Annotated in this window: 7 protein-coding genes and 2 pseudogenes (2 of these 9 running past the window's edge); 2 read left to right on the top strand and 7 right to left on the bottom strand. The window is 75.0% G+C overall.

Features of this window, described 5'->3' with window-relative positions:
- Positions 1-2927: the start of a type I polyketide synthase gene (locus tag MUY22_RS36355; RefSeq protein ID WP_247051699.1), read on the bottom strand. 24625 nt of this gene lie to the left of the window's left edge; only the first 2927 of its 27552 coding nucleotides appear in the window; the start codon lies at positions 2925-2927; its stop codon lies off the left edge, out of view.
- A gap of 273 nt (positions 2928-3200) precedes the next feature.
- On the opposite strand from MUY22_RS36355, the gene MUY22_RS36350 reads away from it, so the two are divergent.
- Entirely contained in the window at positions 3201-3998 is a 798-nt protein-coding gene (locus tag MUY22_RS36350) for a DUF2306 domain-containing protein (protein WP_247051698.1), read from the top strand.
- A gap of 75 nt (positions 3999-4073) precedes the next feature.
- Here MUY22_RS36350 and MUY22_RS36345 read toward each other — a convergent pair whose 3' ends face one another.
- Positions 4074-4979 carry an NADP-dependent oxidoreductase gene (locus tag MUY22_RS36345; RefSeq protein ID WP_247051697.1) on the bottom strand — a complete coding sequence of 302 codons (906 nt, stop codon included), beginning with the start codon at positions 4977-4979 and terminating at the stop codon, positions 4074-4076.
- 119 nt (positions 4980-5098) lie between these two features.
- Between MUY22_RS36345 and MUY22_RS36340 the strand changes: the two genes are divergently transcribed.
- Positions 5099-5554: a MarR family winged helix-turn-helix transcriptional regulator gene (locus MUY22_RS36340; RefSeq protein WP_247051696.1), complete on the top strand. Its 456-nt coding sequence runs from the start codon at positions 5099-5101 to the stop codon at positions 5552-5554.
- Positions 5555-5602: 48 nt separating this feature from the next.
- Here MUY22_RS36340 and MUY22_RS49850 read toward each other — a convergent pair.
- The 5 genes and pseudogenes from MUY22_RS49850 to MUY22_RS36320 form a co-directional block, all read right to left on the bottom strand.
- Positions 5603-8542, bottom strand: a pseudogene (locus tag MUY22_RS49850) (type I polyketide synthase); the annotation flags it as partial.
- A gap of 210 nt (positions 8543-8752) precedes the next feature.
- Positions 8753-11725, bottom strand: a pseudogene (locus tag MUY22_RS49845) (type I polyketide synthase); the annotation flags it as partial.
- Between the two features lie 81 nt (positions 11726-11806).
- Entirely contained in the window at positions 11807-31882 is a 20076-nt protein-coding gene (locus tag MUY22_RS36330; protein ID WP_247051694.1) for a type I polyketide synthase, read from the bottom strand.
- A 187-nt stretch (positions 31883-32069) separates the two neighbouring features.
- Positions 32070-52256 carry a type I polyketide synthase gene (locus MUY22_RS36325; protein ID WP_247051693.1) on the bottom strand — a complete coding sequence of 6729 codons (20187 nt, stop codon included), beginning with the start codon at positions 52254-52256 and terminating at the stop codon, positions 32070-32072.
- Between the two features lie 23 nt (positions 52257-52279).
- Positions 52280-57671 carry the 3' portion of a type I polyketide synthase gene (locus MUY22_RS36320; protein WP_247051692.1) on the bottom strand. Its footprint extends 3005 nt past the window's final position, so the window shows 5392 of its 8397 coding nt (coding positions 3006-8397); its start codon lies beyond the right edge, outside the window; the stop codon is at positions 52280-52282.

Raw genomic sequence — 57671 nt, 5'->3', positions numbered from 1 at the left:
CCGCCGGGGTACCGGCAGCCGATGCCGACCACGACGACCGGGTCGGCCGCGCCGCCGGCCGCCGGAGCGGGGCCGGCAGGCTCGGCGACGAAACCGGCCAGGTAGCCGGCCAGGTCGCGGGCCGTGGGGTGGTCGAAGACCTCGGTCGTGGCCAGCGTCCGGCCGGTGGCCGCGCCGACGCGGACCGCGAGGTCGACGTTCATCGCCGAGTCGAAACCCAGCTCGCGGAAGGAGGTGTCGGGGTCGACGCCGCCGGTGACGCCGAGGACCGCGGCGGCCTCGCCGCGGACCAGCCGCAGCAGGTCGCGGCCGGCCGGCGGCGCGGGCGTGGCCCGGGCGGGCTCGGGGGCGTCGAACCAGTGCCGCTCCCGGTCGAACGCGTAGGTCGGCAGGTCCAGCACCGCACCCCCGCCGGTCACGGCGGTCCAGTCGACGTCGAGGCCGTGCACGTACAGCCCGGCCAGGGCCGCGACGGCGCCGTGGTCCTCAGGCCTGCCGGACAGCGAGGCCCGCACGGTGACGGGTTCGCCCTGGCCGTCGAGGGACGCGCGGACGAGCGAGGTGAGCGTGCCGTCCGGGCCGAGCTCCAGGAACGCCGTGACGCCTTGACGCCACAACGTCGTCACGGCGTCGGCGAAGCGGACGGTCTCGCGCGCCTGCCGGACCCAGTAGTCCGGCGACTGCAGCTGGGCCGCGCTCAGCGGGCGGCCGGTCACCGTCGAGACGACCGGCAGCACCGGCGGCCGCAGGTCGAGCTGGTCGACGACGCCGCGGTACTCCGCCAGCATCGGGTCCATCAGCGGCGAGTGGAACGCGTGGCTCACCGGCAGCCGCGTCACCTTGCGGCCGTCGGCCTCGAACCGGGCGGCCAGCGCGAGCACCGGCGCTTCGGGCCCGGCGATGACGACGGACGCGGGCCCGTTGATCGCGGCCAGGACGACGTCGCCGGTCAGGTGCGGCTCGACCTCGCCGGCGGCGGCGCGGATCGAGACCATCGCGCCGCCGGCAGGCAGCGAACCCATCAGCCGGCCGCGGGCGGTGACCAGCATGCACGCGTCGTCCAGCGACAGGACGCCGGCGACGTGCGCGGCAGCCAGCTCGCCGACCGAGTGCCCGGCGACGAACGCCGGGGCGACACCCCAGGAGGCGAACAACCGGTACAGCGCGACTTCGAACGCGAACAGCGCGGGCTGGGTGTGCCCGGTCTCGTCGAGGACCGCGGCGTCGGCCGAGCCCTCTTCGGCGAACAGGACGTCCCGCAGCGGGCGTTCGGTGTCGCAGCGCGCGCAGATCTCGTCGATCGCGTCGGCGAAGACGGGGAACCGCGTGTACAGCTCGCGGCCCATGCCGGGCCGCTGGGCGCCCTGGCCGGGGAACACGACGGCCAGGCGCGGGGCGTCGGCGGCGGTGCCCGCGACGACGTCGGCGGCCGGGTCGCCGGCGGCGAGGGCGGCCAGCGCGGCCGCCCGGTCGGCGGCCAGGACGACGGCGCGGTGCGGGAACGCGCTGCGGGTGGTGACGAGCGAGTGCGCGACGTCGAGCGGGGCCGCGTCGAGGGCGGCCAGACCGGTGGCCTGGCCGCGGAGGCCGCCCGGGGTGCGGGCCGACAGCACCCACGGGACGACCGCGCGCGGACCGTCCACACGGGAGCGTCCGGTGGTCTCGACCCGCTGGGGCGGGGCGGAAAGCACGAGGTGGCAGTTCGTGCCGCCCATGCCGAAGGACGAGACACCCGCGTACGCCGTCGCCTCGGGCCACGGCCGGACGTCGGCGGTGACGCGCAGGCGCCACTCGTCGAACCGGATGGCCGGGTTCGGGTGCTCGTGGTTGCGGCTGGGCGGGACCTCGCCGTGGGCCAGGGACAGCGCGACCTTCAGCAGGCCGGCGATGCCCGCCGCGCCTTCGAGGTGGCCGATGTTCGTCTTCACCGAGCCGACCCACAGCGGGTCGTCGCCGGGGCGGCCGGGCGCGAACACCGCGCCGAGCGCGGCCGCTTCCAGGGGGTCGCCGACGCGGGTGCCGGTGCCGTGCAGCTCGACGTAGCGCACCGCGTCGGCCGGGACGCCCGCGCGGCGCAGCGCGGCCCGGACGACCGCTTCCTGCGCCTGCGCGCTCGGCGTGGTGAGGGTGTCGCTGAAGCCGTCGTTGTTGACCGCGCCGCCCTCGATGACGCAGTGGATGCGGTCGCCGTCGGCCAGCGCCGCTTCGAGGGGCTTAAGGACGACGAACCCGCCGCCCTCACCGCGGACGTAGCCGTTGGCGCGCTCGTCGAAGGTGTAGCAGCGGCCGTCGGGCGAGAGGCCGCCGAACCGGTCGGCGGCGACGGTGCTCTCCGGCGCGAGGTTGAGCTGGACGCCGCCGGCCAGGGCCAGGTCGGCTTCGCCGCTGCGCAGGGCCTCGCAGGCCAGGTGCACGGCCACGAGCGAGGACGACTGCCCGGTGTCGACGGACATGCTGGGCCCGCGCAGGCCGAACGTGTAGGAGATGCGGTTGGCGACGACGGCGCGGCTCTGGCCGGTGAGCGTGTGGTGCCCGATGGCGGCGGCGCCGCGCCGCTTGAGCAGGGTCGCGTAGTCGTCCGCGCTGGAGCCGACGAACACGCCGGTCGCGCTGCCTTCGAGGCGGGCGGGGACGATCCGCGCGTCTTCCAGGGCCTCCCAGCCCAGTTCCAGGGCGAGGCGCTGCTGCGGGTCCATCGTCGCGGCTTCTCGCGCCGGCACGCCGAAGAAGGCGGCGTCGAAGGTGTCCACATCGGACAGGAAGCCGCCGCGGCGGGTCTCCGGCGGGACCGACGAGCGGCGCTCCGGCGGGACGTCGGTGGTGCCGTCGGCGCCTTCGCGCAGCAGCGTCCAGAACGCGCCGGGCCCGTCGGCCGACGGCAGCCGGCAGGCGAGGCCCACGACCGCGACGGCACCTGCACGGGCCACGGCACGCTCGTCAGGCACGTGCTCGGATCGTTCCACCGCGGCACTCCCAAGGGTTCGGACGGGGTCCGTTCCGGCGTGCGCTGGGAAGCCGCGGTACGCCGCCGCCCGAACCACCGCCGACACGGAGGTCAGGCAGACTATGCCGCCGGATCGACCCTGTTTTCCCTAGCTGTTGCGGCCGATCCGGGATCGGTGGCGAGCGAACTCTACGGTTTTCCCCACTGTCTTCGCGCCACACTCTTCGCGCCGGTTCCTCCCACGGAAGGCCCACCCATGTCACGCATCGGAACGGCGCTGAGACGCCCCTGGATCGTCCCCTTCTACTTCCTCGTGTTCGGTTTCCTCGCGTTCCGGCTGCCCAACTACGTCGGCCTGGATCCGAGCAAGTCGACGGCGGCGACCCGGCTGGACGTGCCGTTCTACTACCCGCTGCTGGTGACGCACATCTTCTTCGGCTCGGTCGCGTTCGTGACCGCGGCGATCCAGGTGTGGCCCAAGCTGCGCAACAAGTACCCGAAGCTGCACCGGGTGTCCGGCCGGATCTACGTCTTCGGCGGCGCGCTGCCGGCCGGGATCGCGATCCTGACGATCACGCCGCTGCTGACGCACGGCCCCGGGCAGAAGGTCGGCAACGCGATCCTCGGGCTGCTGTGGCTGATCACCACGATCACCGGGTTCCGCCGGGCCCGTCAGGGCCGCATCGTGGAGCACCGCGAGTGGATGCTGCGCAGCTTCGCGCTGGCCTTCTCGATCCTGGCGTCGCGCTTCTGGCTCGGCCCGGCGATCCTCTGGCTGGAGCCGGAGGTCTTCACGATGGGCGTCGACGGCCCGGCCGCGGTGCAGGACCAGGTGTCCACGCTGACGTCGTGGGTGCCGTGGGTGGTCAACCTGCTGATCGCGGAGTTCTTCATCAACCGCGCCCGCTACAAGAAGCTGGGCGAGCAGGCCGCGAAGCGCAAGGCGGCCCAGGCTCGCGCGGTCGCATCGGAGACAGCTGACGAGGCGACCCTGGTCCCGGACGCGAAGACGCCGCTGCTGGACGCACGGCCGTCGCCCGATCCGGTGGCCTGACCCGAGAACGCGCCTTCCCCGGCGGCGGACGAGCCCGGCACCATCCCCCGGTGCCGGGCTCGTCCGCGTGTCCCGTCAGAGGAGGACGACGATCTTCCCCTGGGTGTGGCCGCCTTCGGAATCCCGGTGCGCGTCGGCGATGTCGTCCAGCGCGTAGGTCGCCGCGAGGTGCGGTGTGTACCCGCCCCGGGCGCCCAGCGCGGCGCCTTCGGCGAGCAGCGCGGAGTTGTTCTCCGACGAACGGGCCCGGACGCCGAGGTCACCCGCACGGGCCGCGTCGGCGACCGTCACGACGCGGTCCGCGTCACCGGCGATGGCGACGAGGTCGGGCAGCGAGCCGGAAGCGGCCGTGTCGAGCACGGCGTCCACCCCGCCGGGCGCGAGCTCGCGGACCCGGTCGGCCAGCCCTTCGCCGTAGGTGGTGGGCAGCGCGCCCAGCTCGCGCAGGTAGCCGTGCTTGCCCGCGCTCGCCGTGCCGATGACGGTGGCGCCGCGCGCCACGGCCAGCGCGACGGCGGCACTGCCCACTCCGCCGGCCGCGCCTTCGACCAGCAGCGTGCGGCCGGCCAGGTCGCCGAGCGCGTCGAGCCCGCTGCCGGCGGTGTCGACGGCCAGCCCGGCGCCGGCGGCCTGCGCGAGGGTCCACTCGTCCGGCACCGGCGCCCACGCGGACAGCGTGGCGTACTGCGCGGACGCCCCGAACACACCGCCGAGCCCGAACACCCGGTCACCGACGGTGACACCGGTGACGCCTTCGCCGACCTCGTCCACCACGCCGGCGGCGTCGCGACCGGGGATCGCCGGGAAGCCGACCTCGAACATCGCGCGGGCCGCCCCCGAGCGCACTTTCCAGTCGACCGGGTTCACACTGGCGGCGGCGACGCGGATCCGGACCTCGCCGGGTCCGGCGTGCGGTTCCGGGACGTCCTCGACGACGAGCACCTCCGCCGGGCCGTAGTCGTGGTAGCGGGCTGCGCGCATGGTGACTCCTTGATCCGTGGATGCTTTCCCTGGAAACTAACTTAAAGTCAGTTACTTTCCATGGCAAGTGTCTCGCAGATCACTTTCCGCGGAAAGTGACTGCGTGTACAGTCACGCCCGTGGAAGCGGATGACGGCTTCGCCCCGGCCGAGGCGGACACCTGGGAGTCGCTGCTGTCCGTGATCCTGTGGCTGCCCGCGGCGCTGGAGGGGCGGCTCAAGCAGGACGGCCTGAGTCACGCCGAATTCCTCATCCTGTGGTGCCTGTCGCAGCACCAGGACCGCACCATGACGTCGCTGGCGGAGATGTCGCGGGTCACGCCGTCGCACCTGTCCCGCATCGCCTCCCGGCTGGAGAAGCAGGGCTGGCTCGTCCGCAAGTCCGACCCGGCCGACACCCGCTACACGATCGCGTCACTGACCCCGGCGGGGTCGCGGAAGTACGACGAGTCGGCACCCGGCTACTACGCGACCCTGCGCGAGCACGTCTTCGGCCTGCTGACCGAGGAGCAGCTCGGTCAGCTCGGCGGCATCACCGGAATCGTCGCGCGCTCCCTCGACCCGACCGCGGGCTAGCGGCCGAGCCGAGCCCGCGGCCTGACAAGCCTGGGCACTGCCGAGCCGTCAGCCGACGTCCGGGAGCCAGGCCCGGACTGCCGCCACCGCCTCCGCGATGTGTTCCTCCACGATCGTGAAGTGGTTGCCCGGTACGTCGGTCACCGTGTCCGCGTGAGCCCAGGCCGAGCGCCACTCGACCTCCGCCTGCTCCGCCACGATCGGCTCCGACGCGCGGACGAGCAGCGTCGGGCACGGCAGCGGGCCCAGGTCCCAGCCCTCCATCAGGTCGAAGCACCACGCCATCGCCGACAGCCCGGCGCTCGTGACCTCGGTGTACTGCTGGTTCCGCTTGTACAGCCCCGTCATCAGGCCGCCGCCCGCGCTGGCGACGAACTGGCTGTCCACCGCGTACGGGTCCAGCAGCGCGACGCCGGCCGGCGGGGTGCCGCGGCGGGTCAGTTCCGTGGCGATCGCGTGCACCAGCAGGCCGCCGGTGGAGACGCCGAGCACCACGAACGGCTCCCCCGCCGCGTACGCGAAGATCGCGTCGGCTTCGGCGGCCACCAGCGATTCCCGGTCGGCCGGGAGGGCCTCGCCGTCGGTGAAGCCCGGGATCGGAACGGCCGAGACGTCGTACTGGCCGCGGCACGACGCCGCGAACAGCGAGTACTGCTGCACCCCGGCCATCGCGACCAGCGCGGGGACGCAGATCAGGTGCGGGCCGGGTGCCGCGTCCGGGTCGCGGCGGGCCAGGCGCAGCGGGCGGATCGGCCGGGTCAGCTCGTCCGGCGTGCGGAACTTCGGGCGCAGGGTCGCCGCGGCGCGGAGGAAGTCGATCGCGTCGGCCTGCTGGCCGTTGTACAGCGCCTGCGTGAACAGGCCGGAGATCGTCTCGTTCGCTTGCGCGGACACGGTTTCCGGCGCCGCCGACGACTCCGTCGGCCGGGAAACGCGGTCCAGCTCGGCGCCCAGGTGGCCGGCCAGCTCGAGCGGGGTCGGGTGGTCGAAGACCACGCCGACCTGCAGGATCAGGTCCGTCGCCGCTTGAAGGCGGTTGCGCAGGTCCATCGCCGTCAGCGAGTCGAAGCCGAGTTCGGGGAAGCCGCCGTCGACGGCCACCGCGGCCGCGCTCGGGTGCCCGAGCACCGCGGCGGCGAGCGTGCGGACCAGGTCCAGGACGGCCGCGGCACGGCCCTCTTCCGGCAGTTCGGTGTACGTCTTGGCGAACGAGCCCACAGCCTCGGCCGACACCGCCGACCGGCGGGACGGCGGCGGGACCAGCAGCCGCATCATCGGCGGCACCTCGCCCGACGCGCGCATCGCGGCCAGGTCGAGGCGGATCGCGGCGAGCACCGGATCGGCCGGGCGGGCCATGACGGCGTCGAACAGGGCGACGCCCTGCTCCCCCGTCAGCTCCAGGGCCCCGCCACGCGCTTGGCGGCGGCGGGCCGCGTCGTCGAGCTGCGCGGCCATCACGCTGTCGGCGCGCACCCAGCTGCCCCACGCCACCGACGTGCCCGGCAGGCCGAAGCCGCGGCGGTGCCGGGCCAGCGCGTCGAGGAAGCTGTTGGCGGCGGCGTAGTTGCCCTGCCCGGCGGTGCCGGCCAGCCCGGCGAACGACGAGAACAGGACGAACGCCGCCAGGTCGCGGTCGCGGGTGAGGTCGTGCAGGTGCCAGGCCGCGTCGAGCTTCGGCGCGAACACCGTCTCGAGCTTCTTCGGCGTCAGCGAACCGAGGACGCCGTCTTCGAGCGCGCCGGCGGTGTGGACGATCGCCCGGACCGACGGCTCGGCGTCGAGCAAGCGGGCCAGTTCGTCCCGATTGGACACATCGCAGGCGCGGTACTCCACCACGGCGTCGAGTTCCGCGGCGAACTCCGCCGCGCCCGGGGCCGCGCCGCCGCTGCGGCTCACCAGCAGCAGCTCGCGGACGCCGTGTTCGACGACCAGGTGCCGCGCGATGGTCCGGGCCAGCGCGCCGGTACCACCGGTGATGAGGACCTTGCCCGCTTCCCGCCAGACGTCCGCCGGAGAAGCGTCGCCGCGGACGCGGGCCAGGCGGCCGACGTGCGGGACGCCATCGCGCAGCGCCACCTGGGGCTCGCCCGAGGCGAGCAGGCCGGGCAGCATCGGGAGCAGGTCGCGGATGGACTGGTCGCCGGACTCGTCGAGGTCGACGAGCACGAGCCGGCCGGGGTTCTCGGTCTGCGCGGAGCGCAGCAGGCCCCACGCGGCCGCGGCCGACAGGTCGGCGCCTTCGCCGTCGCCGGTGGCGCCGCGGGTCACGAAGACGAGCCGCGTCGTGCGCAGCCGGTCCTCCTCGAGGAACGCCTGGACCTGGCCCAGCACCCACTTCGTCAGCAGGTGGGCCGATTCCCGGGGGTCCTCGGGCCGCACGTGCACCAGCGGGACCAGGATCAGCTCGGGCGGCTCCAGGCCGTCGTCGAGGGCGGCGGACAGCGTCCCGATGCCGAGGAACGTCTCGACCGCGCGGCCGAGGGTGTAGACGGCGCCGGTGAGGCCGAACTCGTCGGCGCCGGCCACGACCCAGCTGCCGTCGGCCAGGCGGCCGGGTTCCGGCGCGGGCACGGCCTGCCACTCCCAGCGGAACAGGCTGTCGCCGAAAGCAGGCGCGGCGGCGGCGTCGACGGCGGCCGCGCGCAGCAGCAGCGAGCCGACCGACGCGACGGGTTCCCCGGTCGCGTCGGCGAGGTCGATGCGGACGCTGCCGGTGCCGGACGGCACGATCCGGACCCGGGCCCGGGACGCGCCGACCGCGTACAGCTCGACGTCGGTCCACGAGAACGGGAGCCGGCTCTGGCCGCCGTCGCCGGTGAACGACGTCGCGTGCAGCGCGGCGTCGAGCAACGCGGGGTGCAGGGCGCACGCGCCCGCTTCGGCACGGTTCGCCTCGGGCAGCGCGACTTCGGCGTAGACCTCTTCGCCGAGGCGCCACACCGATTCCAGGCCGCGGAAAAGGGAGCCGTAACCGAAGCCGTTTTCGGCGGCCTGGTCGTAGAAGCCGGTCAGGTCGACGCGCTCGGCTCCGGGCGGCGGCCACTCCGCGGGGAACTCCCCCGCCGTCGGCTGCTCGCCGGCGCGCAGGACGCCGTTGGCGTGGCAGGTCCACGGCTCGTCGCCGTCGGAGTCGGGGCGCCCGTAGACGGCGAGGGTGCGGCGGCCGGCCGGGGTCAGCGGGCCGAGCACGAGCTGCGTCCGGACGGCCTGACCTGGGGGAACGATCAGGGGTACGGCGAGGGTCAGCTCTTCGACGACCGGGCAGCCTGCCTCGTCACCCGCGCGGATCGCGAGTTCCAGGAACGCGGTGCCGGGCAGCAGGACCGATCCACCGAAGGTGTGCTCGGCCAGCCACGGGTGCGTCGCCACCGACAGCCGTGAGGTGAACAGGAAGCCTTCGGTGTCCGGCAACGCCGTCACGGCACCCAGCAACGGGTGGTTCGCCGCGCCGAGGCCCAGCGCGGTGACGTCCCCGGCCGGGAGCAGGCTGGTCTGCGGCCAGATGTTCGTGCGCTGGAAGGGATACGTCGGGAGCGGGACACGGCTGCCGGCGGGCACGTTCCAGTCGACGTCGGCGCCGCGGGCGAAGGCGGCTCCGACGGCGACCAGGAACCGGTCCAGGCCGCCGTGGCCGAGCAGCAGCGTCGCCGACGCGGTGGCGCCGGTGCCCGACTCCTCGAGGATCGCCTGCAGGCCGAGGCTCAGCACCGGTTGCGGGCTCACCTCGACGAAGTGCCGGCCGCCGCGCTCCAGGGCGGCGTGAACGCCGGAGTCGAAGCGCACCGTGCGTTCCAGGTTGCGGTACCAGTACTCGCCGTCCAGCTCGGGGCCGTCGAGCCACTTCTCGTCGGCGGTGGAGAAGAACGGGATCTCCGACGTCGTGGGGTGCAGCTCGCCGAGGACGGACAGGAGTTCGTCGTGCAGCACGCGCACCTGCGGGCTGTGCGCGGCGAAGTCGATGCCCTCGACGCGCCAGCGCATCATCCCGGCCGCCGAAAGGCGCTTCTCCAGAGTGGTCAGCGCGCCGGGTTCGCCGGCGACAGTCACCGTGCGGGGGCCGTTGACCGCGGCGATCGACAGGGTGCCGTCGAAGTCGCCGAGCAGCGCGCGGACGTCCTCTTCGGACGCCATCACCGACAGCAGGCCGCCGTGGCCGGCGAGCCGGTCGCCGATCAGGCGGCTGCGCAGGGTCACGATGCGCGCGGCTTCGGGCAGCGGCAGGGCGCCGGCGAAACAGGCGGCGGCGATCTCGCCCTGCGAGTGGCCCAGCACCGCGGCCGGGCGGACGCCGTAGGAGCGCCAGAGGTGCGCGAGCGACACCATCACCGAGAACAGCACGGGCTGCACGACGTCGACGCGGTCGACCGAGGGCGCGCCGTCGACACCGCGCAGGACGTCGAGCAGCGACCAGTCGACGAAGGGGGCGAAGGCTTCGGCGCACTCTTCGATGTGACGCCGGAACACCGGCGCGGTGTCGAGGAGGCTCGCGGCCATCTCCGGCCACTGCGAGCCCTGGCCGGGGAACACGAACACCGGGCCCGGCCCGGCGGTCGCGGCGCCGGTGGCCGCGTACGGCGACGGCACGCCGGCCGCCAGGGCGGACAGGCCTTCGCGCAGGGTGGCGACGCCGGTACCGGCCACGACGGCGCGGTGGTCGAAGCGGCTGCGGCCCAGCAGGGTGCGGGCGATCGCGGCCGGGGGCTGCCCGGTGTGCTCGTCGAGGTGGGCCAGCAGGCCCGCGGCCTGGGCGGCCAGCGCTTCCGGCGACTTGGCCGACAGCACCCACGGCACGGCGGGCTGCTCGGCGGAAACGGCCGGTGCCTCGGCGGGCGGGGCTTGTTCGAGAACGACGTGGGCGTTGGTGCCGCTGACGCCGAACGACGAGACGGCGGCCCGGCGCGGAGCCCCGGTGCGCGGCCACGGCCGGGACGTCGTCAGCAGCTCGACGTCACCCGCGGCCCAGTCGACGCGCGACGACGGCGTCTCGGCGTGCAGGGTGCGCGGCAGGACGCCGTTGCGCATGGCCAAGATCATCTTCATCACGCCGCCGACGCCGGCGGCGGCCTGGGTGTGGCCGATGTTCGACTTGAGCGAGCCCAGCCACAGCGGACGGCCCTCGGGCCGGTCCTGGCCGTAGGCCGCGATCAGCGCCTGGGCCTCGATCGGGTCGCCGAGCGACGTGCCGGTGCCGTGGGCCTCGACGACGTCCACTTCGGACGGTGAGAGTTTCGCGTCGGCCAGCGCCTGGCGGATCACCCGCTGCTGCGACGGGCCGTTGGGGGCGGTGAGGCCGTTGGACGCGCCGTCGGAGTTCACGGCCGAGCCGCGCAGCACGGCCAGGACCTCGTGGCCGTTGCGCCGCGCGTCGGACAGCTTTTCGAGCGCGAGCATGCCGACGCCCTCGGACCAGCCGGTGCCGTCCGCGCCCTCGGCGAACGCGCGTGAGCGGCCGGTCGGCGACAGGGCGCCCTGGCGGCTGTACTCGATGAACACCATCGGCGTCGACATCACGGCGACACCGCCGGCCAGCGCCAGCGAGCACTCGCCGCGGCGCAGCGCCTGGGCGGCGAGATGCATGGTGACCAGCGACGACGAGCACGCGGTGTCGACGCTGACGGTCGGGCCCTCGAAGCCGAACGTGTACGAGATCCGGCCGGAGGCGACGCTGCCGGCGCTGCCGTTGCTCTGGTAGCCCTCGAGGTCTTCGGTGACGCCCTGCAGCGCGATCGCGTAGTCGTTGTACATCACGCCGACGAACACGCCGGTGTCGCTGCCGCGCAGTGTGTGCGGGTCGATCCCGGCGGATTCGCAGGCCTCCCAGGAGGTTTCGAGCAGCAGCCGCTGCTGCGGGTCGGTGGCCAGCGCCTCGCGCGGGCTCATCCCGAAGAACGCCGGGTCGAAGCCGCCGGCGCCGTGCAAGAACCCGCCTTCCGCCGTGGAGGACGTCCCGGGGGCGCCGGGCTCGCCGAGCAGGTCGGCCAGGGGCCAGCCGCGGTCCTCCGGGAAGCCGGAGATCGCGTCGACCCCGCCGTCGACCAGCCGCCACAACGCTTCGGGCGTGTCGACGTCGCCGGGGTAGCGGCAGCTCATGCCGACCACCGCGATGGGTTCACCGCCCGCGGATTCCGCCTCCACCAGCCGCTCGCGCGTGCGGGTCAGGTCGGCGGTCACCCGCCGGAGGTAGTCGAGGAGTTTGGCCTCGCTCATCGAACCATCCGTTCGGTCCGGCTGCGGCGTCTCGGTCGCCACTGGTCACCTCACACCCAGGTCGTTGTCGATGAACGCGAACAGGTCGTCGGCGGTGCTGAGCTCCGGGACCGACGAGTCGCCGGCGTCGCGGGCCTCGCCCGAGCCGGTCCACTTGACGAGCAGGGCCTGCAGCCGCACGGTGATCGCGGCGCGGGCGTCGTCGTCGGCGTCGACCGCGGACAGCAGGTTTTCGAGCTTCTGGAGTTCCGCCAGTGCCGGGCGGGCGGCCGCGCCGTCGCCCAGCGCGGACGTGACGAGCAGGTCCGCCACCCGCGTGATGGTCGGGTGGTCGAAGACGAGCGTCGCCGGCAGCCGCAGCCCGGTGCGGGCTTCGAGGCGGTTGCGCAGTTCCACCGACGTCAGCGAGTCGAAGCCGAGTTCGGTGAAGCTGCGGTCGGGCCCGACGGCGTCGTCGTGGCCGAGCACGGCCCCGACCTGCTTGCCGACCAGCCCGATCGCGAACGGCAGCCGGTCGTCCTGCGGCAGTTCGGCCAGCCTCGTGGCCAGGTCCGCTCCCCCGGGTTCGAGGGCCGCGGCCGCGGCACGCCGCGGCGCGGTGGTCACTAGACCGCGCAGGGCCGGCAGGAGCGGGTCCTGTCCGCGCAGCACGGCGAGGTCGAGCCGCAGCGCCGCCACCGCGGGTGACGCCGTGGCGAGGGCGGCGTCGAACAGCGCGACGCCCTCTTCCGTGGCCAGCGGGGGCATGCCGGACCGCTGCATCCGCGCCAGTTCGGCGTCGGTGAGCGCGCCGGTCATGCCGCTGCCGGCGTGCCAGGCGCCCCAGGCGATCGAGACGGCCGCCTGGCCCGCGGCGGCCCGCTGGTGGGCGAGCGCGTCGAGGAAGGCGTTGGCGGCGGCGTAGTTCGCCTGCCCGGCCGCGCCGAGCGTGCCCGCGATCGAGGAGAACAGGACGAACGCCTTGAGGTCGCGGTCGGCGGTGAGTTCGTGCAGGTGCCAGGCGGCGTCGACCTTCGGCGCGAACACCGTGCCGAGCCGCTCCGGCGTCAGGGCCCCGAGGACGCCGTCGTCGAGGACGCCGGCGGCGTGCACGACGGCGGTCAGGTCCGGCACCGTGCCGAGCACGGCGGCCAGGGCCGCGCGGTCGGCGGCGTCGCACGCCGCGACGCGGACGTCCGCGCCCAGCTTGGCGAGTTCGTCGACCAGGTCCGGGACGCCCGGGGCGGCGTCACCGCGGCGGCCGAGCAGCAGCAGGTGCCGCACACCGCGTTCGGTGACCAGGTGCCGGGCGAACGTCGCGCCGAGCCCGCCGGTGCCGCCGGTGATCAGGACGGTGCCGTCGGGGTCCCACAGTGCGGGTTCGGTGGCCGGTACGGCGGCGGCCAGGCGGGCCGTGTGGAGGTGACCGTCGCGCAGCGCGACCTGGGGTTCTCCGGCCGCGAGAGCGCCGGCCACGGCGGCCGACGGGAGGTCGCCGTCGTCGAGGTCGAGCAGGACCAGGCGGCCCGGGTTCTCCAGCTGGGCCGCGCGCAGCAGGCCCCAGACGGCGGCCTGCGCGAGGTCGACGTCTTCGGTGCCGACCGCGACGGCGTGGCGGGTGGCGACGACGAGGACCGCACCGGCGGCCCGCTCGTCGGCGAGCCACTGCTGGGTCTGGAGCAGGACATCGGTCGTGACGGTCCGGACGGCCGTGGGCACCGGCATGCCCGGCGGGGCCGCGGTGACCGGCAGCAGCACCACCGGCGGCACGGGCTCGGCGGACTCCAGCAGCGCCGCCAGGCTCGGGTACTCGACGGCTCCTTCGGCGGTCAGGCCCGGTCCGGCGATCGCCGACGTGCCGGCGGCGACCAGCGTCGCTTCCGGCAGCTGCGGCCAGGTGAGCCGGTAGCCGGTCGTGGTGCGCGCGGGGGCGGCGATCCCGGTCGGGACGGCCCGCAGCGCCAGCGACTTCACCGCCACGACGGGCGTGCCGTCCACAGTGGACGCGGTGAGCGCGATGGCGTCGCCCTCCTGCGGCGAGATCCGGACCCGCAGGCCGGTCGCGCCGGCGGCCAGGAAGGACGCGCCGGACCAGCTGAACGGGAGCCGTCCGGCACCGTCCGCGGCCAAGCGGGTGAGCGACGCGGCGTGCAGCGCGGAGTCCAGCAGCGCCGGGTGGACGACGAACGACGCGGCTTCGTCGCGGTCGTCCTCGGCGAGGGCGACTTCGGCGTAGACGTCGTCGCCGTGGCGCCAGGCTCGGGTCAGGCCCTGGAACATCGGCCCGTAGCCGAGGCCGCGCTCGGCCATCGTGTCGTAGAAGCCTTCGAGGTCGACGGCTTCGGCGCCCTCCGGCGGCCAGGCGATCGGGTCGGTGGGCTCGACGTCGGCGGCGGCCACGAGCGTGCCGCTCGCGTTCCGGGTCCAGGCCGCGTCCGGGTCGCCGTCGGCCCGCGAGTAGATCCGCAGCGAGCGACGGCCTTCGTCGTCCGCTCCGGCCACCGCGACCTGCAGGACCACGCGGCCCGCGGCCGGCACGACCAGCGGGGCTTCGAGGGTCAGCTCGTCGACCTGCGGGCAGCCCGCCTGGTCGCCGGCGCGGACGGCGAGTTCGAGCAGCGCGGTCCCGGGGACCACGACGGCGCCGCCGACGGTGTGCCCGGCCAGCCACGGCTGCGCCGCGACCGAAAGCCGGCCGGTGAACAGCAGCCCGCCGGTGTCGGGCAGCTCGACGGCCGCGCCGACCAGCGGGTGCCCGGCCGCCCAGAGCCCGGCGGCGGAGACGTCGCCCGCCTGGGCGAGCAGACCCTGCGGCCAGATGTGCTGGTGCTGGAACGCGTAGGTGGGCAACGGGACGGTCCGCGCGGGGCCGAACACCGCGGGCCAGTCCGCGGTGACGCCGGCGACGTGCAGCCGCCCGAGCGCCTCGGTCGCCGCGGTGGCTTCAGGCCGGTCGCGACGCAGGAGCGCGACGGTGGTCTGCCCGGCGTCGAGCGACTCCGCGGCCATGGCCGCCACGGTGCCGTCCGGGCCGATCTCGGCGAAGACGGTCACGCCCAGCTCGGCCAGGCGGCGCACGGCGGGTCCGAACCGCACCGGGCGGCGGACCTGCTCGACCCAGTGGTCGGCGGACGCGAGGACTTCCGCAGTGACCAGGTCGCCGGTGACCGTCGAGACGATCGGCACCGACGGCGCGGCGGCCGTCAGCCCGGCGACGACCTTGCGGAAGTCGTCGAGCATCCCGTCCATGCGCGGCGAGTGGAAGGCGTGGCTGACGCGCAGGCGGCGGATCTTGCGGCCGTCCGCGGCGAACCGCGCGGCGATCTCCTCGACGCGCCCGGCCTCGCCGGACAGGACGACCGACGACGGCCCGTTGACCGCCGCGAGGGCGACCTCGTCCTCGCGGCCGTCGAGCAGCGGCCGGACCTCGTCCTCGGTGGCCTGGACGGCGATCATCGCGCCGCCTTCGGGCAGCTGCTGCATGAGCCGGCCGCGCGCCGCGACCAGCGTGCAGGCGTCGTCGAGGCTGAAGACACCGGCCACGTGCGCGGCGGCGATCTCGCCGACCGAGTGCCCGGTCAGGTACTCCGGCTCGACGCCCCAGGAGCGGACCAGCCGGTAGAGCGCGACTTCCAGGGCGAACAGCGCCGGTTGCGCGTAGCGCGTCTCATCCAGCGCGGCGGCGGCTTCGGTGCCTTCCTCGGCGAACAGCAGTTCGCGCAGCGGGCGGTCGAGTTCGCGATCGAGCCGCGTGACGACCTCGTCGAGCGCGTCGGCGAACGCCGGGAAGGCGTCGGCCAGCTCGCGGCCCATCCCGGCCCGCTGGCTGCCCTGGCCGGCGAAGAGGAACGCCGGCACGGCTTCCCCGGAGGTCCCGGTGACGAGACCGCCGGTGCTGCCGCCGCGGGCCAGAACCTCAAGCCGGGCTTGGAGTTCTTCGCGGGTGCGGCCGACGATGACGGCCCGCTCGGCGAAGTGCGTCCGGGTCGTGGCCAGCGCGAGGCCCAGGTCGGCGGCGGACGCGGGGTGGGCCTGGGTGTGCGTGAGCAGCCGTTCCGCCTGGTCGCGCAGGGCGTCCGGAGTGCGGCCGGACAGCAGCCACGACACGACGGCGGGTTCGGGCCGGACGTCCGCAGGTGCGGGCGAGACGGCGGGCGGCTGCTCGATGACGGTGTGGGCGTTGGTGCCGCTGATGCCGAACGACGAGACGGCCGCGCGGCGCGGGCGGCCGCGGTCGGGCCAGGCGCGGGACTCGGTGAGCAGCGCGATCGTGCCGTCCGACCAGTCGACGTGCGTGGACGGTTCGGTGACGTGCAGGGTGCGCGGCAGCGTGCCGTGCCGCATGGCCTGGACCATCTTGATGATCCCGGCGACGCCGGAGGCGGCCTGCGTGTGCCCGAGGTTCGACTTGATCGACCCGAGCAGCAGCGGGTCGGCGTCGCCGCGTTCCCGGCCGTAGGTGGCCATCAGCGCCTGGGCCTCGATCGGGTCGCCGAGGGTGGTGCCGGTGCCGTGCGCCTCGACGACGTCGATGTCCGAAGTGGACAGTCCGGACGCGGCGAGGGCCTGGCGGATGACGCGTTGCTGCGACGGGCCGTTCGGCGCGGTCAAGCCGTTGGACGCGCCGTCGGAGTTGACGGCCGAGCCCTTCACCACGGCCAGGATGTCGTGGCCGTTGCGGCGGGCGTCGGACATGCGCTCCAGCACGAGGATGCCGGCGCCTTCGGACCAGCCGACGCCGTCGGCGGTGTCCGAGAACGACTTGCAGCGGCCGTCGGCGGAAAGGCCGCGCTGGCGGCTGAAGCCGATGAACGTGCTCGGGGTGGACATCACGGTGACGCCGCCGGCGAGCGCGAGAGAGCATTCCCCGTTCTGCAAGGCGCGGGCCGCGAGGTGCAGGGCGACCAGCGACGACGAGCACGCCGTGTCGACGGTCAGCGTCGGGCCTTCCAGACCGAGCGCGTAGGCGACGCGGCCGGAGGCGACGCTCGGCGCGCTGCCGTTGCCCTGGTAGCCCTCGGTGTCCGGGCTGCCCTGCAGCAACATGCCGTAGTCGGAGTACATGACGCCGACGAACACGCCGGTCCGGGACCCGCGCAGCGACGCGGGATCGACGCCGGTCCGCTCGACGGCTTCCCACGACACCTCGAGCAGCAGCCGCTGCTGCGAGTCCGTGGCCAGGGCCTCACGCGGGCTCATGCCGAAGAACGCCGGGTCGAACTCCCCCGCCTCGTGCAGGAAACCGCCGCTGCGGGTGTAGGACGTGCCGGGGTGGTCGGGGTCCGGGTCGTAGATGCCCTCTACGTCCCAGCCGCGGTTGGCCGGGAAGTCCGAGACGGCGTCGACGCCGCCGTCGACCAGGCCCCACAGGTCTTCGGGCGAGGTGACCCCGCCCGGGTAGCGGCAGCCCATGCCGACGATGACGATCGGGTCGTCGTCGACGGCCTTCGCCGGGACGATCACCTGGGCGGGCACGTCGGCCTCGCCGGCGATCTCGCCGATCAGGAACGCGGCCAGCGCGGCGGGGCTCGGGTAGTCGAAGGTGAGCGTCGCGGGCAGGCGCAGGCCCGTCGCGGCGTCGAGGCGGTTGCGGAGTTCGACGGCGGTCAGCGAGTCGAAGCCGAGCTCGCGGAACGGGCGGTCGGCGGACACGCCCGCCGACGTGCTGTGCCCGAGCACCGCGGCGACCTGCCCGCGGACCAGGTCGAGCACCGCGCGGGACCGTTCGGCCGGGTTCATCCCGGCGAGCGGGTCGTCCAGTCGCGGCAGGTTGGCCGCGGTCTGGCGCACCGGCGTCCGGACCAGGCCGCGCAGCAGGTGCGTGACCTCGGGCTGGACGCTGAGCGCGGCGAAGTCGAGCCGGACCGGCAGCACGGTGTCGAGACCGGTGGCGCAGGCCGCGTCGAACAGCGCGAGGGCCTGCTCGGGTTCGAGGGCGGGCATGCCGGACGCGGCCATCCGCCGCAGGTCGGTGTCGGTGAGGGTGGCGGTCATGCCGCCGGCGCGGGACCACGCGCCCCAGCCGAGCGACAGCGCCGGGAGGCCGGCCGTGCGCCGTCGGCGCACAAGCGCGTCGACGGCGGCGTTGGCCGCGGTGTAGTTCGCCTGCCCGGCTGCACCGAAGGTGCCCGCGACCGAGGAGAACACGACGAACGCCGCGAGGTCGCCGGTCAGGTCGTCGAGGTGCCAGGCGGCGTCGAACTTCGGCGCGAACACCGTGTCGAGCCGCTCGGGCGTGAGGGAGCCGAGGATGCCGTCGTCGAGGACACCGGCGGCGTGCACGACCGCGGTCAGCGGGTGTGTCTCGGGAATCTCGGCGAGGACCCGCGCCAGGTCGGCGCGGTCGGCGACGTCGGCCGCGGCGGCCGTGACCTCGGCGCCCGACTCGGTCAGCTCGGCGATCAGGTCCGCCGCGCCCGGGGCGTCCGGGCCGCGGCGGCTGACGAGCAGCAGCCGCCGGGTGCCGTGGGTGGTGACGAGGTGGCGGGCCAGGGTCGCGCCCAGTCCCCCGGTGCCGCCGGTGATCAGGACGGTGCCGTCGCCGTCCCAGGCGATCGGCGTGACGTCGTCACGGCGCGGAGCGCGGGCGACGCGGGCGGCGGTGATCTCCCCGGCACGCACGCGCACCTGGGGCTCGCCGGTGGCGAGGACGGCGGCAAGGGCGTCGGTGCTGTCCACGTCAGCCAGCACGAACCGGCCGGGGTTCTCGCGCTGGGCCGAGCGCACCAGGCCCCAGACGGCGGCGGCCGCGAGGTCGGTGTCGGCCTCGGTGGTGACGAACGCCAGCCGCGAGCCGGTCAGTTCGGGAGCCGCCGACCAGGCCTGCAGCAACGCGAGTGCGTCGGCTGTCGCGGAGCGGACGCCTTCCGGGTCGCCGGTGCGGGCCGGGACCGGGTAGACGACAACCTCGGGTGCGGCCGCCACGACCGCGGCGAAGTCCGGCAGGTCGGTGCCGAGGACGGCCAAGCTCGGGCCGGTCTCCGGGCGGGGCACCGGGACCCAGTCCAGGTGGTAGAGCGAGTCGGTGTCGTGGCCGACCTTCGCCACGGCCGCGGGGCGCAGGACAAGCGAGTCGACGGTGGCGACCGGGTCGCCGGCCGCGTCACGCAGTTCGATGGCGACGGAGTCCTCGCCGCGCCGGGTGATCTTGGCACGAACGACCGCAGCGCCGCTCGCATGAAGAGTGACGCCGCTCCAGGCGAAGGGCAGGCGGCCACCGTCCACATCGGTCAGTCCGGCGTGCTCGGAGGCGTGCAGAACGGCGTCGAGCAGCGCCGGGTGGACCCCGAACGCCGCCGCGTCGCGCTCGGCTTCCTCGGGCAGGACGACGTCGGCGAACACCGCGTCCTGGCCGCGCCAGACGGCCTTGAGGCCGCGGAACAGCGGGCCGTAGGCGAACCCGCCGGAGGCGAGGCGTTCGTAGAAGCCGTCCAGGGAAACGGGTTCCGTGTCTTCCGGCGGCCAGGTGCGGTCGCCGTCGGCGGCCCGGGTCGTGGCGGTGCCGAGGCGGCCGCTCGCGTGGCGCGTCCACGGCTGTTCGCCGCCGCCGGCGGGGCTGGAGTAGACGGCGAGGTCGCGGTCACCGGCGGACCCGGCCGGGCCGACGACGACCTGCAGGCGCACGGCGCCCTCGGACGGCAGGACCAGCGGGACTTCGAGGGTGAGCTCGTCGACGCGGGCGCAGCCGACCTGGTCGGCGGCGCGGATCGCGAGGTCGAGGTAGGCGGTGCCGGGCAGCAGGGCCGCGCCGAGCACGAAGTGGTCGGCCAGCCACGGGTGCGTCCGCAGCGAAAGCTGGGCGGTGAACAGGAACCCGCCCGAATCGGGCAGTTCGACACCGGCGCCGAGCAGCGGGTGCCGGGCGGCGGTCAGGCCGACCGAGCCGAGGTCACCGGGGACCGCGCCGGTGGTGCGCGGCCAGTAACGCTCACGCTGGAACGGGTACGTGGGCAGGTCCGGGCCGGGACCGGCGGCCGGGCCGAAGAAGGACGTCCAGTTCACGGCCACACCCGCGACGTGCAGGCGGCCCAGCGCCCGGACGAACGCGGTCTCTTCGGGCTGGTCGCGGCGCAGCAGCGGGACGCACGCGACGTCGGTGTCCAGGGACGCAGCGGTGGCGGCGGACAGCGCGCCGTCGGGGCCGAGTTCGACGACGGCACCGGCGCCGTACTCGCCCAGCGCGGCGACGGCGTCGGCGAACCGGACGGGCCGGCGCACGTGGTCGACCCAGTACTCCGGCGAGCGCAGTTCGGCCGGGTCGGCGAGGCGGCCGGTCACAGTGGACACGATCGGCAGCCGGGGCTCGCCGAACTCCAGGCCGGCCAGGACGGCGGCGAAGTCCTCGAGCATCGGGTCCATCAGCGGCGAGTGGAACGCGTGGCTGACCGTGAGCGGCCGGACGCGGAACCCGGCGGCGGTCAGGGCGGTGCCGCTCTGCTCGACGGCGTCGGCGGTGCCCGCGATGACGACGGCGTCGGGGCCGTTGACGGCGGCGATCGACGTGCCGTCGGCCAGGAGCCCGCGGACGTCGGCCTCCGGTGCGCGCACCGAGGCCATCGACCCGCCGGCCGGGAGCGCGGCCATCAGGCGGCCGCGGGCGGCGACGAGCGTGCAGGCGTCGATGAGGGACAGGACGTCGGCGACGTGGGCCGCGGCGATCTCGCCGACGGAGTGCCCGACGAGCCAGGACGGCTTGACGCCGAAGGACTCCAGCAGCCGGAACAACGCGACGCTCAGGGCGAAGGTCGCGGGCTGCGTCCAGTCGGTCCGGTCGAGCAGGGTGGCCTCGGGCGTGCCCGGCTCGGCGAACAGGACGTCGCGCAGCGGGCGGTCCAGGTGCGGGTCGAGGTGGGCGCAGACGGCGTCGAGCGCGTCGGCGAACACCGGGAACCGCTGGTACAGCTCGTGGCCCATGCCGGGACGCTGGGCACCCTGACCGGCGAAGACGAACGCGCTCTTGGCCCGCGAGCGTGCGGGCGCCGCGGCCGGGGTCTCCCCCGCGGCGAGGGCGGCCAGTTCGGCCAGCGGGTCGTCACCGACGATCGCCGCGCGGTGCTCGAACGCCGTGCGCGTGGTGGCCAGCGCCCGGGCGAACCCGGCGGGTGCGGGCTCCGCGGCCAGGAGACCGTGCAGCTGCCCGGCCTGCGCGGCGAGGGCCTGCGGGGTGCGCGCGGACAGCAGCAGGGGCACGGTCGCGGGTTCCGTCGCGACGGGGGCTGCGAAGGCGGGTGCCTGTTCGAGGATCGCGTGGGCGTTGGTGCCGCTCAAGCCGAACGACGAGACGCCGGCGCGACGCGGCCGTCCGGTCTCGGGCCAGGTCTGGTGCTCGGTCAGCACCTGCACGGCCCCGGCGGTCCAGTCGACGCGGCTCGAGACCTCGTCGACGTGCAGCGTCCGCGGGAGTTCGCCGTGACGCAGGGCGAGGATCATCTTGATGACGCCCGCGACACCCGCGGCGGCCTGGGTGTGGCCGAGGTTGGACTTGACCGCGCCGAGCCACAGGGGCTCGCCGTCGCGGTCGCGGCCGTAGGTGGCCAGCAGGGCCTGGGCCTCGATCGGGTCGCCCAGCACCGTGCCGGTGCCGTGGGCCTCGACGGCGTCGACGTCCGAAGCAGCCAGTCCGGCGTCGGCCAGGGCCTGGCGGATGACGCGTTGCTGGGCCGGGCCGTTGGGGGCGGTGAGGCCGTTGGACGCGCCGTCGGAGTTGACGGCCGTGCCGCGCAGCACCGCCAGCACCGGGTGCCCCAGCTCGCGGGCGGTGGAAAGCCGCTCGACGACGAGCATGCCGGCGCCTTCGGACCAGCCGGTGCCGTCGGCGGCGTCGGCGAAGGGCTTGCAGCGGCCGTCCGCGGCGAGGCCGCCCTGGCGGGCGAACTCGGCGAAGGAGTTCGGGGTGGACATCACGGTGACGCCGCCGACGAGCGCGGCGCCGCACTCGCCGCGGCGCAGGGCCTGCGCGGCCCAGTGCAGCGCGACCAGCGACGACGAGCAGGCGGTGTCGACGGTGACCGACGGGCCTTCCAGGCCGAGGGTGTAGGACAGCCGCCCGGACATCACGCTCGCGGTGTTGCCGGTGGCGAGGTGGCCCTGGACGTCTTCGCCGGACGTGGCCAGCAGGTTCACGTAGTCCTGGCCGTTGGTGCCGACGAACACGCCGGTGTCACCGCCGCGCAGGGTGGCCGGGTCGATGCCGGCGCGCTCGAGCGCTTCCCACGAGACTTCCAGCAGCAGCCGCTGCTGCGGGTCCATCGCGACGGCTTCCCGCGGCGAGATGCCGAAGAAGTCCGCGTCGAAACCCGCGACGCCGTCGAGGAAACCGCCGGTCAGCGCGTACTCGTAGCCGGAAGCCAGCAGGCCCAGGTCCCAGCCGCGGTCGGCCGGGAACGCCGTGATGCCGTCCTCGCCGCCGGCGAGCAGGCGCCAGTAGTCCTCGGGCCCGTCGACGCCGCCGGGGAAGCGGCAGCCCATGCCGACGATGACGATCGGGTCGTCGTCCGCCGCCGCTCCGCCGGTCACCAGGCGGACCGGCGTTTCGAGGGTGCCGGCCAGCTCGCCGAGCAGGTACTCGGTCAGGACTTCCGGGGTCGGGTGGTCGAAGACCAGCGACGGCGGCAGGTCGAGCCCGGTCGCCAGGGTCAGCGTGTTGCGGAGTTCGACGGCGGTGAGCGAGTCGAAGCCGAGGTCGCGGAACGCGCGGTCGGCCGCGACGCCGCCGGACCCGGTGTGCCCGAGGACCAGGGCGACCTGTTCCAGCAGCAGGCCGAGCAGGAAGTCGAACCGGTCGTGCTCGGGCACGGCCGCCAAGCGGGCGCGAAGGCCTTCGTCGCCGCGCGGCGACGAGCCGCGCAACGCCGCCAGGACGTCCTTCGCCGCCGGGATGCTGCTGAGCAGCGGGCTCTGCCGCAGCCCGGAAAGCACTGGTGCGTAACGGTTCCAGTCGATGTCGGCGACGGCGACCGTGGTGTCGTCGTGCCCGAGCGCGCGCTCCAGCGCGGCGCCCGCGCGGTCCGGGTCCATCGGTGCGAGGCCGCCGCGACGGGCCCGCTCGGCGACGCCGGCTTCGAGCATGCCGTCGCCGGCCCACGGGCCCCACGCGACCGAAGTCGCGGTCAGGCCGAGGCCGCGGCGGTGCTCGGCGAGCGCGTCGAGGGTCGTGTTCGCGGCCGCGTAGACCGCCTGGCCGGCCGACCCCAAGGTGCCGGCGACCGAGGAGAACAGCACGAAGTTCGCGAGGTCCGCGGTGCGGGTCAGCTCGTGCAGGTGCACCGCCGACGTGACCTTGGCGCGGTGCACGGCGGCGAACCGCTCGGGGGTGAGCGAGTCGAGGACGGCGTCGTCGAGCACCCCGGCGGTGTGCACGACCTCGGTCAGCGGCCGGTCTTCGGGGATGGTGGCCAGCACGGCGGCGAGGGCGGCGCGGTCGGCGACGTCGCACGCGGCGATCGTCACCTCGGCGCCCAGCTCGACCAGCTCGTCGCGGAGTTCCGTCGCACCCGGTGCGCCGCCGCCGCGGCGGCTGAGCAGCAGCAGGTGGGTGCGGCCGGCGCGGGCCAGCAGCCGGGCCGTCACGGCGCCGAGTGCGCCGGTGCCGCCGGTGATCAGCGTCGTGCCGCCGGTGACGTCGGCGCGGGGCCGCCGGGTGGTGGCCGGAGCGGCGACGAGGCGGCGGCCGAACACCCCGGCCGGGCGGATCGCCAGCTGGTCTTCGCCGTCGGGGCCGGTCAGCGCGGCGGCGAGGCGGCGAGGCACCTCGGCGTCGAGGTCGCCCGGGAGGTCGATCAGGCCGCCCCAGCGCTGGGGCAGTTCGAGCGCCGCGGCGCGGCCCAGACCCCAGACCGCGGCCTGAGCGGCGTGGGCGACCGGCTCGCCGGGCGAGACGGCGACGGCTTCGCGGGTCACGCACCACAGCGGCGCGCCGATCCCGGCGTCGCCCAGCGCCTGCAGCAGCGTGGTCGTCGCGGTCAGCCCGGCCGGGACGCCGGGGAAGCCGGATTCGTCCAGCGCCAGCAGGGAAAGCACCCCGGTGACGTCGTTCGGCAGGAGCGCGGCGACCTCGGCGCGGTCCAGCGCCGGGTCGAGGGCCAGGGGTTCCGTGCCGAAGTACCCGGCGACGGTCGTGACCCACGGGTCGTCGGCCAAGGCAGCCGGGACGACCACGAGCCACGAGTCGAGGGTGCCGGAGCGGCCGGCGTTGACCGGGGTCCAGGTCGCGCGGTAGCGCCATCTGTCCACAAGGGACTCGTCGGCGCGGGAACGGCGGTAGGACGACAGCGCGGGCAGGATCGCGCCGAGCGAGGCGTCGTCGACGTCGAGGCGGGCGGCCAGGCCGGTGACGTCGTGGCGGTCCACGGCGTCCCAGAACTCGGCGTCACCGCCGCCGGCCGGCTGGGCCGGGGCGGTCGGCGGCCAGAACCACTCGTGCTGGAAGGCGTAGGTCGGCAGGGCGACGCGGCGGGCGCCGGTGCCGGCGTAGAAGGCGGGCCAGTCGACGCGGACGCCTTCGACGGACAGCTGCCCGAGGGCGCCGACGAGCGTCTCGACGTCGTCGCGGTTGCGCCGGGCCACGGCGACCGCGGGCACGTCGGGGAGGGTCTCGGTGACCATCGCGGAGAGGACGGCGTCCGGTCCGACCTCGACGAACAGGCCGGTTCCGGCCTCACGCAGCCGGGTGGTGACAGCGCCGAAGCGGACGGGCTCGCGGACGTGGGCGACCCAGCGTTCCGGGTCGGTGACGTCGCCGTCGGCGATCAGGGGCACCGCCGGGGCGCTGAAGGTCAGTCCCGCCACGACCTCGCGGAACGCGGGCAGCATCGGGTCCATCAGCGCCGAGTGGAACGCGTGCGAGACCGTCAGCCGCTTGGTCTCCTCGAAGTGGCTCGCGGCGGCGAGCACGGCCGCCTCGGTGCCGGACAGCACCACCGAGCGCGGCCCGTTGACGGCCGCGAGCGCGACGTCGTCATCCAGGTACGGGGCGATCTCGTCTTCGGTGGCGCGGACGGCGACCATCGCGCCGCCCGGTTCGAGCTGCTGCATCAGCGACGCGCGCGCCGTGACCAGCGTGCAGGCGTCGTCCAGAGAGAGCACCCCGGCGACGTGCGCGGCGGCGATCTCGCCGACGGAGTGGCCGGCGACGAAGTCGGGCCGGACGCCCCAGGCGGTGAGCAGCTTGGCCAGCGCGACCTCGACGGCGAACAACGCGGGCTGGGCGAACTCGGTGCGGGACAACGCTTCGGCGTCGTCCGACCACAGGACGTCCCGCACGCGGGCGTCGAGGCGGTCGAGCAGCTCGTCGAGGGCGGCGGCGAAGACCGGGTACCGCTCGTACAGCCCGCGGGTCATCCCGGGCCGCTGGGCGCCCTGGCCGGTGAAGACGAACGCCGTCTTCGGGATCGACTTGGCCTCACCCAGGCTGACCAGCGAAGACGGACGCCCGGCGGCCAGCGCGGCCAGGCCGTCGGCGGCCGACGCGGCGTCGGTCGCGCGGATGACGGCGCGGTGGTCGAACGCGGAGCGTGTGGTGGCGAGCGAGAACCCGAGGTCGGCCAGCGGGGTCGCGCCGACGACGTCGAGCAGCCGGGCGGCCTGGTCGCGCAGCGCGTCCGGCGTGCGGCCGGTGACGACCAGCGGGACGCAGGCCGGCTCGGCCGCTTCCACGGCGGCGGCGACCGCTGCGGCGGGCGGCTCTTCGATGATGGTGTGGGCGTTGGTGCCGCTGATGCCGAACGACGAGATGCCCGCGCGGCGGGGGCGGCCGGGCGAGGGCCACGGCTGGGCGTCGGTGAGCAGCTCGACGTTCCCGGCGGCCCATTCGACGTGCGTCGAGGGCTCGGTGACGTGCAGGGTGCGCGGCAGCGTCTCGTGGCGCATCGCCTGGACCATCTTGATGATCCCGGCGACGCCCGCGGCGGCCTGCGCGTGCCCGATGTTGGACTTGATCGAGCCCAGCCGCAGCGGGGTCTCACGGTCCTGGCCGTAGGTGGCGAGCAGGGCCTGGGCCTCGATCGGGTCACCCAGGGTGGTGCCGGTGCCGTGCGCTTCGACGACGTCGACGTCCGAAGTGGACAGTCCGGACGCGGCCAGTGCCTGGCGGATCACGCGTTGCTGCGAGGGGCCGTTGGGGGCGGTCAGGCCGTTGGACGCACCGTCGGAGTTGACCGCCGAGCCGCGCACGACGGCGAGGATGTCGTGGCCGTTGCGGCGCGCGTCCGACATGCGCTCCAGCACGAGGATGCCGGCGCCTTCGGACCAGCCGACGCCGTCGGCGGTGTCCGAGAACGACTTGCAGCGGCCGTCTTCGGCGATGCCGCGCTGACGGCTGGAGGCGATGAACGAGCCGGGCGTCGACATCACGGTGACGCCGCCCGCCAAGGCCAGGGAGCACTCCCCCTGCCGCAGCGCCTGCGCCGCCCAGTGCAGCGCGACCAGCGACGACGAGCACGCGGTGTCGACGGTGACGGTGGGGCCTTCGAGGCCCATCGTGTAGGCGATCCGGCCGGACGCGACGCTCGGCGCGCTGCCGTTGCCCTGGTACGCCTCGGCTTCCGGGCTGCCCTGCAAGAGCATCCCGTAGTCGGAGTACATCACGCCGACGAACACACCGGTCCGGGAGCCGCGCAGCGACACCGGGTCGACCCCGGCGCGCTCGACGGCTTCCCAGGAGACCTCGAGCAGCAGGCGTTGCTGCGAGTCCGTGGCGATGGCTTCGCGGGGGCTCATGCCGAAGAACGCCGGGTCGAACTGCCCCGCGTCGTGCAGGAAGCCGCCGCTGCGGGTGTAGGACGTCCCCGGGTGGTCGGGATCGGGGTTGTAGAGGCCTTCGACGTCCCAGCCGCGGTTGACCGGGAAGCCGGACACGGCGTCGACGCCGCCGTCGACCAGGCCCCAGAGGTCTTCCGGCGAGCCGACGCCGCCCGGGTAGCGGCAGCCCATGCCGACGATGACGATCGGGTCGTCGGACACCGGCCGCAGCGTCGCCGGCGTGTCCGTGGTCTCTGCGGCGGCGCCGGTCAGTTCCCGGTCGAGGTGCGTGGCCAGGGCTTCGGGCGTCGGGTAGTCGAACACGAGCGTCGCGGGCAGGCGCAGGCCCGTCGCGGCGTCGAGGCGGTTGCGCAGCTCGACCGCGGTCAGGGAGTCGAAGCCGAGGTCCTTGAACGCGCTGCGGACGTCGACGGTGTCGGTCGCCGCGTAGCCGAGCACGAGGCCCGCTTCGGCGCGGACGAGGTCTTCGAGGACGCGGGCCCGGTCGGCCGGGTCCAGCGCGCCGAGGCGTTCGGCCAGCGCGGACGCCGGGACCGCGCCGGCCGCCGGTCGGCCGCCACCGGGGACGAGACCGCGCAGCAGCGGCGGGATCCCCGGGCGGCCGCGCAGGGCCGCGAGGTCCACGCGCATCGGCAGCACGGCGGGTTCGTTCTCGGCCAGCGCGGCGTCGAACAACGCGAGGCCCTGGGCGGGATCGAGGGACGGCAGGCCCGCGGCGGCGAGGCGGCGGTGGTCGGCGTCGGAGAGGTGCGCGGCCATGCCCGCGTCACCTGCCCACGCACCCCAGGCCAGCGACAGGCCCGGCAGCGCGAGAGCGCGGCGGCGCTGGGCGAGCGCGTCGAGGAAGGCGTTGGCGGCGGCGTAGTTGCCCTGGCCGGGGCTGCCCAGCACACCGGCGGCCGAGGAGAACAGGACGAACGCGCCGAGGTCGTGGTCGCGGGTCAGCTCGTGCAGCGCCCAGGCCGCGTCGACCTTGGCCCGGAAGACGGTGGCGACGCGCTCGGGCGTCAGGGTTTCGATGACGCCGTCGTCGAGGACGCCGGCGGTGTGCACGACGGCGCCGAGCGGGTGCTCGGCCGGGATCGAGCCGAGCAGCGCGGTCAGGGCGTCACGGTCGGCGGCGTCACACGCCACCACGGACGCCTGGGCGCCGAGCGCGGCCAGGTCGGCGACGAGGTCGGTCGCGCCGGGCGCGTCCGGGCCGCGACGGCCGACGAGCAGCAGGTGCCGGACGCCGTGCTCGGTGACCAGGTGCTTCGCGACCAGGCCGCCCAGTCCCCCGGTGCCGCCGGTGACGAGGACCGTGGCGGCGTCCGGGATGCGCGGCGAGGTGGGCTCGTCGCCGACGGGCAGGCGGGCGAGCCGCGGCAGCACGATGCCGCCGTCGCGGATCGCGGCCTGGGACTCGCCGGAGCCGAGCAGCCGCGGCAGGACGGCGGCGAGGTCGTCGGGGTCGGTGACGTCGACCAGCACGAAGCGTTCGGGGTGCTCGGCCTGGGCCGCGCGCACGAGGCCCCAGACCGCGGCGGCGGCGGGGTCGACGTCGTCGTCCGGGAGGACCGCCTCGGCGCTGCTGGTGACGAACACCAGCCGTGAGCGGCCGAAGTCTTCGTCGGCGAGCCAGCTCTGCAGCAGTTCGAGGGCCCAGGAGGTGGCGGCGTGGGCCGCGGCCGCGTCGCCCTCGCCGGTCGGCGGGAGCGGGGCCAGCACGACGGCGGGCGGAGTGTCGGCGGCGATCCGGATCGTGCGTAGGTCGTCGAACACGGCCGGGGCGGAGAAGCCGAAGTCCGCGCCGTGGCCCAGGAGCACCCAGTCCGCGTCGTCGGCGGGCTTGGTCATCGAGACGGCCGGGACCGGCGTCCACACCGTGCGGAACAGCGAATCGTGGCGGGTGGCCCGGACTTCACCGGCGCTGACCGCGCGGAAGGTGAGCGATTCCGCCGCCAGCACGGGGTTGCCCGCGGTGTCGGTGACCTCGACGGAGACGGCGTTGTCGCCGGCCGGGGCGAGCCGGGCCCGCAGCGTCGAGGCGTGCGAGGGGTGCACGCCGACGCCGCGCCAGGAGAACGGGAGGCCGTCGCGGTCCTCGTAGTGGGCCGACGCGTGCAGGACCGCGTCCAGCAGCGCCGGGTGCAGGCCGAACGACGACGCCTCGGCCTCGTGCTCCGGCGGCAGCGCGACCTCGGCGTAGATCTCCTCGCCGAGGCGCCAGGCGGCACGCAGGCCGCGGAACGCCGGGCCGTAGTCCAGGCCCTGGTCGACGAGCCCGTCGTAGAAGCCGTCGAGGACGATCGGCTCGGCCCCGGCGGGCGGCCACTGCGGGCCGACCGTGGCGACGACGGCGCCGCCGACGCCGAGGCGGCCGCTCGCGTGCCGCACCCAGGTCTGGGCGTCGCCGTCGTCCTGCTGCGAGAAGACGCTCAGCGAGCGGCTGCCGTCGACGTCGGGCGGGCCGACGACGACCTGCAGGCGCACCCCGGTCGTCGCGGGCAGGACCAGCGGGGCCGCGAGGGTCAGTTCTTCGACGCGGGCGCAGCCGACCTGGGCGCCGGCGCGGCCGGCCAGCTCCAGGAACGCCGTGCCGGGCAGGAGCTTGGCGCCGAGCACGACGTGCTGGCCCAGCCACGGCTGCCGGTTGACCGACAGCTGGCCGGCGAACAGGAACCCGCCCGATTCGGGCAGCTCCACGGCGGCGCCGAGCAGCGGGTGCCCGGCCGCGTCGAAGCCGAGCCGGCTGAGGTCGCCGCCGGTGCCGGCTTCGAGCCAGTAGGTGCGGCGCTGGAAGGCGTACGTCGGCAGCTCGATCGTCCGGGCGCCGGTGCCCTCGTGCCACGCCGTCCAGTCGAACTTGCCGCCGCGGACGTGCCAACGCGCCAAGGCGGAAAGCAGTGTGGTCGTCTCGTCGCGGCCACGGCGTGACGCCGGGATGCAGTCGGTGTCGAGGGCGGGGTCGAGCAGCTCGGCCGTCATCGCGGACAACGTCGCGTCTGGGCCGACCTCGAGGAAGGTGCGCGCGCCGCGGGACACCAGGTCCGCGACCGTGTCGGCGAACCGGACGGCGTCGCGCACGTGCGAGACCCAGTAGTCCACAGTGGACACGTCGCCGGTCGCGGCGAACGGGATCGACGGGGCGGCGAACGTCAGCCCGAGCAGCACCCCGCGGAACTGGTCGAGGATCGGGTCCATCAGCGGCGAGTGGAACGCGTGGGACACCTTGAGCCGCTTGGTCTTCTCGAACCGCCCGGCCACGGCCAGCACGGCGTCCTCGGTGCCGGAGAGCACGACCGCCTGCGGGCCGTTGACGGCCGCGATCGCGACGCCGTCGGTCAGCAGCGGCAGCACGTCGGCCTCGGCGGCCTGCACGGCGACCATCACGCCGCCGTCCGGCAGGGCCTGCATGAGCCGGCCGCGGGCGGAGACCAGGGTGCACGCGTCGGCCAGGGACAGCACCCCGGCGACGTGGGCCGCGGCGATCTCGCCGACCGAGTGGCCGGCGACAAGGGCGGGCCGGACCCCGAAGGATTCGAGCAGGCGGTAGAGCGCGACTTCGAAGGCGAAGAGGGCGGGCTGGGCGACGCCGGTACCGTCCAAAGCGGACTCGTCGTCGCCGGTCAGCGCGTCGCGGACGGCCGGGTCGAGCAGCGCGAGGACCTCGTCGAGGGCCGTGGCGAACGCCGGGAACGCGGCCGCGAGGGTGCGGCCCATCCCGGCCCGCTGCGAGCCCTGGCCGGTGAACAGGAACGCCGCGTCGCCGGTGTGCAGGGCGGAACCGGTGTGGACACCGGGGGCGACGTTGCCCGCGGCGAGCGCGCGCAGGCCGTCGAGGAGCTCGTCGCGGGTGGTGCCGGTGACGACGGCCCGCTGCGGGAACGCGACGCGGGTGTTCGCCAGGGAGTGCCCGACGTCGAGGGCGCTGTGGTCGTCGAGGTGCGTGAGCAGGCGCGCGGCTTGATCGCGGACCGCGTCCGCGGTGCGCCCGGAGATCGGCCATAGATACCCGGCGGGCGCGCGCTGCGGCTCGGCGGTTTCGACGGGGGTGTCGCCGGGTTGTTCGAGGATGATGTGCGCGTTCGTGCCGCTGATGCCGAACGACGACACGGCCGCGCGGCGCGGCTTCCCGGTCTCCGGCCACGGCCGCTGCTCGCTGAGCAGCGAGACGGCGCCGGCGGTCCAGTCCACATGGGACGTCGGGGCGTCGACGTGCAGGGTCTTGGGCAGGACGCCGTGGCGCATCGCCATGATCATCTTGATGATGCCGCCGACGCCGGCCGCGGACTGCGTGTGCCCGACGTTCGACTTGAAGGAGCCCAGCCACAGCGGCCGGTCGGTCGGCCGGTCGCCGCCGTAGGTGGCCAGCAGGGCCTGGGCCTCGATCGGGTCGCCGAGCACCGTGCCGGTGCCGTGCGCCTCGACGGTGTCGATGTCGGCGGGCGCGAGGCCGGCGTTGTCGAGGGCCTGGCGGATCACGCGCTGCTGCGACGGGCCGTTGGGGGCGGTGATGCCGTTGGACGCGCCGTCGGAGTTCACCGCCGACCCGCGGAGCACGGCGAGCACCTGGTGCCCGTTGCGCCGCGCGTCGGACAGCCGCTCCAGCAGGAGCATCCCGGCGCCTTCGGAGAACCCGGCGCCGTCGGCCGCGTCGGCGAACGACTTGCAGCGGCCGTCGGAGGCGAGGCCGCCCTGCCGGTCGAACTCGCCGTACAGGCCGGGCGTCGCCATCACCGTGACGCCGCCGGCCAGGGCCAGCGAGCACTCGCGGGCCCGCAGCGAGCGGGCGGCCCAGTGCAGCGCGACCAGCGACGACGAGCAAGCGGTGTCGACCGTGACGGCCGGGCCTTCGAGGCCGTAGAAGTAGGCGATCCGGCCGGAGATGACCGAGCACTCGGTGCCGGTCACCAGGTAACCCTCGACGCCGTCGGGCAGCGCGGCGAGACCGCGGCCGTAGTCCTGGGACGCCGCGCCGACGAACACGCCGCCGGTGCTGCCCTCGAGGCTGCCGGGGTCGATCCCGGCCCGCTCGAACGCTTCCCAGGCCAGCTCCAGCACGATCCGCTGCTGCGGGTCCATCGCCAGCGCTTCCCGCGGCGAGATGCCGAAGAACGCCGGGTCGAAGTCACCGGCCTGGTGCAGGAACCCGCCCTGGTGGGCGCTCTCGGGCCAGCCGCGGCCGTCCGGGAAGCCGGACACCGCGTCGACCCCGTCGGCGACCAGCCGCCACAGCTCGTCCGGGGATTCGACCCCGCCCGGGTAGCGGCAGCTCATCGCGACGATCGCGACGGGCTCGCTCGACGTCGAGAGGAGATTCTGGTTCTGTCGCCGCAGTTGCTGGTTTTCCTGCACCGCGACGCGCAACGCCTCGACAACTCGATCGGACCCGGCCGGCATAGTCTTCTCCACGGTGAGCGCATCGGTGTTGACGGTTACCTGGGTAGCGCCACCGCGTCGGCGTTCTCCTCTGGACCGGCGGCGGGCGAACGTCCTTCTTGGCGAGTGAGTCAACCGCACGGCAGACCCGGAAACGTCTAGTTGTTGCCCGTCCCCGGGGCCGCCATCCGGCCTAGACCCGCTGCTCTCAGTCCTGTCCGCCCAGCACGAAGCGGACGAGATCGTCCGCATCCATGTCGCCGATATCGCCGTCGTCGCCGGTCTCCGCCGCGGATTCCTCGTCGTAGGTCCGCTCCGACCGGTCGACCGCCTCCACGAGCAGGTCCATCAGGCCCAGCGAGCGGAGCTGGTCGAACGAGACCGCCGCCAGGAACTTCCGGACGCGGGTCTCCTCTTCGGACAGCGGGCCGTCGTCGGCGTCGCCGAACAGCTCGCGGTGGAGGTGCCCGGCGATGGCGTTGGCGGTCGGGTAGTCGAACACCAGCGTCGAGGCCAGCCGCACGCCCGTCCGCTCCGCCAGCACGTTCCGGACCTCGACGGCGGCGAGCGAGTCGACGCCCATCTCCCGGAACGCCTGCGCCGGCTCGATGTCCGACCCGTCGCCGTAGCCGAGCAGCTCGGCGGCGATCGACCGCACCAGCGTCAGCAGCGCCTCGCGCCGCTCCGCCGGTTCCAGAGGAGCCAGTTCCTCGTGCAGGGTCGCCTCGGCCACGACGGCGTCGCGTTCGACGATCGTGTCCGCGCCCAGCGCCTGCCGGACCTCCGGCAGCTCGCTCAGCAGCGCGCTCTGGCGGGGCAGGGTGAACGTCTGGGCGAAGCGGCTCCAGTCGAAGTCCGCGGCCAGCACGGAGCCCTGGAAGCCCAGGGCGCGGCCGAACGCGGTCATCGCCTCGGCCGGGGCCAGCGGGACCAGGCCGTGGCGCTGCATGTGGTCGAGCATGTCGCCCTGCATCGCCATCCCGGTCTCGCCCCAGAGGCCCCAGCCGAGCGAGGTGCCGCGCAGCCCGCGGCGCACCCGGTCCTCGGCCAGCGCGTTCAGGTAGGCGTTGGCCGCGGCGTAGGCGCTCTGCTTGCCGCTGCCGAGCATGCCGGCGACCGACGAGTACAGCACGAAGAAGTCGAGCTCCCGGTCCCCCACGAGCTCGTCGAGCAGCCGGGCCCCGGCCACCTTGGACTTGAGGACCGCTTCGACGTCGTCCAGGGTCAAGGCGACGACGTCGGCGCCGCCCTGCGGGACGCCGGCGGAGTGGACGACACCGCGCAGCGGGTGCTCGGCCGGGATCGCGTCGAGCATCGCGGCGAGCTGGTCGCGCTCGGCGACGTCGCAGGCCACGACGGCCGCCTCGGCACCCCGCGCGGCCAGGTCTTCGACCAGCTCGGCGGCGCCCGGTGCGTCCGGGCCGCGACGGCTGGTCAGCATCAGCCGCTTGACGCCGGCGTCGGCGAGCCAGCGCGCGGTCTCGGCGCCGAGGGCGCCGGTACCGCCGGTGACCAGGACCGTGCCGGGCCCGGCCAGCGCCGGGGTGATCACCGGGGTCTCGGCCGCGGTGGTGCGGCGCAGCCGCCGGCCGAGGATCCGGCCGGTCCGCAGGCACACCTGGTCCTCGCCGTCGAGCCCGGCGAGCACCAGCGGCAGGTTCTTGAGGTCGATGTCGCTCGGTTCGGCCGTGAGGTCGACCATGCCGCCCCAGGCCGCGGACAGCTCCAGCGCGACGGTGCGGCCGAAGCCCCAGACCGCGGCCTGCTCGACGGTGTCCGCGGCGGCCGGCTTGTCCTCGACACCCAGCGCCTCGCGGGTCAGGCACCACAGCCGGACCCCGGCCGCGAACTCGTCCATCGCCATGACCAGCGCCTGGACCAGGACGGCGGTGAGCGTCATCCCGGCCGGGGCCGTCGGCGCACCCGGCAGCGGTTCGGAACGCAGGGCCAGCAGCGAGACGACGCTGTCGAACGTCCCCGGCAGTGCCTCGATCCGGGCCGCGAGCGCGACCGGGTCGGGTTCGGCGACCGGCAGCACCGTGACGTCACCGGGCAGCGCGCCGAGCACCCGGCCGACCCACGGCTGGTCCTCGGTGCCCTCGGCCACGACGGCGAGCCACCGGCCCGGCACCGCGGCTTCGGCCGGCACCTTCAGCGGCGTCCAGTCGATCGTGTACCACCAGCGGTCGATCGCGGCGTCGCTGCGCAGCTTCTCCCGCCACGACGTCAGCGCGGGCAGGACGGAGCCGAGCGCCGTGCGGTCGACGTCCAGCACCGAAGCCAGGGTGTCGACGTCGGCGGCGGCGACCGTGCCCCACAGCCGCGCGTCCGCCGCGCTCTCCCCCGCCTCGGGTGCGGCCTTCGGCTGGGCCTCGGGCCAGTAGTTCTTGCGCTGGAAGGCGTAGGTCGGCAGCGGGACGCCGGTGGTGACGCCGGCGCGGTCGAAGTAGGCGCGCCAGTCGATGGTGACGCCCTGGGCGTGCGCCCCGGCGACCGCGGTCACCATCCGGCGCCAGTCGCCCTCGCCGGTGCGCAGGGTCTCCTGGAACACCAGCGGCTCGCCGGTGGGGTCCATGGTCTGCTCCAGCGCCATCTTCAGCACCGGGCTCGGGCTGGGCTCGACGAACGCCGCGGTCCCGTCGGCGACCATCGCCGCGGACGCGTCGCCGAACAGCACGGTCTGGCGGATGTTGCGGTACCAGTACCGGGCGTCCAGCTCGGCGGTGTCCAGCAGCCCGCCGGTCACCGACGAGTAGAACCGCACGGTGCTGCTGCGCGGCGTGATCGGCGCCAGCTGCTCCAGCAGGTCGTCCTCGAGGAGCTCCACCTGCGGCGAGTGCGCGGCGAAGTTCACCCCGGCCAGGCGCCAGCGCATCATGCCGGCGGCCGAGAGGCGCTTCTCCAACGCGGTCAACGCGCCTTCGTCGCCGGAGACGGTGACCAGCTTCGGCCCGTTGACCGCGGCGATCGAAACCTCGTCACCGAGGTCCGCCACCAGGGCACGGACGTCGTCGGCCGGCGCCACGATCGACAGCATCACGCCGGTGCGGGCGAGCTTCTGCCTGATCAAGCGACTGCGCAGGGCAACTACCCGGGCGCCGTCGGACAGGCTCAGGGCGCCCGCGACGCAGGCCGCGGCGATCTCGCCCTGCGAGTGCCCGACCACGGCGGCGGGCTCGACGCCGAACTCGCGCCACAGCGCGGCCAGCGACACCATCACCGCCCACAGCGCGGGCTGGACGATGTCGACCTCCTGCAGTGCCTCGTCGTCCTCCAGGACCTCGAGCAGCGACCAGTCGACGAACTCGGACAGCGCCGCGGCGCACTCGGCCATCGTCCCGGCGAACACCGGGGACGCGGCCAGCAGGTCGCGGGCCATCCCGGCCCACTGCGAGCCCTGCCCCGGGAAGACGAACGCCGGGGCGCGGGTGCCGAAGGTGCGGCCGGTCACGACGTCCGGCGCGGCCTCCCCGGCGGCGACGGCGGTGAGCGCGGCCATCAGCCCCGCCCGGTCCTCGCCGACCAGGACGGCCCGGTGCGCGAACGCCGACCGCCCGGCGAGCGCACGGCCGATCGCGGCCGCGTCCGCCTGCTCGGGCAGGTGCGCCAGCACCCGTTCCGCCTGGCTGCGCAGGGCGGCCGACGTCCGGCCCGAGAGCACCCACGGCACGATCGCCGGCGGCGTCTCCGGGGCGGGCGCGGGGGCCGGCGCGGGGGCGGCTTCGAGCACGGTGTGGGCGTTGGTGCCGCTGATGCCGAAGGACGACACCGCCGCGCGGCGCACGCGGCCGGCGTCCGGCCACGGCCGGGCCTGCGACAGCACCTCGACGCCGCTGTCCTGCCAGTCCACGTGGGACGACGGGGTGCCGGCGTGCAGCGAGCGCGGCAGGACGCCGTGGCGCATGGCGAGGACCATCTTGATGATCCCGGCCACGCCGGCGGCGGCCTGCGTGTGCCCGATGTTGGACTTGACCGAGCCGATCGGCAGCGGGTGCTCCCGGTCGCGGCCGTAGGTGGCGATGAGCGCCTGCGCCTCGATCGGGTCACCGAGCTTGGTGCCGGTGCCGTGCGCCTCGATCGCGTCGATGTCCGAAGTGGACAGTCCGGCCGCGGCGAGCGCCTGGCGGATGACCCGCTGCTGAGACGGCCCGTTGGGCGCGGTGAGGCCGTTGGACGCGCCATCGGAGTTGATCGCCGAGCCGCGCACGACCGCGAGGATTTCGTGGCCGTTGCGCCGCGCGTCGGACATCCGCTCCAGCAGCAGCATCCCGACGCCCTCGGCGAAGCCCAGGCCGTCGGCGTCGTCGGAGAACGCCTTGCAGCGGCCGTCGGTGGCGAGGCCGCGCTGGCGGCTGAAGCCGACGAACGTGCCCGGCGTGGCCATCACGGTCGCGCCGCCGGCCAGCGCCAGCCCGCACTCGCCGTTGCGCAGCGCCTGCGCGGCCAGGTGCAGGGTGACCAGCGACGACGAGCACGCCGTGTCGACGGTCAGGGTCGGGCCTTCGAAACCGAAGGTGTAGGCGACCCGGCCGGAGGCGACGCTCGGCGAGCTGCCGTTGCTCTCGTAGCCGTCGGTGTCGGCCATGTGGTTCAGCGTCAGGCCGTAGTCGTTGTACATCACGCCGACGAACACGCCGGTGCGGCTGCCGCGCAGGGTCGCCGGGTCGATCCCGGCGCCCTCGACGGCCTCCCAGCCCGTCTCCAGCAGCAGCCGCTGCTGGGCGTCGGTGGCCAGCGCCTCGCGCGGGTTCATCCCGAAGAACTCCGGGTCGAACTCCCCCGCGTTGTGCAGGAAGCCGCCTTCGCGGGTGTAGGTCGTGCCGGGGTTGTCGGGGTCCGGGTGGTAGAGCGAGGCGATGTCCCAGCCGCGGTTGGCCGGGAACGCCGTGATCGCGTCCCGCTCCTCGGTCAGCAGCTGCCACAGGTCTTCGGGCGAGGAGACCCCGCCCGGGAACCGGCAGCTCATGCCGACGATGACGATCGGGTCGCCCGCCACCGCGGCGGGCACGGCGGTTTCGTCGGTCACCGCGCCGGAGCCGAGCAGCGCTTCCAGGAGGTGCCCGCCGAGCGCGGCGATGGTCGGGTAGTCGAACACGGCGGTGGCGCTGAGCCGGACGCCGGTCGCGCCGTCGAGCCGGTTGCGCAGCTCCAGGGCGGTCAGGGAGTCGAAGCCGAGCTGCTGGAACGTCTGGTCGGCGTCGAGCCCGCCGGTGTCGGCGTGCCCGAGGACCTGGGCGACCTGCGCGGTGATCAGCTCGCGCAGGGCCCGGACGCGCCCGGCCTCGTCGAGCGCGCCGAGCCGGCGGACGAGACCGACCGCGGCTTCCCCACCCGCCGCGGCGGCGGACCGGCGCAGCGGGACGCGGATCAGGCCGCGCAGGATCGGCGGGACTTCGCCCATGGCCCGCAGCACGGGCAGGTCGAGGTGGACCGGCGCGAGGTCGGGCACGCCGGCGGCCAGGGCCGCGTCGAACAGCCGGGTGCCCAGCTCCGCCGGGATGGCCGGGGTGCCGGCGCGGGCCATCCGCGCGAGGTCGGCGTCGGTCAGCGCGCTCGTCATGCCGCTGCCCGCGGCCCACGGTCCCCACGCGAGGGAGGTGGCCGGGAGGCCTTCGGCGTGGCGGCGGCGGGCGAGCGCGTCGAGGAACGCGTTGGCCGCCGCGTAGTTCGCCTGGCCCGCGGTGCCGACGGTGCCGGCGACCGAGGAGAACACCACGAACGACGTCAGGCCGAGGTCCTTGGTCAGCTCGTGCAGGTTCCACGCGCCCTGCGCCTTCGGCCGCAGCACGCGGTCGAAGCGCTCGGCGGTCAGGGAGTCGAGGACGCCGTCGTCGACGACGCCCGCGCTGTGCACGACGGCGGTCAGCGGGTGCTCGGCCGGGATCCCGGCCAGCAACGCGGCCAGGGCGTCCCGGTCGGCGACGTCGCACGCGGCGACGCTCGCTTCGGTGCCGTGCGCGGCGAGTTCGGCGATGAGGGCGGTGACCTCGTCGGCGTCGCCGCCGCTGCGGCTGACCAGCAGCAGCCGGCGCATGCCGTGCTCGGAGGCCAGGTGCCGGGCGAACAGCGCGCCCAGTCCCCCGGTGCCGCCGGTGATCAGGACGGTGCCGTCGGGGTCGCCGAAAGCTTCGGCTTCGGCCACGGCGACGCGGGCGAGCCGGCCGCCGTGCACCTGACCGTCGCGCAGGACGACCTGCGGTTCGTCCGTGGCGAGGGCCGCGGCCAGACCGGTTGTGTCGTCGGCGAGGTCGACCAGCGTGACGCGGCCCGGGTGCTCGGCCTGGGCGGAGCGGACGAGCCCCCAGACGGCGGCCGCGGCGGGGTCGCCGTCGGTGGCCCCGCGGGTGAGGATGACGAGTCGCGTCTCCCGCAGCCGATCTTCGGCCAGCCACTCCTGGAGCAGAGCGAGGGTGCGGGCCGTCAAAGCCTGGGCCGACTCGGCCGTGTCGTCGTGCGGCTGGTCCAGAAGCGGGAGGACCACCAGGTCGGGTGCGGCCGCGGCGGCCGCTTCGACGTCGGCGAAGGCGGTCTCGATTCCCGCTGTGGTCAGCAGTTCGGTCGTGCCGCCCAGGACACCGGCCGTGGCGAAGCCGGACGGCGTCGCGGTCAGCGGGGTCCACGTGAGCCGGTACAGGTGTTCCTGGCCCACCGGGCCGGGACGGGACGCGGTCAGCGGGCGCAGCCGCAGCGACGCGGCCTCCGCGACCGGCTGCCCGGCCGGGTCGGCGACGGCGATCGCGACACCCGCGCCGGACCGGGAGATCCGGACCCGGACGGTGGCCGCGCCGGTCGCGTGCAGCTGGACGCCTTCCCAGGCGAACGGCAGTTCCGCGGCACCGCTTTCGGTGCCCAGCAAGCCGATCGCGTGCAGGCAGGCGTCGAACAGGGCCGGGTGCAGGCCGAACGCGCCCGCCTCCCCCGCCTCGTCGCTCGGGAGCGCGACGTCGGCGAAGACGTCGTCGCCGAGCTGCCACGCGGCGGTCAGGCCGCGGAACGCTCCGGTGTAGGCCAGACCGGCGTCGGTGAGGCGCTCGTAGTGGCCGTCGAGGTCGACTTCGGTGGCGCCGGTGGGCGGCCATTCCGCGGCGTCGAAGGTGGCCGCCGGACGCGCCGGGCCGAACACGCCGGTGGCGTGCTGGATCCAGGCCAGGTCGTCGGCGTCTTCGGGTCGCGAGTAGACGGTGAGGGCGCGACGGCCATCGGCGCCCGGTTCCGCAACCCGCAGCTGCACCTGGACGCCGCCGCGGCCGGGCAGGACCAAGGGCGCGGTGAGCGTGAGTTCTTCCAGGCACGGCGTCCCGGCTTCGTCGCCGGCGCGCAGGGCGAGCTCGGCGAAGACGGTGCCGGGCAGCACCACGCTGCCGCCGACGACGTGCCCGGCCAGCCACGGGTGCCCGGACACGGACAGCCGGCTGGTCAGCAGGATCTCGCCCGACCCGGCCGGACGCACCACGGCGCCGACCATCGGGTGGCCGCCGACGCCGAGGCCCGCGGCCGTGGCGTCGCCGCGAGGCGTCGCGCCGCCCTTCGGCCAGAAGCGTTCCCGCTGGAACGCGTACGTCGGCAGCGCGGTCCGCCGGCCACCGGCCAGCACTGCGGCCCAGTCGACGCGGACGCCGGTGACGTGCAGGCCGCCCAGCCCGGCGAGCGCGGCCCGCGGCTCGGGGACGTCCTTGCGCAGCAACGGAACCGTGACGACGTCGGACGGAAGGGTGCCGGCGGTCATCGCCGACAGGACGCCGTCCGGGCCGAACTCGGCGAAGACGCGCACCCCGCGCCCGTGCAGCGCCGTGACACCGTCGGCGAAGCGGACGGTCCGGCGGACGTTGTCGACCCAGTGGTCCGGGCCGACGTCTTCCAGCAGTTCGCCGGTCACCGTGGACACGAGCGGGATCCGCGGCGTGGCGTAGGTCAGGCTCTCGGCAACGGCGCGGAACTCGTCGAGCATCGGGTCCATCAGCGGCGAGTGGAACGCGTGGCTCACCTTCAGCTGCGTCGTCTTCTCGAACCGCGCCGCGACGGCCAGCACGGCGTCCTCGACGCCCGCGAGCACGACGGCTTCGGGGCCGTTGACCGCCGCGATGGCGACGTCGTCGCCCAGCAGCGGCCGCACTTCGTCTTCGGTGGCCCGCACGGACACCATCGCGCCACCGGCGGGCAGCGCGCCCATCAGCGAAGCGCGGGCCGCGACCAGCGTGCAGGCGTCGGCCAGGGACAGCACACCCGCGACGTGCGCGGCCGCGATCTCCCCCACCGAGTGCCCGAGCACGTAGTCCGGGCGCACGCCCCACGACTCGGCGAGCCGGAACAGCGCCACTTCGAGCGCGAACAACGCGGGCTGCGCGGCAGCGGTGCCCGCCAGCGCGCGGGAGTCCTCGCCCCAGACGATCCCGGACCAGTCGCCGGGCAGCAGCTCGACGACCGAATCCCAGGCCTGGGCGAACGCGGGGTAGCGGGCGTAGAGCCGGCGGCCCATGCCGAGACGCTGGGCGCCCTGCCCGGCGAACAGGGCGGCGAGCTTCGCCGTCTCGTCCGCGTGGCCGGTGACGACGGCCGGGTGCGGCTCCCCCGCGGCCAGCGCTTCGAGCGCGGCGGCGAGTTCGCCGCGGTGCTCGGACAGCACGACCGCACGCTGGTCGAAGGCGGTCCGGCCGGTGGCGAGGCTGTACCCCGCGTCGACGCGGTTCACGTCGGTCACGTGCTCCGCCAGGCGGGCGGCTTGGGCCCGCAGGGCGGGTTCGGTGAACGCGGACAGCGGCCACGGCACGACACCGGCGTCCGGCGGCGCGTCCGGCAGGTTCGCGTCCGGGGCCTGCTCGATGATCGTGTGGGCGTTGGTGCCGCTGATGCCGAACGACGACACCGCCGCGCGGCGCGCGCGGCCGGTCTCCGGCCAGGGCCGGTTCCCGGTGACGACCTCGACGTCGCCGGCGGCCCAGTCGACGTGCGTGGACACCTCGCCGGCGTGCAGGCTCGGCGGGACGACGCCGTGCCGCAGCGCCTCGACCATCTTGATGATGCCGGCGACACCGGCGGCGGCCTGGGTATGGCCGATGTTGGACTTCACGGATCCCAGCAGCAGCGGGGTTTCCCGGTCGCGGCCGTAGGTCGCGAGCAGCGCCTGGGCCTCGATCGGGTCGCCCAGCGTGGTGCCGGTGCCGTGGCCTTCGACGACGTCGACGTCCGAAGTGGACAGTCCGGACGCGGCCAGCGCCTGGCGGATCACGCGTTGCTGCGACGGGCCGTTCGGGGCGGTGAGGCCGTTGGACGCGCCGTCGGAGTTGACCGCGGAACCCTTGACCACGGCGAGCACCGGGTGGCCGTTGCGGCGCGCGTCGGACAGCCGCTCCAGCAGCAGCATGCCGGCGCCCTCGGACCAGCCGACGCCGTCCGCGTCGTCGGAGAAGGACTTGCAGCGGCCGTCGGCGGAGAGGCCGCGCTGACGGGAGAACCCGACGAACGTGCCCGGGGTGGACATCACGGTGACGCCGCCGGCGAGGGCGAGCGTGCACTCGCCGGAACGCAGCGCCTGCGCCGCCCAGTGCAGCGCGACCAGCGACGACGAGCACGCCGTGTCCACGGTGACGGCGGGTCCTTCGAGGCCCAGCACGTACGAGACGCGGCCGGAGGCGACGCTGCCCGCGCTGCCGTTGCCCTGGTAGGCCTCGAGGTCACCGCCGGAGACGAGGCTGTTGTAGTCGTTGTACATCACGCCGGCGAACACGCCGGTCCGGCTGCCGCGCAGGACGCGCGGGTCGATGCCGGCCCGCTCGATCGCCTCCCACGAGACCTCCAGGAGCAGCCGCTGCTGGGTGTCGGTGGCGACGGCTTCGCGCGGGCTCATCCCGAAGAACGCGGCGTCGAACTCGGCCGCGTCGTGCAGGAACCCGCCGTGGCGCGTGTAGGACGTGCCCGGGTGGTCCGGGTCGGGGTCGTAGAGGGAGTCGACGTCCCAGCCGCGGTCGGACGGGAACTCGGTGATGGCGTCGGCGCCGCCGGTCACCAGCTCCCAGAGCTGCTCGGGCGTGGTGACGCCACCCGGGTAGCGGCAGCTCATCGCGACGATCGCGATCGGCTCGTCCAGGGTGGCGGCCACGGCGGGTGCCGCGTCCTGGTGGTCGTCGTCCGCGCCGGCCAGCTGGCCGGTCAGGTGCCGGGCCAGTGCGGTCATCGTCGGGTAGTCGAAGACGGTCGTGGCGGGCAGCGCGACGCCGGACGCGGCGGTCAGCTTGTTGCGCAGGTCGACGGCGGTCAGGGAGTCGAAACCGAGCTCCTGGAACGTCTTCGCGGCCGGGATCGCGGCGGCGTCGGCGTGCCCGAGCACCAGCGCGACCTGGCCGCGCACGAGGTCGAGCACGGCTTCGGCCCGCTCGTCCTCGCTCAGCCCGGCCAGGCGGCGCACCAGGCCCGCGGCGGCCGGACCGCCGCCGGCGAGCCGGCGCCCGGACACCCGGACCAGGCCGCGCAGCAGCGGCGGGATCTCCGGCTGGGTCCGGATCACCGGCAGGTCGAGGCGCACCGGCAGCAGCACGGCGCGGTCGGTGGTCAGCGCGCGGTCGAACAGCCGGATGCTCTGCTCCGGCTGCAGCACCGGCATGCCGAGCCGGGCCATCCGCTCGATGTCGGCGTCGGAGAGCGCCCGGGTCATCCCGGTCGCGGCGGCCCACGGGCCCCAGCCCAGCGACTGCGCGGGACGTCCTTCGCCGGTGCGGCGCAGGGCGAGCGCGTCGAGGAAGGCGTTGGCGGCGGCGTAGTTGGCCTGCCCGGCGCCACCGAAGGTGCCGGCGACCGACGAGAAGGAGACGAACGCGGCGAGGTCGAGGTCGCGGGTCAGCTCGTGCAGGTTCCAGGCCGCGTCCACCTTGGGGCGCAGCACGGTCGCGAGCCGCTCGGGCGTCAGCGACCCGAGGACGCCGTCGTCGAGCACACCGGCGGTCTGCACGACGGCGGTCAGCGGGTGCTCGGCCGGGACGTCTCCGAGCAGGGCTCGCAGCGCGTCGCGGTCGGCGATGTCGCAGGACCGGACGTCGACCTCGGCACCGGCCTCGGTGAGGTCGGCGACCAGTTCGGGGGCGCCGTCGGCGGCCAGGCCACGACGGCTGACGAGCAGCAGGTGCCGGGCACCGCGTTCGGTGACCAGGTGCCGGGCCAGCAGCCCGCCGAGCCCACCGGTGCCGCCGGTGATGAGCACGGTCCCGTCGGGGTTCCAGGAGGCGGCACTTTCACGTGAAAGTGCCGCGTCGGCGCGGGTGAGGCGGGCCGCGCGCAGGTCACCGTCGACCAGCGTGACCTGCGGTTCGCCGGTGCCGAGCGCGGACGGCAGCGCGGCCAGGGACTCGGCGGTGCCGTCGAGGTCCACCAGCACGATGCGGCCCGGGTGCTCGACCTGGGCGGTGCGGGCGAGGCCCCAGACGGCGGCCGCGGGCAGGTCGGCCCCGGTCGTCGCACCGCGGGTGACGAGCACCAGCTGCGCCGCGGCGAACCGCTCGTCGGCCAGCCAGTCCTGCAGCAGGGCCAGGACGTGCGTGGTGAGCTCGTGCGTCTCCTGGACGACATCGGCGTTCTCGTCGCCGGCGAGCGACCACAGGACGAACGGCGGGACGTCGCCCTCGAACGCCAGCGGGCCCGAAAGCCGCGCCGCGTCCGGGAAGACGTCCGCGAGACCGAGCGGATCGGCGCCGGTCACCGCGACCGCGCCGGTCTCGGGGGCGCCGGGGGTGAACGGGATCCAGTCGAGCTGGAACAGGGAGTCGCGGTCGGCGGTGTCGTCGATCGCGCCCGAGGGCAGCGGCCGGAGCACCAGCGAGCGCACGGACGCGACGGGGTGGTCGTCGGCGTCGGTGACGTACAAGGACACCGCGTCGTCCCCGGCGGGCGAGATCCGCACGAGCACCGCGGTCGCGCCCGCGGCGTGCACCGAGACGCCTTCCCACGAGAACGGCAGCGAACCGGGCCGGACGGCGGTGCTGAACGACGTCGCGTGCAGGCACGCGTCGAGCAGCGCGGGGTGCAGCCCGAACGACGCCGCGTCGGTGTGTTCGTCCTCGGGCAGCTCGACCTCGGCGAAGACGTCCTCGCCGTGCCGCCACATCGCGGTCAGGCCGCGGAAGGCCGGGCCGTACTCGAAGCCCTGGTCGGCGAACCGGTCGTACAGGTCGTCCAGGTCGGCTTCGGCCGCACCGTCGGGACGGCGGACCGGTTCCGGCGCGGGTTCGGCGGTGGCCAGGAGCGTGCCGCTCGCGTGCCGGGTCCACGGCTGGTCGATGGCGTCTTCGCGGCGCGAGTAGACGGTGATCGGCCGGTCGCCGGCCTCGTTGAGCGGCCCGACGGCGACCTGGACGTGCGTGCCGGCCTCGTCGGCCAGCACCAGCGGCGCTTGCAGGGTCAGCTCGCCGACGCCCGGGCAGCCGAGCTGGTCGCCCGCGCAGACGGCGAGCTCGAGCAGCGCGGTGCCGGGCAGCAGGACCGAACCGGCGATGCGGTGCCCGGCCAGCCACGGGTGCGTGGCCAGCGAAACCCTTGCGGTGAACAGGAACCCGCCCGATTCGGGCAGTTCGATGCCGCCGCCGAGCAGCGGGTGGGCGACGGCGCCGAGGCCGATCGCGCCGACGTCGCCGGGCAGCGTGGCCATCCGCGGCCAGAAGCGTTCGTGCTGGAAGGCGTAGGTGGGTAGGGCGAGCTGGTGGCCGCCCACGAAATAGGCGTCCCAGTCGACGTCGACGCCGTGCGCGTGGACCGCGGCGAGCGCGTCGACGAGCGCGTCGACGTCCTCGCGGTCGCGGCGCAGTGCCGGGACGGCGACGGCTTCGGCGGGGAGACTGTCGGCGGCCATGGCGCTGAGCACGCCGGCCGGGCCGACCTCGAGGAACGCCGTGACGCCGTCGGTGAGCAGGGCCGCGACGCCGTCGGCGAACCGGACGGCCTCGCGGACGTGACGCACCCAGTAGTCCGCCGTGCCCAGCTCGTCACCGGCGATCGCGCCGGTCAGGTTCGACACCACCGGCAGCTCGGCCGGGGCGTACTCGACGGTCTCCGCGATCGCGCGGAAGTCGTCGAGCATCGGGTCCATCAGCGGCGAGTGGAACGCGTGGCTGACCTTGAGCCGGCTGGTCCGGTGACCATCCGAGGCGAAGGTCGCGGCGATCTGGGTGACCACGTCTTCGTCGCCCGACAGGACGACCGACTCCGGCCCGTTGACCGCGGCGACCGACACTCCGGCGCGGCCGTCGATCGCCTCGGCGACCGCCTCTTCGGTCGCGTTGATCGCGACCATCGCGCCGGACGCGGGCAGCGCGGCCATCAAGCGGCCGCGCGCCGCCACCAGGCGGGCGGCGTCGGCGAGGGAGAAGACACCGGCGACGTGCGCCGCGGCCAGCTCGCCGATCGAGTGGCCGAGCAGCAGGTCCGGCGTGACGCCCCAGGAGCGCAGCAGGCGGTACAGCGCGACCTCGATCGCGAACAGCGCGGGCTGCGCGACGTCGGTCGATTCGAGCGACGCGTCGGCGTCGAACATGCGCTCCCGCAGTGAGAACCCGAGTTCCGGGTCGAGGTGCGCGCAGACGTCGTCGAGGGCGGCGGCGAACGCCGGGAAGCGCTCGTACAGCTCACGGCCGGCCCCGGCGCGCTGGGCGCCCTGGCCGGTGAACAGGAACGCCGTCCTGGCCCCCGGGGTGGCCGGGGCGGGCACGTCCTCCCCCGCCGCGAGGGCGGTGAGGGCGGCGACCGGGTCGCCGGTGAGGACCGCGCGGTACTCGAACGCGGTCCGGGTGGTGGCCAGTGACCAGGCGACGTCGCGGGGGTCGGCGCCGCCGACCGCCGTCAGGAGCCGTTCGGCCTGCGCGCGCAAGGCTTCGGGGGTCCGGGCGGCCAGCAGCCACGGCGCGGGCCGGTCGTCCCGGGTCACCACGGGTGCCGGTTCGGCGGCCGGGGCCTGCTCCAGCACGACGTGGGCGTTGGTGCCGCTGATGCCGAACGACGACACCGCGGCCCGGCGCGGCCGGCCGGTCTCGGGCCACGGCCGGGTGTCGGTCACGAGCTGGATGTCGCCGGCCGTCCAGTCCACGTGGGACGACGGCGCGTCGATGTGCAGGCTCTTCGGGACGACGCCGGCGCGCATGGCGAGCACGGCCTTGATCACACCCGCGACACCGGCGGCGGCCTGGGTGTGGCCGAGGTTCGACTTGACCGAGCCGAGCAGCAGCGGCTGGAACTCGTCGCGTTCCTGGCCGTAGGTGGCCAGCAGCGCCTGCGCTTCGATCGGGTCACCGAGGGTGGTGCCGGTGCCGTGGCCTTCGACGACGTCCACTTCGGACGGTGTCAGCCCGGCGGCGCCGAGCGCCTGGCGGATGACGCGCTGCTGCGACGGCCCGTTCGGGGCGGTGAGGCCGTTGGACGCGCCGTCGGAGTTGACGGCGGAGCCGCGGACCACGGCGAGCACGGGGTGGCCGTTGCGGCGCGCGTCGGACAGCCGCTCCAGCACGAGGACGCCGACGCCTTCGGACCAGCCGACGCCGTCGGCACCGTCCGCATAGGACTTGCAACGGCCGTCGGCGGCGAGGCCGCGCTGGCGGCTGAAGTCGATGAACGTGCCGGGCGTGGCCATCACGGTGACGCCGCCGGCCAGGGCCAGCTCGCACTCGCCGCGTTGCAGGGCGGTGGCCGCCATGTGCAGCGCGACCAGCGACGACGAGCACGCGGTGTCGACGGTGACCGACGGGCCTTCCAGCCCGAAGACGTAGGAGATGCGGCCGGACAGCACGCTGCCCGCGTTGCCGGTGCCGAGGTACCCGAGCGAGTCGGCCGGGAACTCGACGTTGGCGCCGAGGTAGTCGTGGTACATGATCCCGGCGTAGACGCCGGTGCGGCTGCCGCGCAGGGTGCCCGGCCGGATCCCGGCGCGTTCCAGGGCCTCCCACGACGTCTCCAGCAGCTGGCGCTGCTGCGGGTCCATCGCCAGGGCCTCACGCGGCGAGATGCCGAAGAAGCCGGGGTCGAAGCCCGCGACGTCGTCGAGGAAGCCGCCGTCGCGGGTGTAGCTGGTGCCCGCGTGGTCGGGGTCGGGGTGGTAGATGGCCTCGACGGGCCAGCCGCGGTCGCCGGGGAAGCGCGAGATGCCGTCACCGTCGCCGACGACGAAGTCCCACAGCTCGTCCGGCGACGTGATGCCGCCCGGGTAGCGGCAGCCCATCGACACGATGACGACGGGATCGGACTCGACGGCGGCCGCGGTGCGCACCGGCGTCCGGTCGACGGCATCGAGGGAGCCGACGAGTTCGTCGTGCAGGTGGCGGGCCAGGGCGAGGACCGTCGGGTAGTCGAAGACGAGCGTCGCGGGCAGCCGCAGACCGGTCTCGGCCTGCACGGCGTTGCGCAGCTCGACCGCCGACAGCGAGTCGAAACCGAGGTCGGAGAACGACTGGGCGGGCTCGACCTGGCTGATCGAGCTGTAGCCGAGCAGGCCGACGACGTGCGTGCGCACCAGGTCGACGAGCGCGCGCTGCCGGTCGGCCGGGGCGAGCGCGGCGAGCCGGGCGGTCAGGCCCGAGTCCGCCTTCGGGCGGCGGCGGGCCGAGCCGCGCACCAGGCGTCGCAGCAGCGGCGGGACCTCCGGCGCGCCCGAGAGCGTGTCGAGGTCGAGGCGCACCGGGGCGAGCAGGGCGTCGTCGGCGCCGAGCGCGGCGTCGAACAGGCTCAGCGCCTGGTCCAGGGCGAGCGGCGGGGTGCCGGCGCGGGTCATCCGTTCGATGTCGGCGTCCGCGAGGGTGCCGGCCATGCCGAGGTTGCCGGTGCCATCGGACTCCCAGGGCGCCCACGCGCCCCAGGCGAGCGAGACGGCCGGAAGTCCTTGTGTGCGGCGGTGGTCGGCGAGGGCGTCGAGGAAGGCGTTGGCGGCGGCGTAGTTGCCCTGCCCGGCCGCGCCGAAGACGCCGGCGACGGACGAGAAGAGCACGAACGCCGTGACGCCGGGCCGGTCGGCGGTCAGTTCGTGGAGGTGCCAGGCGGCGTCGACCTTGGGCCGCAGTACGGCGTCGACCTGCTCGCCGGTGAGCGACGGGAAGGTCGCGTCGGCGAGGACGCCCGCGGTGTGCACGACGGCGGTGATCTCGTGCTCCGCGAATACCGCGGCCAGGGCGTCGCGGTCGGCGACGTCGCACGCGATCGCCGTGGCGTCGGCGCCCAGTTCGGCGAGGTCGGCGCACAGGCGGTCGGCGCCGGGGGTGTCCGGGCCGCGGCGGCCGAGCAGCAGCAGCCGGCGGACGCCGTGTTCGGTGACGAGGTGCCGGGCGACCTGGCCGCCGAGCCCGCCGAGGCCACCGGTGACGAGCACCGTCGACGTCTCGCCGAACACCGGCGTCGCATCGGTGGTGACGGCGGCGCGCGCGAGCCGGGGCACGCACAGCTTTCTCTCACGGATGGCGATCTTGGGCTCGCCCAGGGCCACCGCGGCGCTCAGCAGCTCCGCGGACGCGGGGTCGTCGTCCAGCTCGACCAGGGTGATCCGGTCCGGCTGCTCGGCCTGGGCCGAGCCCAGCAGACCCCACAGCGGTGCCGTGACGAGGTCGCCGTGGGTCACCACGACCAGCCGCGAGCGGGCGAACCGGTCGTCGGCCAGCCAGTCCTGGACGGTGCTCAGGGCCGCGTGAACGGCTTCCCTCACCGCACTGGGAGTTTCGCCGTCCGGGACGACCGGGGTGTAGCGGACGTGCGCCGGGATCTCCGGGCCGAAGCCCTCGCCGAGCGCGGGCCAGTCCGCGACGGCGGGGGCCGCACCGGCCGGGACCGGGACCCACTCGACCGTGAAGAGCGATTCGTGGCGTGCCTTGCGTCCGGTGTTGGTGGAAACCGGGCGCAGGGCGAGGGAATCCACCGTCGCCACGGGCTCACCGGCGGCGTCGGAGACGTTCAGGGAGACCGAAACCGGGTTGGTCGCGTCGATCCGGACGCGCAGCGCGGACGCGCCGGCGGCGTGCAGGGTGACGCCGGACCACGCGAAGGGCAGCAGGCGGTCCGCGTCGTCGGCCCGGCCCGCCGCGCCGAGCGCATGCAGGGCGGCATCGAGCAGCGCGGGGTGCAGACCGTAGGAGTCGGCGGCGGTCGCCTGACGCGGGCGCGAGACCTCGGCGAACACCTCGTCACCCCGGCGCCACACGCGCTCCAGGCCCTGGAACGCGGGCCCGTAACCGAAGCCGACCGAGGCGAGGCCGTCGTAGAAGCCGGTGATGTCGACCTCGTCGGCGCCGGCGGGCGGCCAGGCCTCCGCGGCCGGGACCGTGACCGGCTCCCCCGGGGCGAGCACGCCGCTGGCGTGCCGCTCCCAGGCCGTGTCCTCCGGTTCGTCGTCCAGTCGCGAGTGGACGGTGATCGGGCGGCGGCCGGCGTGGTCGGCCGCGCCGACGATCAGCTGCAGCCGCACCCCGCCGCGCTCCGGCACGACCAGCGGCGCTTCGAGGGTGAGTTCGGCGACCTGCGGGCAGCCGACGCTGTCGCCGGCGCGCACGGCCAGCTCCAGGAACGCCGTGCCCGGCAACAGGATCGAGCCCATGATGACGTGGTCGGCCAGCCACGGCGTGGCCGCCGCGGTGAGCCGGCCGGTGAACAGGTAACCCTCGCCGTCGGCCAGGCCGATCGCGGTGCCGAGCAGCGGGTGCCCGGCCGCGGTGAGACCCAGGCCGGCGGGGTCGGTGGCCGCCGCGCCCGGCGGCGTCGCCTCGGGCCAGTACCGCTCGTGCTGGAACGCGTAGGTCGGCAGGTCCACCCGGGTCGCGCCGGTCCCGGCGTAGAACCCGGCCCAGTCGACGAGCACCCCCGCGACGTGCAGCGTCGCGACCGCCGTGGCGACGGAGAGTTCTTCCGGCCGGCCCGAGCGCAGCAGCGGCACGCAGCGGACGTCGTCGCTCACGGTCTGCTGGGCCATCGCGCTGAGCACGCCGTCCGGCCCCAGCTCGACGAACCGGGTGACGTCGCGTTCGGCCAGCCAGCGGACGCCGTCGGCGAAGCGGACGGCTTCGCGGACGTGCGAAACCCAGTACGCCGGGTCCTGCAGCTCACCCGGGGTCGCGACGCGGCCGGTGCGGTTCGAGACCACCGGCAGGCGGGCTTCGCCGTAGGTGATCCCGCGCGCCACGGCGGCGAACTCGCCGAGCATCGGCTCCATCAGCGGCGAGTGGAAGGCGTGGCTGACGCGTAGGCGCTTGGTCCGGCGGCCGCGCGCGGTCAGTTCGGCGGCGAGCTCGTCGATCGCCGTCTCGTCGCCGGAGAGCACGACGGAGTCCGGGCCGTTGATCGCGGCCAGCGAGACCGCGGCTTCGCGACCGGCGAGCAGTTCGAGGGCTTCGGCCTCGGGGATCTCGGCGGCGAGCATCGCGCCACCGGCCGGCAGCGCCTGCATGAGCCGGCCGCGGGCCGAGACGAGCGCGCAGGCGTCCTCGAGGGAGAACACGCCGGCGACGTGGGCCGCGGCGATCTCGCCGACGGAGTGGCCGAGCAGGTAGTCCGGGTGCAGGCCCCACGACTCGGTCAGCCGGAAGAGCGCGACCTCCAGCGCGAACAGGGCGGCCTGCGCGTACTGGGTGTCGTCGAGGTCGCCGGTGCCGCGGACGACGTCGGTCAGCGCGGGGTCGAGGTGGGCGCACGCGGCGTCCCAGGCCTCGGCGAACACCGGGAACGCCTGGTACAGCTCGGTTCCCATGCCGACCCGCTGGGCGCCTTGGCCGGTGAACAGGAACGCGACGGCGCCCGAGGCGGCCACGCCGGAGGGGCCGTTGCCCGCGGCGAGGGCGGCCAGACCCTGGCGGAGGTCGTCGAGGCCGGCGCCGGTGACGACCGCGCGGTGCGGCAACGCGGCGCGGGTGGTGCCGAGCGAGTACGCGAGGTTCAGCGGCGCGACCTCTCCGTCCACAAAGGACAGCAGACGCGCGGCCTGGGCCCGCAGCCCGGCCGCGTTCTTGCCCGCCAAGGGCCAGTTCAGCACGCCCTGGACGCGGACGTCCGGCGAGGACTCCCGCTCGGGGATCGCCGGGGCCTGCTCCAGGATGATGTGGGCGTTCGTGCCGCTGAGGCCGAACGACGAGACGCCGGCGCGGCGCGGACGGTCGGTCTCCGGCCACTCGCGGGTGCCGGTGACCAGGGCCAGGCCGCTGGAGTCCCAGTCGAGGGCCGGGGTGGGCGCGTCGACGCCGAGGGTCTCGGGCAGCACGCCGTGCTGCAGGGCGAGCACCATCTTCAGCACACCGGCGACGCCGGCCGCGGCCTGGGTGTGGCCCAGGTTCGACTTCACCGAGCCGAGCCACAGCGGCTCGCCCTGGCGGTCACGGCCGTAGGTGGCGGCCAGAGCGCGGGCCTCGATCGGGTCGCCGAGGGTGGTGCCGGTGCCGTGGGCCTCGACGGCGTCGACGTCGGCCGGGGTCAGCCCGGCGCCGGCGAGCGCGGCACGGATGACGCGTTCCTGCGCGGGCCCGCTCGGGGCGGTCAGGCCGTTGGACGCGCCGTCCTGGTTGACCGCGCTCCCCCGCATGACCGCGAGGATCCGGTGGCCGTTGCGTTCGGCGTCGGACAGCCGCTCCAGGACGAGGACGCCCGCGCCCTCACCCCAGCCGGTGCCCTCGGCGCCGGCGGCGAACGAGCGGCAGCGGCCGTCGGGCGCCAGGCCGCGCTGGCGGCTGAAGGCGATGAACAACGTCGGGGTGGCCATGATCGTCGCGCCACCGGCCAGGGCCAGCGAGCAGTCGCCGCGGCGCAGCGCGTGCGCGGCCAGGTGCATCGCGACCAGCGACGCCGAGCACGCGGTGTCGACGGTGATCGCGGGGCCTTCGAGGCCGAGCGCGTAGGCGACGCGGCCGGAGAGCACGCTGGAGGCGTTCGCCGTGGACAGGTAGTCCTCGGCGCCTTCGGCCGCGCTGGCCGCGAGGTGGATGTAGTCCTGGAAGTTCGTGCCGGTGAACACGCCGGTCGACGAGCCGCGCAGCGCGGCCGGGTCGATCCCGGCGCGTTCGATCGCCTCCCAGGAGATCTCCAGCATCAGCCGCTGCTGCGGGTCCATGACCAGCGCTTCGCGCGGCGAGATGCCGAAGAACGCGGGGTCGAAGTCCCCCGCGTCGTGCAGGAAACCGCCGTGCCGCACGTACGACGTGCCGCGGGTGTTGCCCTCGGCGTCGTGCAGCCGGTCGACGTCCCAGCCGCGGTCGTCCGGGAACTCCGTGATCGCGTCGCGGCCGCCGGACAGCAGCTCCCACAGTGCCTCGGGACTCGAGGCCCCGCCGGGGAACCGGCAGCCCAGGCCGACGATCGCGATCGGCTCCTGGTCCGCCGTCTCGGCTTCACGCAGCTTTTCGCGGGTCTCCTGCAGCTCCACGGTGACGCGCTTGAGGAAGTGCCGAAGCTTCTCTTCGTTGTCCATGAACCCTCGCCCATCGTGGCTGTTCACGAGATCCCGAACTCCTTGCCGAGCAGGTCGAACATTTCGTCGTCCGAGGCCGCCAGGACGACGTCGCCGGCGACGCGGTCGGACCGCATCCCGTCGAGCAGCCCGTGCAGCCGGCGGGTGAGGTCGTCCTTGCGGACGTCGCTGAGCTGGGCGCCCGCCAGCGCCCGTTCCAGCCGGTCCAGTTCTTCGGTGAGCGGATCGGCCGCCGGCCGGTCCGCCGGCACCAGCTCGGTCCGCAGGAACTGCGCGAGCGCGAGCGGCGTCGGGTGGTCGAAGACGATGCCCTGCGCCAGGTTCAGCCCGGTGCGGCGAGCCAGCAGGTTGCGGAACTCGACCGCGCTCAGCGAGTCGAAGCCCAGGCCGCCGAACTTGGCCTCCGGCTCGATCGCGTCGGGCGAGGAGTGCCCGAGGATCATCGCGGCCGCCGTCCGCACCGCGCGGGACAGCGTGCTGACCCGCTCCGGCTCGGACATCGCGGCCAGCTCGTCGACGAGCGAGGTTTCCGCCGCTTCCGGTTCGCGCCGCGCGGCCTCGACGGCGGCGCGGGCGGCCGGGACCCCGTCGAGCAGGTGGGTCATCCGCATCAGCGCCATGCCCGGCGCGTAGCGGCTCCAGTCGATGTCGGCGACGGTCAGCGAGACGTCGCCGCGGCGCAGGGCCTCGCCGAGGGCGAGGAGCGCGCGTCTCGGCGGGAGGGCCGCGGCGCCGCTGCGGCGCATGCGTTCCTGGATCGCCGGGTCGGCGGCCATGCCGACCTCACCCCAGGCGCCCCAGGCGACCGACGTCGCGGCCAGCCCGTCGCGGGCGCGTTGTTCGGCGAGGGCGTCGAGCACGGCGTTGGCGGCGGCGTAACTGCCCTGGCCGGGACCGCCGACAGTGCCGGCGATCGAGGCGAACAGGACGAACATGCTCAGGTCGTGGTCCGCGGTCAGCTCGTGCAGGTTCAGCGCGGCCGCGGTCTTGGGCCGCAGCACGGTCTCGAACCGGCCCGGGTCGACGGCGTCGACCACGCAGTCGTCGAGCACACCGGCGGCGTGCACCACACCACGCAGCGGGAACTCCTCCGGCAGACCCTGGATGAGATCGGCCAGCGCGGCCCTGTCGGACACGTCGCAGGCGGCGACGGTCACGCGGGCACCGGACGCCGTCAGGTCGTCGGCCAGCTCCCGGGCGCCCGGCGCGTCGAGGCCGCGACGGCTGGTGAGGACGATGTGCCCGGCACCTTCGCCGGCGAGCCAGTGCGCGAGCTTGCCGCCCAGCGCGCCGGTACCACCGGTGACGATGACCGTGCCGTCCTTCGGGACGGCGGCCCGGTCCGGCACCGGCGCTCCGGCCGGGGCGGGCACGAGACGGCGGACGTGCGCGCCACCGGGGCGCAGCGCGAGCTGGTCCTCCTCCCCCGCCGCGGCCAGCGTCGCGGGCAGGCGGGTGAGCGCGCGGGGGTCGAAGTCGGCGGGCAGGTCGACGAGACCGCCCCAGCGGCCGGGGTACTCCATCGCGGCGACCCGGCCCAGGCCCCAGACGGCGGCCTGCGCCAGGCTCCCGGCGGCGTCGGCCGGGCCGATCCGGACGGCGCCGGTGGTGACGCACCACAGCGGCGCGTCCACTCCGGCGTCGCCGAGGGCCTGGACGAGCGCGGCCGTCGTCGCGAGCCCGGCGGGCACCGACGGCGTGTCGGCCGCGGGTTCCTCGTCCAGGGCCAGCAACGACAAGACCCCCGCCGGGCGCGGGAAGCTTTCGAGCAGGGCGGTGATCCGGTCGTGGAGGACGTCGCGGTCCGGCGTGTCGACGACCAGCCGGACGGTATCGGCGCCGAGCGCGTCGACGATGACGTCGATCCGCTCGTCGCCGTCGAGGGCGGCGGGCACGGCGACCAGCCAGTCCTCACGGCGCGGCGCGGCGGTGGCCGTCAGGGGCTGCCAGTCGACGCGGTAGCGCCAGCCGTCGGTGATCGTGCGGTCCACGTGTCCCTTGCGGCGTGCGGAAAGCGCGGGCAGGACGCGGGCGAGTTCGTCGGCGTTCGCGTCGAGCTCGGCGGCCAGCCCGGTGAAGTCGGCGCCGTCGAGGGCGGCCCAGAACTCCTCGTCGCCGCCGCTTTCCACCGGCGTCGCGACGGCCGCCGGCTGCGGCCAGAAGCGCTCGCCCGCGAACGGGTACGTCGGCAGGGCGACACCCCGCGCGTCGGCGCCGGCGAAGAACGCGGGCCAGGTGACGTCGACGCCGTCGGCGTGCAGGCGGGCCAGCGCGGTGACGACCGTGGTCTCTTCGTCGCGGCCCGACCGCAGCAGCGGCACGAGCACGGCGTCGTCGAGGATCTCCGCGGCCATGCCGGACAGCACGCCGTCCGGGCCGACCTCGACGAACCGCGTGACGCCGCGGGCGGCGAGGTCGGCGACGGCGTCACCGAACCGGACGGTCTGGCGGACGTGGTCGACCCAGTACTGCGCGGTGGCCAGCAGCTCGCGCTCGGGCCGCCCGGTCACGGCGGACACCATCGCCCGCCGCGGCACACGCAGGTCGAGCCCGGCGACGACCTTGGCGAAGTCGTCCAGCATCGGTTCCATCAGCGGCGAGTGGAAAGCGTGGCTGACGGTGATCCGCCGCGCCTTCTCGAACTGCGCGGCGACGGCTTCAGCGGCCGCTTCGGTCCCGGCGATCACGACGGACGCGGGCCCGTTGACCGCGGCGAGTGAGACGTCCGGGCCGAGCAGCGGCCGCACCTCGTCGGCGCTCGCCCGCAGCGCGATCATCGCGCCGCCCTCCGGCAGCTCCTGCATCAGGCGGGCGCGGGCGGCGACGAGCGTGCACGCGTCTTCCAGGGACAGCACCCCGGCGCCGTGCGCGGCGGCGATCTCGCCGATCGAGTGGCCGGCGAAGTGGTCGGCCCGCACGCCCCAGGACTCGATCAGCCGCAGCAGCGCGACTTCCAGCGCGAAGATCGCGGGCTGCGCCCAGCCGGTCGTGTCGAGCAGCGCCGCGTCGTCACCGAAGACGACGTCACGCAGAGGTCCGTCGAACTGCGCGCAGACTTCGTCGAAGGCGTCGCGGAAGACCGGGAAGCGGGTGTGCAGGTCGCGGCCCATGCCGAGCCGCTGCGAGCCCTGCCCGGTGAACAGCAACGCGAGGCCGCCGTCGCGGGCCGTGCCCTCGACGACGTTCCCGGCCTCGTCCCCGGCGGCCAGCGCGGCCAAACCGGAGCGCAGCGCGGCCGGGTCGGCGCCGACGACGACCGCGCGGTGGGCCAGCGCGGCGCGTCGGGTCGCGAGGGCGAGCCCGGTGGCGGCGACCGGCGTGGTCTCCGCGTCGATCAGCCGGGCGGCCTGCGCCTGGAGCGCGGAGCGGCTCGCCGCGGACAGCAGCCACGGGACGACCGCGGGTTCCGGATCCGGCTTCCGCGCCGGGGCGGCCGGGGCCTGTTCCAGGACGACGTGCGCGTTCGTCCCGCTGACGCCGAAGGCGGAGACGCCGGCGCGACGCGGGCGTTCGGCCGCTGGCCACGGTGTCGGCTCGGTGACCAGCTCGATGGCGCCGGTCGTCCAGTCCACATGGGACGAAGGCGCGTCGACGTGCAGGGTCGGCGGCACGACGCCGTGGCGCATCGCCTGGACCATCTTGATGATCCCGCCGACCCCGGCGGCCGCCTGCGTGTGGCCGATGTTGGACTTGAACGACCCGAGCAGCAAGGGGTTCTCGCGGTCCTGACCGTAGGTGGCCAGCAGCGCCTGCGCCTCGATCGGGTCACCCAGCGTGGTGCCGGTGCCGTGCGCCTCGACGACGTCGACGTCCGATGTGGACAGTCCGGCGTCCGCCAGTGCGGCGCGGATCACCCGGCGCTGGGACGGGCCGTTGGGCGCGGTGATGCCGTTGGACGCGCCGTCGGAGTTGACCGCCGAGCCGCGCACCACGGCGAGGACCTCGTGGCCGTTGCGGCGGGCGTCGGAGAGGCGTTCGACGACCAGCATGCCGACACCTTCGGCCCAGCCGGTGCCGTCGGCCGCGTCGGCGAACGCCTTGCAGCGCCCGTCCGGGGCGAGGCCGCCCTGCTGGCTGGTGCCGAGGAAGTAGTTGGCGCTGGACATCACGAGCACGCCGCCGACGATGGCGAGCGAGCACTCGCCGCCCCGCAGCGCCTGGCTCGCGAGGTGCAGCGCGACCAGCGACGACGAACAGGCCGTGTCGACGGTCATCGACGGACCTTCGAGGCCGAGCACGTAGGACACCCGGCCGGAGACGGCGCTCGCCGCGTTGCCGAGGCCGGCGTGCGCGCCGACGTCGGCGTCGCTGCCGGCGAGCACGCTCGCGTAGTCCTGGCCGTTGGTGCCGACGAACACGCCGGTCGCGCTGGCGCGCAGGCCGAGCGGGTCGATCCCGGCGTCTTCCAAGGCCTCCCACGACGTCTCGAGCACCTGGCGCTGCTGCGGGTCCATGGCGAGGGCCTCGCGGGGCGAGATGCCGAAGAAGGAGGCGTCGAAGCGGTCGATCTCGTCGAGGAAGCCGCCGTAGGTGGTGGCGGACGCGCCCGCGGCGAGCGTGGCGAGGTCCCAGCCGCGGTCGGCGGGGAACGGGCCGACGGCGTCGTCGCCGTTCGAGACCATCGTCCAGAGGTCGGCCGGGGACCGGACGCCGCCGGGGTAGCGGCAGCTCATGCCGACGATGACGACCGGGTCGTCTCCGCGCGCCCGGGTGCGGCGGACCGGGCCGGTGCGCTCGGCTTCGCCGAAGAGGCCGGCGAGCAGCAGCTGGGCGACGTCGGCCGGGGTGGGGTGGTCGAACACGAGCGTGGCCGGCAGGTCCAGGGTCGTTGCGGCCGTGAGGCGGTTGCGCAGTTCGACCGACATCATCGAGTCGAAGCCGAGGTCGGTGAACGGCTGGCCGGTGCCGACCGCGCCGGTGTCGCCGTGACCGAGCACCGCGGCGACGGTGGTGCGGACCAGGTCTTCGGCCGCGCGGGTGCGGTCGGCCTCGCCGAGGTCGGCCCAGTTCCCGGCCAGGGGGCTGGCGGCGACGCGGGCGACCGGCCCGGCGGCGAGGTCCGACAGGTCGGCCAGGCCGGTGCCGCCGGCGAACTCGACTGCGCCGGCCAGGAACACCGGCCGATCGGCGGAGTCGAGCAGGGCCAGGCTCACGGATGCGTCATCGAGCGGCGCCACCCGCAGCCGCAGCCGGGTCATGCCCTGGGCGTGCAGGGAAACGCCGCGCCAGACCCGGGGTTCCGGGGTGGGCTCGCCGTCGGCGACGCAGGCGCGCAGCGCCTCGGCCAGCAGGAGCGGGTGGAGGTCGAAGTGCCCGTCGAGGGTGTCCGGCAGGGTGATGTCGGTGCGGTACGCGCCTTCGGTGAGCACCGCGGGTTCCGGGCCGGGGCCGGCGGCGAGGGTGCCGGTGGCGTGG

The sequence above is a fragment of the Amycolatopsis sp. WQ 127309 genome (genome assembly GCF_023023025.1).
GTDB lineage: Bacteria > Actinomycetota > Actinomycetes > Mycobacteriales > Pseudonocardiaceae > Amycolatopsis.
The sequence above is the reverse complement of the archived record's forward strand: the minus strand, read 5'-3'. Positions and strand labels throughout refer to the sequence as shown.

Coding starts and splice junctions, on each gene's coding strand:
- MUY22_RS36325 (WP_247051693.1), bottom strand. CDS start 52,256: ATGGACAACGAAGAGAAGCTTCGGCACTTCCTCAAGCGCGTCACCGTG.
- MUY22_RS36345 (WP_247051697.1), bottom strand. CDS start 4,979: ATGCGCGCAGCCCGCTACCACGACTACGGCCCGGCGGAGGTGCTCGTC.
- MUY22_RS36350 (WP_247051698.1), top strand. CDS start 3,201: ATGTCACGCATCGGAACGGCGCTGAGACGCCCCTGGATCGTCCCCTTC.
- MUY22_RS36330 (WP_247051694.1), bottom strand. CDS start 31,882: ATGCCGGCCGGGTCCGATCGAGTTGTCGAGGCGTTGCGCGTCGCGGTG.